Here is a 57,239-nt window from a genome sequence, read left to right on the forward strand (position 1 = left end):
ATCGCCTCAGGCCAGTCGACCTTGGAGAACAGAGTCGCCTGATCGTCGTCCAGGCGCACGCTGACGGCATCGGTGTGCTCAGTGGCAGCGATCCGACGCTCACCCAGGTAGTTCCCGGGACTCTCGTTCGAACCCGGGCGCTCTGACGAAACCTGCTGCGAGCCCCCAGGCGGGGCACCCGATGGGCTCACTGCCGCCAGGGCGGCGTGTGGCATTGCTGTGAGAAGCACTGCCGCCGAAACTGCTGCGACTCCCGTGCGGAGTCGCCGCGAGATGGAACTCATCTGAATGTCCCACTTTCATCTGGTAGGCACGGTCCACCTGAGAGGTTATCATTAGTGATAGTCATTTTCATGTAACGTGATGCACGTCAGCCTCGGCGTCACGCGGCTCGACGTCGCACAGCCGCCCCGGGAGCCCATGCGCCACTCATGCGAACGATTCATGCGCACTCGCGCACTTGACCCCCAATCACCGCCGGCTGTAAATTCACTGATTGTTGTAATGATAACCATGATCATTCGCTGTGCTGACAGCGTCTCCTTCAACACGGGGGGAGCCGCGAAGCCAGCACAGGCTTCAGGTCCAGACAGCGGATGACCGCTGCATCCCTCCCAAGCTCAAGAAGGAAAGGCATCGTCCATGAGATTGCTGAGCAGACAGGGGACAGCCGCACTTGCGGCCAGTGTCCTCGCGATCGGCAGCGCGCTTGCCGCACCCACCATCGCCTCGGCGGCGGATCATGAGGTCCTTAACGACCCCGTCGTCTTCGGCGAAGGCCACGTAGACGCATTCAACATGCTGCTGAATGACGACGGCTCCGTCGAGCTCGCGCTCAGGGAGGACGTCACCGGCCAGCACGTGCTTCACTCACCCGAGTCAGTGGATCTCGTAGTGAAGGAGACAGCGCAGCAAGCGTTCTCGGCCTCGGACCGCGTACCCGAAGAGCTTCAGGGACAAGAGGTCTACCACCTCCCAGAGCGGAACACCGGGACACTCATCTGGCCCGGATGGGACACCATGTCCCTCACCCCCGAGTTCGGCGGACAGGTTGCGACAGAGTTCAAGATCACCGCATTCACCGGCCCGGGCGACGCCTGGGTCTGGGCAGGAATCGACGACAGTCATCTCACCAGCGGTGGCCACAAGCTCGCAGTCGGAGAGGCGATCTCCCAGCCGTTCCCCTCTCACACTCACAGCAACTGGGCGTTCAGCGAGCCCGGAGCCTACGAGTTCACAGTCGAAGCCGAGGTGAGCGGCAACGGCAACACCGCCTCGAGCGCACCACAGAACTACCGCTTCGTCGTCGACCCGGAGCTCTCGATCAGCGGTCTCGCAGACCACTACCAGTCGGGTGAGGCAATCGAGCTGTCCGCCGAGAGCGACCCGGGCCTCGAGGGCGGAAGCTACGAGTGGTTCGTCCAGCGCGAGGGAGATGCAGAGCCGGAGCCGATCGAAGGCCAGGACGGATCACAGCTCAGCCTGGAGGCCGACGACTCCCTCAACGGCGCCCAGATCACCGCAGAGTTCCGCGGCGACGGCGGACAGATCAACCCTGGCGTGATCGCCTCCGCACAGACTGACACCATCACGATCGACGACCACGGCGATGAGCCTGCACCCGAGCACTCGCTGAGCATCGAGGGCATGCACGAGCACTACCACCAGGGTTCCGACATCACCCTCGATGCGGTCGCCGATCCCGAGCTGGAGAACGGCAGCTACGAGTGGTTCGTACAGCGCCGGGATCAGGACGAGCCGGTTCAGGTCGAAGACCTCGACGAGGCCCAGTTCATCCAGACCGCAGAGCAGGCCCTTGACGATGCGCAGGTGAGCGCCAATCTGGTGGATGACGGCGGCGAGGTGCTCGCCTCCGCCGATGCCGTTACCATCGATGTGGACGACCACGGCGCACCTCCGCACCAGGAGGTGACGGTCAAGGGCACCCAGGAGCACTACCACACGGGCGACACCGCCACCCTCACTGCCACGGTTGACCCCTCCTCCGTACTGAACCGCTACGAATGGCAGGTACAGCCCGCAGGCGAGTCCCAGTGGACCGCAGTCGAGGGTGAGAACGGCTCCGACTACTCCTTCGACGTGGGCGAAGACCTGAACGGCGCCCAGGTGCGGGCAGTCCTCACCTACGACGACGGCGAGGAGTACGTCGCCTCCGAGCCGATCGAGATCCAGATCGACGATCACGACCAGGAGCCGACCCCGCCCGAGACCGAACTCACGATCGAGGGCCTGGAGAGCGAGTATCAGGTGGGCGATGTCGCATCGCTGACTGCAGTTCAGGACCCGCAGACGGACGAGGACCACTGGCACTGGTTCATCCAGCGTGAGGGCGATGACGGCTACTCGGTGATCGACGGCGCACTGACCGATACTCTCGAGCACACGATCGCAGAAGGCGATGACGGTGCGCAGATCATCGCACGCCTCTACGACCACGACCACGCCCTCATCGCCGAGTCCGAGGCTGCAACCCTCAACGTCGCTGGCGATTCGACCCCGCCTGAGGACGATGACGACGATGAGGGCCGCGACGACGACAACGGCGGTGACGACGGAAACCGCGATGATGATCAGGGCCGTGACGACGACAACGGCAACGGCGGCTCCGACGATGACAACGGGAACGGCGGCTCCGACGACGGCCGTGACGACGACAACGGCAACGGCGGCTCCGACGATGGGAAGGGTGACGGCGACAAGCTGCCCCGCACCGGCGCAGAGATGACTTCTGCAGCCGCCGCGGCCGGCCTGCTCCTGGCCATCGGCACCGGTGCCGTGCTCCTGGCACGCCGCAGGGCAACCGCCGCGGAATGATCCCACGATAATAGGGCGCCCCAACTGGTGACCCCTGCCCCTCACAACTGAGGCCTCTTGCACTCCTCCGAGCGCAAGGGGCCTCAGTGCTGTGCGCGACATGCGGATCCACCACACTCCACCGAACCCGCCTGCCACACCTCAGCACACGGCACCAGGCCCACCGCGCCTCAGACAGTTTCATCCTCGGCACCCAGATTGACGTTCGCTGAGAACTCGGTTAGCGTGAGCATTGCGTCTAGTGATAATCACTATCAATACTTTGAGTCGGGTGGATTGGAGGGGCACGCGAATGACTGAGGCCTCGGGCATGTCCCATGCGCACCTCCACGCCGACACGGAGCACCTGCACGACCGCAGTCACCTCGCCACCGGCGGCGTACTGCGGTGCGGCTGCGGCCCCGAGTCGCTCAGCGCCGTAGACGTGCTCCCTGAAAAGCTCGTATGCGACTTCCAGAACTGGATGCCGCACCGGCACCAGGTCCACGGCTTCGTCCGGACTCGCTTCAGCTATGACACCCGAACTCCCCGCACGTTCCAGCGATCGGAGTGCCCTGACTCCAGCGCGTGAGACCACGTGGTCGCCGGAACGTGCGCATGCACTGCTCGCGTGCCCAGGAAACACCTCCGCGGTGCCGCAGAACGCGCTGTGATGCCGCGGCAAGCAGTGCCGAAGGCTCATCACTCTTCAAGCAGCACAGACAGAGATGGGAATAGGATCATGCACACGAAGAACGCACATCGCGCCCTCGGCGGCACAGCCGCCCTCGGACTCGCCGTCGTCGGCCTGAGCTTCAGCTCCACGGCCGCAAACGCGCAGACCGAGGTCATCATCGACTCCGGCCACATCGACATCGTCGGCATCGACGAGCCGGGGGAGATCGGCTCGATCTTCGGCGATGACGGCGGCTACATCAGCTGGGACGACATCGGCAGTGACAAGTACGTGCTGGAGTACGACGTCAACCGGGCCGGTGTCTCATGCTCGGCAGGCGTCTACACCGCGAGCGCAGCCAACATCGGAGGCACGAACCCGTGGGCAGGCTTCAGCGATCACACGGGGAGCACCTACAGCATCACGATGTCCAAGGTCGGGGGCACTGCCAACACCGGCGATGTCACCTTCACCGAGAGCGTCAGCAATGTGACCGTCCTCGACACTTCCGTGCCACTGGAATGGGATCTCTCAGCGTATGCCCACACTCATGGAGCGTGGACGTTCGACTCGGGCACCGGCGATTGCAGCGCTCCGGACCAGCCTGCCCACTACGACTTCGACCTGGAGTTCGACGTGGACGAGCTCGGTGGTTCGAACGATGACGATCACACGTTCACCTTCCGGGTCGTCCGATAAGACCCGGTGACCAACCGTCTGTGGGGCGGCCGCCGCAAGCGGCCGCCCCACTGGCGCGCACACTCCTTTCACCTTCTACCGAGGATTGGGACTGAGACGATTGAACAGACGGACCGGCGCGACGACGGGCGCGCATCATCGATCACCCGCTCGCATCGCCGCCCGCTTGCGCAGCGCCCTTTCCCTGGGAGCGCTCAGCGCACTCCTCGGCGGCGGAATGCTGACCGCAGCACCAGCGGCAGCAGACACCGTGCAGGAAGGCCCGAGTGTCTACTACCACGCGGCGCTCCCGTCCGGTGAGTGGCAAGTGACGTCTGCAAGGAGCGCAAACGGCTTAAGTAACCGTGGCATTCAGCTTCGCGTCGGCTCTCAGGACGTCGATGCCATCCCGGAAAGCGAAGAGCATGCCTGGCTGGGACCCGCCGGTGAGCTGCGCTGGCGCACCTCGAACTACGAGTATGATCCTGACGCCGCGGACCGCACGATAACCAGCATTTCCACACGTACGGTTCGCAGCAACCACCTCTCCGAAGAGAACCAGAACATTCGCTTCTCGCTGTCGAACATCACGGCGCCCGGGACCTTCGCGCTCTATGAGGCGGTGCCGCCCGCAGACGGCACTGCCGGCGAACCCGGCGAATTGTTCCGCTGGGGCACCGGCACGCAGCGCGACGGCTCCCCACAGACCAGCGAACAGAGTCATGACCTCGAACCCAGGCTCAGGCCCCTGGGCGAGGCATCCTTCGGCGCCTCGGGCATGTACTGTTTTGACCTGACAGCCGAGGCGACGCTCGCCGACGACACCCCAGTCACCGACACGGAGACCATGCGGATCGCAGTGGGCGATGAGGTCGCTGCCGATGCCGCCTGCGGCACGGCGACCAATGAGACTCCGAAGATCCCGGAAGCGCCTGATACCCCCGACGCACCCGCGGCACCCGCTGCAACCGTCGAAGGTGACGGGGTCGCAGTGAGCTGGGAAGCTCCCGACAATGACGGCGGCAGCCCGATCACCGGATACTCTGTGACACTCAGCGACCAGAACCGTGGGACCTTCACAGAAGAGGTCGACGGAGAGACAAAGCACGCTGCGTTCGAGGACGTACCCGCTGGTCATTACCGGGCGCGCGTGATCGCGAAGAACGACAACGGCGAATCCGAACCTTCGCCCTGGTCCGAAGAAGTGGCTGTGGGCGAACCGATCCGGGTGATCGACGACGGTCACATCGATGCCATTGCCCCCCAGTTGGACACAGATGAGGCCACTGGAGAACTCTCGCTCGCGCTGCGTGCACACCACGATAGCTTCGACTGGCTCGACTGGGACCAGTTCGTGCTGTACTCAGACAATGTGATTCAGAAGACGCTGCCCGAAGAGTTCACTCCCGACAGCGATTGGTCCTTCATCGGCGAACCCGGACAGACCATCTGGGAAAGCCCCTACGGTCGCATTCCCTCCGCCCCCTGGGTGGGATTGAGCACTGAGGACACCAGCATCCGGGAGAACCTGGACAGGGGCCAGCGCATCGATGTGCGCATCGAGGGAGTCACCGGGCACGGGGGCGGACCCGCTCCCGGCGAGTTCGCCCTCGACAATGTCCGATCGGCCAGATCGGGCTCGGATCGCAACGGTGTCGGTCTCATCGGTGCCACCAAAGAGGGTTTGCCCAGCGCCTACCAGACATCGCCGGGCAACCATGAGCACTATTCCTGGGACTTCACTCAGCCCGGCGTCTACTGTCTCGCAGTGGCCATTGAAACGGAGGTGAACGGCGAACGGCAGACGGCCCGCGAGCAGCTCACCCACGTCGTGGGCGAGACAGTGGACCCCGCCACAGTCACACCGTGCGGCACCAAGGCGGAATACCCCGAAGTCGGAACTCCTCAGAGCGTGGATCCGCAGAGTCCCGGCGAAGATCCCTTCGCATTCGAGGGCGGATTCGGCAATGTGGCGCTCGAACTGGAGGACGGGACTCTCACGTCCACGCTGCTCCACAACGACAGCTACCGCAACACTCTGCCTGAACATCACTCACTGGAGGACGTGGTGTTCCGCGCCGAACAGCTCGGCAATGAGGAGGACTACGTCTTCGGACGACCGAGCTTCCTATCCGATCTGGACCGGGACAGTGCTCCGTACCTCAGCTGGAGCGCCTTCGGCGCAGCGAAGGACCAGCTGGACGGGGACATCGCCTGGACCGTAGACGGCGTGCGCGGTCCCGGCGAGCTCCAGGTTGCAGAATCCATGAAGGGTGTTCGCGAAACCGTGCTCGATACGAGTGAAGGCGGCGACACGCAGACAAGCATCTGGCCCGGGGCTGAGATGCTCGACACCCGCTGGGCGGTCACCCACCCGGGCAAGTACTGCATCGACATGAGCTGGACGGCGCGGACTAAGGATCATGGTGAGGTCAGCACCTCGCAGACGATCACGGTCGTAGCCGATGGCGAAGGCTTCGAGCACGATGCCGAGACTCTCACGCGGACCTGTGCGGATGAGGATGGCCCGTCGGAAGAGCCGAGCGAAGAGCCGTCCGAGGAGCCGACTGGCGAGCCGAGCGAGGATCCTTCGGGTGACCCTTCCGAGGAGCCGACCGGTGAGCCGAGCGAGGATCCTTCGGGTGACCCTTCCGAGGAGCCGACCGGTGAGCCGAGCGAAGATCCCTCGGACCGTCCTTCCGAGGAGCCGAGTGACGACGCCCCAGCTGAGCCCGCTCTGAGCATCAGTCCCGAGGAGATCGGCATCACCGAATTCCTCGACCAGGAGCAGGGCGTGACGCTGTCCGTCAGCGGGCTCGAACCCGGCTCTCCGGTTGAGTTCGACATCGCCCCGGCCTCGGACCAGGAGGTCGAGCCCAGCACTCTGCCGGGCGAGGCCAACGAGGATGGCATTGCCTCCGCAGTGGTCTACGGCATCAGCGCAGCCGACGCCGAGAACTATCTGGGCGAGTACACCGTCGACGCCACCATCGACGACACCGAAGGCACCGCAGCCCAGGCCGCAGCCAACGACCTGAGCGGCTCCTTCACTGTTGTCGCCGACGGAGTCGCCCCCGACGGAGACGCCCCCGACGGCGGCGGAGACGACGACGGCTCCACGGACGATGACCAGGATCGCGGCGGCGACAGCGGCCATGACGGCGGCAACGATGACGGTGGCGACAGCCTGCCCCGCACCGGCACGGAGACGACCTGCGCGGCAATCGCCGCAGGCCTTCTCCTGGCCGTCGGCACAAGCGCTGTGCTCCTGGCACGGCGCAAGGTGTCCGCAGCCGGGGAATGACCACCACGATGACAGAGCACACCGCACGGTGAGCCGCTGACCATCAACCGAAGAAGCAGAGGCCCGCTGCGCTCATGAGAAGCGCAGCGGGCCTCTGTGTGCACATGCATCCCTCACGCCTGACGCGGGGCACAGCTGGAGTGGGAAGACGGAGGTGCATCATGACGGCCCAGATCCCAGACCGGATCCGCGTACGAACCGCTCACGGCCACGTCGAGGTCGACGGCCTCAGCAAAGAAGACGTGGAGTTCACAGAGACGAACGTCAAGCGTGCCAGCAAGGCAGCCGAAAGGTACGCCGCCGTACTCCGAGAGGTCCAGGACAGCGCCACATGAGCAGACTGCGCCTCAGCCTGCCGCCCTGCGATCCGCGCGCCCCTGCGCCGTCCTCACGATGAGCACCGCAGAGACCACCGGCAGCGCCGCCAGGAACACCCACGCCGGCAATGAACCGGCCGCACCGTCGCCCATGAGTCGGCCGGCCACGACATTGCCCACCAGCACCCCGATGCCGCCCACCGTCGAGAGCAGCCCGAAATACGCGCCTGTGGGACGATCCCCGGCAAACCGGGGGACGACGCTGAGCGCAGTGGGATTGGCGATGAGATGGCCCAGCGTGAGGAACCCCACGGCCAGGAACACCGTCAGGATGTGCCAGCTCTCGAACATGCCAGCAAGCGCCTCGAGCGGCCCGAAACCGCCGAGGCCGCCCGGAGCTTCCGGCCCTCCCGCACCGCCCGGCTCCCCGGAGCCACCCGGACCCAGCAGCGCACTCACGGCCAGGACCCCGAAGGCGAGCGCACTGGCCGCATAGCCGCAGCGCAGCGCGACACCCGGCCGCGTCCGCGCGAACAGCCGGGCCACAGGCAGCTGCAGCACCAGGGTCAGCACCGAGACCACGGCGAACATCAGCCCGATCTCGGCCGCCCCACCGCCGGCGCGCCGCAGCTCGAGCGGGATCGTGAGATACAGCTGGTTGTACGCGATGAGGTCCACGGCGTGCAGTCCCGCGAAGGCGAGGAACCGCCGGTCCGAGACCACTCCCCCGCGACGCGCGCTCGAGGCCGCTCCCCCGCGACGGCGGCCCACAGCCTCGGCCGCGGGCGCCTCACCTCCGGGCTCCGTCGCGGCCGCCTCACCTCCGGGCTCCGCCGCAGCGGCCTCATCCCCATGCTCCGCCGCAGCGGCCCCGCTTCTGCGAGCTCCCCACCCTGCGGATGACTCGATGCGCCGCCGCCCCTGCCGGACGGGCCTCCCCGGCAGCGCGATCCAGAGGAAGACCGCGATGAGCACGAACAGACCGGCGCCCCCGGCGGCGACGACGGCGAAGCCCCAGCCCAGCAGCGCCGCCCCCAGCAGCGGCCCCAGCACGGCGCCCATCTCGCCGGCCAGCCCGAGCCAGGCGAAGAGCGTGGCCCGAGGCGCCCTCGGCCCGCGCCCGCCCGCTCCGCCTGCCGGCCGCGCATCGGCCCCGGCATCAGCACCCACACACGATCCCGCCGCGGCCCCGCCGCGCAGCGCCTCGGCCTGAGCCACCAGCGTATTCACCCCCGGGGAGAACAGCGCGCCGCCGAGTCCGGTGAGCACGGTGCCCACCAGGAACAGCCACAGCTGCGGCACCTCCGTCCACAGCGAACCGGCCAGCGAGAGGAAGCCCGTGATCCGCACCGCACACCCGGCGAGGATCACCGACCGCGCACCCCAGCGGTCCGCCAGCACGCCGCCCAGGAGGAACAGCCCCTGCTGAGCCGCGGTGCGCACGCCCAGGACCACGCCCACAGCCGCACCGCCCAGGGCGAAGTCCTCGGAGAGCACGACGGCGAGGAACGGCACCACGGCGTAGAAGCCCACATTGAAGAGGAGCTGCGTGCCCAGCAGCACGGGCACCCGCGGCGCACGGCGCAGGCTCCCGGCCCCGCCGATCCCCGAACCCGCCGCCGAACCCGCCGCGCGGCCGGCGCTCCGCCCAGAAGACCCCTCGGAGTTCTCCCCCGCACGACATATGCATGCTTGCGCACGCTTAAAGCGATTCATTATCGTTCCTCATTATGCTCGAAGCTACCACTCCTGAGGCGCTCCTCTCGCTCCGCGATGTCGTGATCACCGCGGATGCGGACGGCCGCACTCTCCTCGACGTCCCGTCCCTCGATCTCCTGCCGGGCGAGCGCGTGGCCGTCACGGGCCCCTCGGGCAGCGGCAAGTCCCTCCTGCTCAACACCATCACCGGGCGCTGGCCGGTGGGAGTGACGTTCGACGGCACCCGCACGACCGCCCTCACCCGCATCGGCTTCGTCCCGCAGCGCGGCCTCGACGCCCTCCACCCCCTCCTGCCGCTGGGCCGGCAGCTCAACCGGGTCTCCGGCGCCGACCCCGCCCGGGTCGCCGAGGTGCTGGATGCCGTGGGCCTGCAGGACCCCGAACTGCGCCGCCGCAGGCCCACGGAGCTCTCCGGCGGCCAGGCCCAGCGTGCGGCGGTCGCACTGGCGGCCCTGACGGACGCCCCGCTCGTCCTCGCCGATGAGCCCACCAGCGCCCTCGACCACGAATCCCGCGATCTCATGCTCCGCCTGCTCCTCGACCTGCTGGGCGAGGGCCGGACCCTCGTCGTCACCACCCACGACCCCATCGTCGCGGATGTGCTGGGCGCCCGTCGCATCGGAGTGGAGGCCGGACAGATCACCGAACAGCGCGCACCGGCGCAGGAACCGGGGAACCCGAGCGCGCACCCCACCGGAACCGCCGGTGACCACATGAGGAAGGCCGGCTGATGACCGTCGCACCGGAGCTCTCGCCCGCCATCACCGTCGAGCAGGTCACCGCCGTCCACGGCTCCGGCCGGCAGGCGCGGACGACGCTCTCCCCCACCAGCCTCAGTGTCAGTCGCGGGGAGTCGGTCGCCGTGATCGGCCGCTCCGGTGCGGGCAAATCGACGCTCGCGGACGTCGTCCTCGGCCTGCGCCTGCCGGCGAGCGGATCGGTCACGGTGTGCCAGGAGCACTGGTGCTCGGCCACCCGCAGACCGGCCAAGCGCCTGCGCAGCCTGGTGCAGGGCATCCCCCAGGACCCGGTGGCCGCCTTCGTCCCGCGCTGGACCATCCGCCGGTCGATCGAACGCGCCATCCGCAGCCTGAGCCGCAGCGCCCCCGACGGCCTCGGCGAACACCCCGCAGGCCGCGATCAGGCCCGGGAGCACGCGCGGGACGCCGAGGCCCGCATCAGCCGTGCGGCGGAGCTCGCACACCTCGAGCCCTCGCTCCTGGACAAGCGCGTCACCGAGGTCTCGGGCGGTCAGGCCCAGCGCGCGGCCATCGCGCGCGCCCTCGCCGTCAGCCCCACGGTCCTCGTCGCCGATGAACCCACGAGCGCCCTCGATCCGCGCACCTCGGCCGAGGTCTCGGCGGCACTGCTCTCCATCGTCGAGGACGAGGGCATCGCCCTGCTCCTCGTCACCCACGATCCCGAGTTCGCCGCCCGCTGCACGCGCACGGTCGAGATCACCGCACCTGCCGGCGACCCCCTCACACCCGCGGCTCCGGCCACGGCATCGGCGGCATGAGCCCGAGGACCGCGACCGCCCACGGGCATCGTCCGCGCCTCGTCCGGCGCACCACCCGGGCCGCCACAGGCCCCCAGCTTCGCTCCATCATGAAAGGCACCACCCGATGACACAGTCCCCCGTACCCGACCACCCCGCGCACGCGCCCCTGGGCGCACGCACCGGCAGCCAGGCTCGTGCAGACAGCCAGGCAGGTGCCCGCGGCCGTGCGCGCACCGGGGGGGCAGCGCGCCCCGCCCGGAACCGGCGCCGCCTGCTCGCGCTCGCTGCCGCCCCCGCCTCGCTCCTCATGCTCGCCGGCTGTTTCGGCTCACCCGGCAGCGGCGCCGAGGCCACCGACGAGCGCATCTCCGTCGCCTTCATGCAGCCGCCCCGCTCCGGGCTCAACCCGCTCAGCGACGATGCGTTCAAGCTCTCCCGCCTGTCCACGGCCGAGACCCTCGTGGTCCTCGACGCCGACGGCAACGCGCTGCCCTCACTCGCCACCGGATGGGAGCAGGTCGACGATCACACCTGGACGTTCGCCATCCGCGAGGGCGTCACCTTCCACTCCGGTGAGACGCTGACGGCCGACCATGTGGTCAACTCCCTGCAGCACGCGATCGATGCCTCGCCCGTCCCCCGCATCCTCGACGGCACCGATCTCACGGTCGAGGCCACCGGGGAGCAGGAGGTGACCATCACCACCCACGAGGTCGACCCGCTGCTGCCCAACCGCCTCTCCAGCCCGCAGTTGGCGATCCTCGACGAGGCCGCCTACGGCGATGTGATCAACCCGCAGGGACACGGCACCGGCCCCTTCGAGCTCACAAATGTCAACGGCATCGTCGGCGTGACCCTGGACCGCTACGACGACTACTGGGGCGAGCCCGCCCAGGCCTCCGGCATAGACGCGCAGTTCGTCCCCGACGGCACCGCCAGGGCCGCGGCCCTGCGCACCGGCGAGGCTGATGTCGCCGAGGCGATCCCGGTGGGCCAGGCGGCCTCGGTCGACGAGGAGCTCATCCACGAGGTGCCGATGCCGCGCACCAACACCCTCTACCTCAACTCCGAGTCCGGGCCGTTCGCGGACCCGGCGGTGCGCGCCGCCGCACGCGAGGCCATCGACCGGGCCGCGATCATCGAGTCCGTCTACGAGGGCCGCGCGGACGTCGCCGAGGGCCTGTTGGGACCCGCCGTGCCCTGGGCCGCGGACCTGCGCGAGCACGCGGACTACCAGCAGATCCTCGACGGGCGAGAGCCCCCGGCCGAGGTCGACGGCGTGAAGATCACGCTGGGCGCCTTCACGGACCGGGCGGAGCTGCCGGAGGTCGCAACGCTCCTCGAACAGCAGCTCGAGGCCGTGGGCTTCGATGTGCAGCAGGACATCCGCGAGTACCAGTACATCGAAGCAGATGCCCTCGACGGCGCGTTCGACGCCTTCATCCTCTCCCGCGCCACCGTGCTGGACTCCGGCGATCCCGTCGCCTACTACGCCGCGGACTTCACGTGCGGCGGCGGGTTCAACCTCTCCCAGCTGTGCGATGACACCGTCGACCAGGCCATCGACACGGCGACCGCCACCCCCGCAGGCGATGAGCGGCAGCTGACCACCATGCTCGCCGAGGCGCAGATCCTGGCGACGGACTCGGCCATCCCGATGCTCCACGAGCGGGTCATCCAGGGCGAGCAGACCAACCTGGTCGATGCCGCCCGGGACCCGCGCGAGCGCATCCTCGTCACCGCAGACACCCACCTCACCGCCGCGGAGTGACCCATGCTGCGCAACAGTAGCCTCCTGGGTGCGGCGTCCCGGATCGTCAGCGCAGTCGCCCTGCTGCTGATCGCCGGGGCGCTGCCCTGGCTGTCCCTGCGCGATCCCGCCGCCTCGGTGCTCCGGGCCCGCTATGCGGAGCTGGAGCCCACGCCCGAGGCGCTGGCCGCGGTCCGCGCCGAGCTCGGCCTCGAGGGTGGCCCCCTGCCCACGGCGCTGCGCTGGTGGGGCGGTCTGCTCCGCGGGGATCTGGGCGAATCGTGGATCAGCCGCGCGCCCATCGGCCCGGGCGTGTGGAACGCCCTGGGCGTCTCCGCGACGCTGACGGTGTGCGCGATCGTCGTGGCGCTCGTCATCGCCGCCGCCCTCGTGACGCCCGCGGCGCTGCGCATCCTGCGCGATAAGCCGCAGCGCGGCTCCGGTCCCGTCGGCGTGGCGCTCACCTCGCTGCCGGAGTTCCTGCTCGCCAGCGCGCTCCTCGTGGTCGTGGCGGTGCAGCTGCAGTGGCTGCCGCCCTACGGCTGGACGGGGTTCAAGACCGTCATCCTGCCCGCACTGTCGCTCGGCGTGCCCGCCGGCGGACTCCTGGGCCGCCTCCTCACAGACGCCGTGGGCGGGGTCGCGGAGGAGCGCTGGGTGAATGTGTGGCGGCTCGCCGGCGCACGTCCGGCCGTGATCCTGGGCGGGGCCCTGCGCCGGGCCGCGGCCGCTGTCATCGACCAGCTGGGCCTCGTGTTCATCGGCCTGCTGGGCGGAGCGGTGGCGGTGGAGCAGGTCTTCGCCATCCCCGGCCTCGGCCGCTACCTCCTGGGCGCTGCGAACTCCCAGGACCTGCCCGCACTGCAGGCGGGAGTCATGCTCATGGCCGTGGCGGCGGCGCTCGTGGGCATCCTCACGGGCGTGGCGCGCAGGTTCCTGCGCGGAGGCCCGCTGCCTCCCGGGGCCCTGCCGCCTCCGCCCGAGGCACGGGGCGATGGCCGGGCCGCCCGCTGGACGGCGGGGCTCGCGCTGGGCGGCCTCCTGCTGATCCTCGTCACCGGCCTGCCACGGGACCCCTACGCCATCGTCCATCCGCGCCTGTCCGCGCCGAGCATGGCGCTGCCGTTCGGTGCGGATGCCAGCGGACGGGACCTGCTCGCCCGGGTGGCCCACGGCACCATCGGCACGCTCACGCCCTCGTTCGCGATCGTCGCCCTGGCCATCGTCATCGGTCTGCTCCTGGCGGTGCTGGGCGAGGTGGCCCGCGGCCCCGCGGAGATCGCCAACGCGACCCCGCCCATCCTCGCCGGCGTCATCATCGCCGCACTCATGGGCCCCTCCGTGGGCGGTGCCGCGCTCGCGGTGCTGTGGGTGACATGGCCGCCGCTCACCACCCACGCGGCCGCGCTCATCGACGAGGCCAGGGCCATGCCGCACATCAGATGGCTCCCGCTGGCAGGCGTCTCCCGATTCGAGATCTGGGTGCGCCACATCCTCCCGGCCACGGTGCCTCCGCTCCTGCGGCACGGCATGCTCCGCCTGCCCGGCGTCGCACTGGCGCTCGCGGCCCTGGGCTTCCTGGGGCTGGGGGCGCAGCCGCCGCTGCCGGAATGGGGGCTGCTGCTCTCCGAGGGCATCGACTATGTGGAGCGCGGACCGTGGACCACCGTGGCTCCGGCCACCGCACTCATCCTCACCTCGGTGTTCGCCGTGGCGATGGCGGGCCTGCGCAGGCGGCGCAAGGCCAGCGGCGCGCGCTCGGGCCGTCCGAGGGCGGCCGAGGCCGCGGAGGACGCCGCGCTGCCGGTGTGAGCGCGTGCCGGAGCGGGGGCCGTGACACCGCATCCTGCCCGCCGCTCACGTGCGTCGCAGTTCTCGCGCAAGGCCTGCGCAATCGCGATGAACGCTAAACTGTGAGCATGAACACGGCGGTGACCGACCACGCGATCGACCACGAGCGCCTGCGCAAGATCTGTCAGCGCTACGGAATCGCACGCCTAGACGTCTTCGGGTCCACGGCCCGCGGTGACTCAACCGGCGAGAGCGACGTCGACCTGCTGTACACGCTGGCACCTGGCGTGCGCCTTGGCTGGGAGATCGAGGATCTCGCGCAAGAACTGTCAGCGGTCCTGAACCGTCCGGTCGATCTGGTCTCACTGCGATCGGTGAACCCTCGCCTTCGCGCGCAGATCACTCAGGAAGCGCGTCCGTTCTATGCCGCAGCGTGAGCTCCTGCTGCTCGCGGAGATGATCGATGCCGCCGAGCAGGCACAGCAGCTGGTCAGAGGAAGGACCGTGAGCGGTATCGAGCAGGATAGGCAGGCCCGTGATGCGCTCCTCTGGAACTTCACAGTTCTCGGGGAGGCCGCCAGCCAGCTGTCGATCGAGTTCAAAGAGGCCCACCCCGAGGTGAATTGGGCTCGACCGAGCCAGCTGAGAAACAGAATCGTCCATGGCTATTGGTCCATTGACATGGGGATCCTTCACTCAACTGCCCTGGACCATCTGCCTGACTTCGTCACCGCGGTGAAGCAGGTGCTCGGTCGCCTCGAATGTCCGCGCTGATGCCCTCGAGGGCGAGCACCCAGCACCCGCATCGCCCGCCTCCTTCATGCGGGTGATGCGCAGTATGGCACCGACGATGCCCTCACAAACGAGGGGGGCTAGTCTGATATATCAGCCGTACACTAGAATGGCCCCGTACGGCACCGCCATTACCCGATGAGAAGTGGGGCATCATGCAGCAGCTCGCACAACGGCTCGACCGCCTCGGCACCGAGACCGCCTTCAGCGTGGCCCAGGCCGCGGCCGCCTGGAAGGCGAAGGGGAACAGCGTCTACCCCTTCCACCTCGGCGACATCAACATCCCGACGGCACCGAACATCGTCGAGGCGATGAACAGGGCGATCGCCGACGGCTACACCGGCTACTGCCCCGGGCCCGGCATCCCGCAGCTGCGCGAGGCCCTCGCCGAGGACATCGGCGCCCGCCGCGGCATGGAGCTGACCCCGGAGAACGTCGTCGTGATGACCGGCGGCAAGCCCGTCATCACGAAGTTCCTCCAGACGGTCATGAACCCCGGGCAGGAGGTCCTCTACCCGAACCCCGGATTCCCGATCTACGAATCGCAGATCGAGTACCTCGGCGGCACGGCGGTGCCCTACCGCTACCTGCCCACCGAGGACGGCTTCGCAATCGACCTCGACCAGGTGCGGGCGTCCATCACCCCGAACACGGCCGCCATCATCTACAACGACCTGCAGAACCCGATCTCCGCGGAGTCGACGGCGGCGGAGCGCGAGGCCATCGCCCAGATCGCCCAGGAGCACGACCTCTGGGTGCTCTCCGACGAGGCGTACTTCGAGACCCGCTACGAGGGCGTCTCGAACTCGATCGCCGCGCTGCCCGGGATGGCCGAGCGCACGGTCATCCTCTACACCTTCAGCAAGAAGTTCGCGATGACCGGCTCCCGCCTCGGCTGCGCGGTCGCACCGCGTGAGGTCGCGGAGGTGTTCAGCACCCTCAACACCAACGACGAGTCGTGCACCACGCACTACGTGCAGTGGGCGGGCGTCGAGGCGCTGCGCGGAACCCAGGAGCCCGTGGCGCAGATGCTGGAGACCCTGCGCGAGCGCCGCGATGCCGCGTGCGAACTGCTGAACGGCATCCCCGGCATGGACGTCGCAGTGCCGCAGTCGACCTTCTACCTGTTCCCCGATGTCACGGATGCGATGGACCGCCTCGGCTACACGGCGGTGGGCGATTTCGCCTCGGCGGCCCTGTACGAGACCGGCGTCTCGTTCTGCACGCGCGAGCACTTCGGTCGGCGCCAGCCCGGCGAGGACCGCCAGTACATCAGGCTCGCCTACTCGGGCATCGACGTCGAGGACATCCGTGAGGGCCTCGGCCGCCTGCGCCAGTGGATCGAGACGGCATGAGCCGGGTCGTCGTCACGGGACGGATTCCCGAAGCAGCGCTCGAATCGCTCCGCACCGAGCACGAGGTCGACGACTGGCAGGGACCGGGATCGATCGATCGCGAGGAGCTCCTGCGCCGCGTCGCCGGCGCCGATGCCATCGTGTCCCTGCTCACCGAGAAGATCGACGCCGAGCTGCTCGACGCCGCGGGGCCGCAGCTCAGGGTGGTGGCGAACGTCGCAGTCGGCTACGACAACATCGATGTGGCCGCATGCGCCGAGCGCGGAGTGATCGCGACCAACACGCCCGGCGTGCTCACCGATGCCACGGCCGATATCGCGCTCAGCCTCATCCTCATGTCCACCCGCCGGCTGGGCGAGGGCGAGCGGATCATCCGCTCAGGCCAGGAGTGGAAGTGGGGCATGTTCTTCCTGCTCGGCAGCAGCCTGCAGGGCAAGACCCTCGGCATCGTCGGCATGGGCGGCATCGGCCGGGCCACCGCACGCCGGGCCAAGGCCTTCGGCATGGAGATCGTCTACCAGTCGCGCAGCGAGATCGACCCGGAGATCGCCGCGGAACTCGGCGCCCGGCGGGTCGACCTCGACGAGCTGCTGTCCGTCTCCGATGTGGTCTCGCTGCACTGCCCCTACGGGCCCGCCACGCACCACCTCATCGGCGCGGAGCAGCTCGAGGCGATGAAGGCCTCGGCGCACCTCGTCAACACCGCCCGCGGCCCGGTCGTCGACGAGGCCGCCCTGGCCTCGGCGCTGCGTGCGGGGACCATCGCCGGCGCCGGCCTCGACGTCTTCGAGCATGAGCCCCAGGTCCACCCCGACCTGCTCGAGCTCGAAAACGTGACGCTGGTGCCGCACCTGGGCTCGGCCACCGTGGAGACGCGGACCGCGATGGCGGTCCTCGCCGCCGACAATGCGCTCGCGGTCCTCGGCGGGCAGGAGCCGCCCTCGCCGATCGGCTGAGACGGTGGGTCCCGCCACACGCGGGACCCACCCTCCGGGGCGGGCGGCCCGTACGCCGTACCCCACACGGACTTCGCCCCCGGTGCCCCTGCGGCATCGGGGGCGATGCGCTTGACTGCTGGAATCTCAGGAACGCGCCGGGCCCCGGTCATACGGCTGGCTTCCGCCCGACGGAGATGCCGTCGAGGACGAGGGCGAGCTTCCGCTGGAACCAGCCGCGCGGATCGGCCGCGAGTGCCCGCCGCATGGCCCGGCGGACCTCCCGGCGCGGGCCCGCCTGCCCATCGTCCTCCCACAGGCTGCCGATCTGCGCGCGGAGGTCTCCGCTCCCGCCGTCCACCGGCTGTGCGAGGCCCTCCACCCCGCGCCGATGGTCGAGGGTCATGTCGATGACGGTGTCGACGGCCAGCAGCGCCTCGTCCGCGGTGAAGCCCTGACCCACGAGGCACACCGCGAGATCATCGAACAGATCGGCCATCCGCGCCGGCAGCACCGCGTCCGACAGCTCCCTGACCGCGCCCGGGTGGCGGGCCAGCAGATCCCAGAGCGCGGTGGCGTGCCGGTCCAGCAGCTCCCTCCAGGGCAGGTTGCGATCCGGCCAGGTGTGCCGGTCGAGCACGTGGTCCCAGGCCAGGGCGAGCAGTGCGGCGCGGGTGGGCACATGGCGGTACAGGGTCGTCGTGGTCACCCCCAGCCGTGCCGCCACCGCCGGCACCGTGAGGCCGCTGAAGCCCTCGGCCGGCACCACCTCCGCGATCAGCCCGCGCGTGATCTTGGGCGGACGGCCGCGCCGGACCGGCGGAGAGCTGTGCACGCCGAGTGCAGACAGGTCCTGTCCCTCAGACATCGCCGGGTCCGGTGCCGGGGTCCGCCTCCGGCGCTGTGAGCCGCCACGTGGTCGCCGCGGTCAGCATCTCCCAGTGGGCAGCGTATCGCCCGCCGGCGGCGAGCAGCTCGCGGTGGGTGCCGCGTTCGGCGATGGCGCCGTCCTCGACGAAGAGGATCTGATCGGCCGCCGTGATCGTGGTGAGCTGGTGCGCGATGACCACGACGGTGCGCTCTCCTCTGAGCCCGGCGATCATCTCCGAGACAGCCCGCTGGTTCTCCGCGTCCAGCGCTCCGGTCGCCTCGTCCAGCAGGAGGACCGGTGCGTCCTTCAGCAGCGCTCGCGCCAGGGCCACACGCTGCCGCTGCCCGCCGGACAGGCGAGCGCCGCCCTCCCCCACCTCGGTCGACCACCCCTCCGGGAGTTCGGCGAGGACCTCGGAGAGCCGAGCCAGACCGGCGGCCCGGTCGAGCTCCGCCTGCGAGGCTCCCCGATGAGCCAGGCGGACGTTGTCCTCGACGGTCCCGCTGAACAGGTAGGAGTCCTGGAACACCGGGGCGATCCTCGAGTGGAGGGCGGCCGAGCCCATGTCCGGCAGGGCGATGCCGCCCATTCGCACGGTGCCGCACACAGGGTCGTGGAAGCGTGCCAGCAGCCGGATCAGGGTGCTCTTGCCCGAACCGGAGGGGCCCACGATCGCCGTGAGGGAGCCCTCGGGGACGGTGAGGGAGATGTCGCGCAGGACGGTCCGGTCCTGCGCATAGGAGAAGCTGACGTCCTCCACCGTGAGCTCCGTGCCGTCCGGGATGCGCGGCTGGGCGGGTTCGTCCAGGGGTTCGGCCGTCAGCAGCCGGTCGATGGTGTCCATCTCCGCCTGCGAGACCCGGATCGCCACCGCCTGGCCCGCGATGTCGCCCAGCGGTGCGATGAACCGGTTGGCCACCGGCAGCGCCGCGAGCAGCGTGACGAGCGCGAGCGGATCGGCGGTCCCGGCGGCGAGGGCGAGCAGGCCGGCGACCAGTGACAGGAGCGCGAGCTGCATGACGACATTGCCGGCCAGCAGCGGCGGCACCGTCCACCAGAGCTGCCGCCGCTCGCGCTGGTGCTGATCATGGAGCGCGCGGTCGATGAGGGTGCGCCCGGCACCCGCCCGGTCCTGCGTGCGCAGCACCTGCTGGGTGTGCGCGAACTCCACGATCCGGTCGCTCGTCTCCGCCAGCGCCTCACCGACCGCCTCATCGGCGCGTCGGCCGACCCGCCCCGAGAACCAGTGCACCAGAGCCATCGGCGCGAGGCAGGCGGCCGCGATCGCGCCGAGGCGCCAGTCCACGACGATGAGCACGACCAGCAGCGTCCCCGGTGTGACGACAGCGCGGATCAGCGGGGTGAGCTGGTGGGCCGGCAGGGCGAGCATGTCCATCACCCCCAGGCTCAGGGCGTGCCCGAGGCGACCGGTGTTGGCAGGCGCGAACCAGCCCAGCGGCAGCGCGGCTATGTGATCCCCCAGACGCAGGCGCAGCCCCGTGAGGAGCTCGATCGCCACATCGAAGCCGCGTCGGACGCCGCGGTACTCGACGACCCAGCAGGCGATCGCCGCGACGGCGAGCACGCACAGCCAGCGGACGGCGCCGCTGAGGTCGTCCGCCAGCAGGGCGCGCAGGAGGGGAACGCTCGCCCCCAGCGCCAGGCCCTGCAGGATGCTCGCGATGACGGTCCAGCGCAGGTAGGACCGGAGCAGATGGGTGCGGTCCGCCCCGAGGTATTCGGCGAGTCGTCCGATCATGAGGTCACTCCGTCCGCGGTGCGCTGGGCGTCCCACAGCCTGCGGTAGACCCCGTCACGGGTCAGCAGCTCGGTGTGGGTGCCGTGCTCTGCGATGCGGCCGCCGTCGAGGACGATGATCCGGTCCGCACCGGAGACGGTGGTCAGCCGGTGGGCGACGACGATGACGGTGCGGTCCGGAGTCAGCAGGGACGACAGCGCACTCTGGATCTCGTGCTCCGCTTCCGCATCCGCCGAGGCGGTGGGCTCGTCCAGGATCAGCACTGCCGGGTCGAGCAGGAGCGCGCGGGCGATGCAGACCCGCTGCGCCTCGCCCCCGGAGAACGCGGCGTCCTCACCGCAGACGGAATCGTAGCCGCGGGGCAGCTGCATGATGCGTTCGTGGATCCGTGCCGCTCGGGCGGCCCGTTCGATCCTCGCGCGCCCGGCGGTGGGGTCGGCCAGGGCGATGTTCTCCGCGACTGACGTCCGCAGCAGACGCGCGTCCTGGAACACCGCCCCCACCCGCGAGTAGAGGGCGCCCCCATCGATCCGCTGCAGCGGCGTCCCGCCGAGGGCGATGGTGCCCTCGTCGGGATCCGCCGTGCGCAGCAGCAGCCCGGCCAGGGTGGACTTGCCGGAACCGGATTCGCCCACGATCGCAGTCACCGTGCCGGGTTCGAAGCTCCAGTCGATGCCCCGCAGCACCGGCGCAGCCGGATCGTAGCCGAAGCTCACACCGGAGACCGCGATCCGAGTGCCCTCGGGGGCGCCGGGCTCGGACGGCGACGGCATGACGGGTGCGTCCAGCAGGGCGACGAGGCGCTCCGCCGCCGCCCTGCTGGTCTGCATGGACTGCAGATCGACCATCAGCGTCCCGATCGGGGCGGACAGCCCCAGCCCCACCAGGGCGAAGGCCAGCACCGACACGGGGTCGCTCCACCCCGCCGCGACGAATCCGGTGCCCGCCCCCATGGTGAGCATCAGCAGCGCCACCGGTCCGATCACCTGGTTGGCGAGCGTCTCCGGGCGGATCATCGGCCCGGCCCAGCCCAGGAAGAAACTCGTGAATCGCTCCACCGCCGCTCGATACGCGCGCGAGGCGCGACCGGCCTCCCCGAAGGACTTCACCACCCCGATCCCGTCGGCGAACTCCACCACCGCAGAGCTGATGGCGGCGAGCGCCCGGCCGTACCGGTCCATCTCCGCCATGCTGTCACGCATCACCGCCGCATACAGCGCGGCGAATGCCGCCAGCGGCAGCAGCATCACCAGGGCCAGCCGCCAGTCCACGGCGAACAGGTACGCGTAGACCGCCAGCGGTGTGACCACGGCCGCTGTGAGGCCCGTGAAGGAATGCGCGACGAGATGATGCAGCGCCTTCACGTCATCCTGCGCGCCCTGCTTGACCCGGCCGGCCGTGGTGTCCGTGAACCAGGCCAGCGGGGCCTCGCTCAGCCGCTCGACCAGCCGGCGGCGCACCCACAGGGTGAACGAGTTGTCCGCCAGATGCGCCACCAGATCCGCGAGCCCCCGGCACATGATGCCGGCGGAGAGCAGCCCAGCACCCGTCATCAGCACTGCCCAGACCCGATCGTCACCGGGATCGTCCAGCAGCATCCGCGCGAGCACCGTGCCGGTGATCACCGGCGACAGCAGCAGCGCCGAACCCAGCGCCTGCAGCGCGACCGCCAGCCGGATCCGCCCCCGCACCGGCGCCAGCAGCGCCCTGACCGCTGTCCGGCCATCAGCCTGTGCCTCACCCATGCCGCCCCCGATCGATGGAAGCGGGGAGACCGAGCTCCCCATGAAACGAGAATCACTATCGTCAATGATTAACGTTATGCGCATGCTGAAATGACCGCAAGCCCCGCCCGGCGCGCACCGCAGGCGGCTCCGAGCTCAAGGCGATACGATCCGAGGCGCGCACCGACCCCTGCAGTGGGGGCGCGTACGCATAATCGTATTGAGATATGATGATGAGTCCGAGAACCCTTCTCGCTTCCCGCATCAGGAGGATGCATGCCGGACCAGCCGCCCCGCGCCCGCAGGCGCACCGCGCAGAAGAAGGCCGTGAGCGAGGCCCTCGAGGCCGCAGACGGCTTCGTCTCCGCCCAGGAGCTCCACCGCCGCCTCTCCGACGACGGCCAGACGGCCGGCCTCGCCACCGTCTACCGGCAGCTGAACACCCTCGCCCAGGACGGCGAGGCGCATGTCGTCACGACCCCCGCAGGGCAGCTGTTCCGCGCGTGCGAGGCCGGCGCGCACCACCATCACCACCTCATCTGCGAGAGCTGCGGGCGCGCCGTGGAGATCTCGCCCCCGCACGAGGACTGGCTCCCCCGGGTGGCCGAGGACAACGGCTTCAGCATCTCCCATCACCAGATGGAGGTCTTCGGACTCTGCGCGGACTGCCGCGCGAAGTCCACGGGGGCATGAGAGCGCGGCCGCGGAGGCTCGCGATCACGGGTACCCAGACGTCCGGTCGCACCTGATTTGCCAGATCCGCAAACGCCTTTGGCCTGTCGTCGCAATCGCCTGAGAATCGCTCTCATGACTACACAGAACCCCACCCTCGAATGGGATGCGATCATCGCCGGCGGCGGCGCCGCGGGCCTCTCCGCCGCCCTCATGCTCGGCCGGGCGCGGAGGCGAGTGCTCGTCGTGGACGCGGGCGCCCCCAGGAACCGCTTCGCCGCGCACATGCACGGCGTGCTCGGCAGCGAGGGCACCCCCCCGGGCGAGCTCGTGCGCCGCGGCCGGGAGGAATGCGCGGCATACGGCGTGCAGTTCGCCCAGGGCCGCATCGAAGACGTCGAGGAGACCGCAGGCGGACTGCGGCTGGTCCAGGAGAACGGCACCGCGCACACCGCCCGCGCCCTGATCGTCGCGACCGGGATCACCGATCTCCTCCCGGACGTCCGCGGCCTGGCCGAGCGTTGGGGGACGAGCGTGCTGCACTGCCCGTACTGCCACGGCTGGGAGGTCGCGGATCAGCGGCTCGGGGTGCTCGCGACGTCAGCGGCCTCCCTGCACCAGGCCCAGATGGTCCGCCAGTGGAGCGACCGCGTGACCCTGTTCTCCCACGCCGCCGGGGCCCTCGCCCCCGAAGCCGAGTCTCAGCTGCGAGCGCGCGATGTCGCGATCGTCACCGCACCGGTCACCGAGGTGCTCGGCGAGGGCACGGGCCTCACCGCCGTGCGCACGGCCGACGGAGAGGAGCATGCGGTGGACGCGATCTTCACCGCTGGCACACCGCAGCCGCATGACGGCTTCCTCTCTCGCCTCGGCCTCGACCGCGCCGGGCTGCCGTTCGGAACGGGCACCGCCCTCGCCGTGGACCAGACGGGGAAGACCAGCCACGGCCGGGTCTGGGCCGTCGGCAATGTCGTCAGCCCGATGGCGAACGTGCCGATGGTCATCGGCGCCGGCGCCTTCACCGGAGGTGCGGTCAACGGCGCCCTCGTCGCGGAGGACTTCGCACTCGCGGACGAGGTCAGCCGCACCTGAGGCGCGTACGAGAGGGGCGGGACGCGCAGATTCCGCGCGCCCCGCCCCTCTCGTACGCGGGGAGCTCAGTGCTCGTCGTAGTGATCGCCGTGGAGGGCGTGCTTGTGGCCGTCGTGCAGGTAGTCGACGTGATCGCCGTGCTGCACGGTCTCGTGGCCGCAGCCCTCGCCGTGCTGGTGCTCCTGGGTGGTGTGGTGGGCCTCGTGCGCGTCTGCTGCGGTCATGATGCGTCCTTTCGCGGGGGTTCGATGTCGGAACCTGCGGATGCAGGCTCGATCACATGGGCGAGAGCATCGGCGATCACGTGCGCGACATGGCGGTCCGCGATCTCGTAGACCACCTCCTTGCCCCGGCGCCGCGCGAGCACCAGATCAGCCTGCCGCAATGTGCGGAGGTGCTGGGAGACGAGAGGCTGGGACATGCCCGTCGCCTCGGACAGCGCCCCGACGGTGCGCGGCTCCCGTTCGACGATCCTCAGCAGGCCGAGCCTCGACTCGCTGCCGAGCACCTTGAACAGCCGAGCCGCCGCCGCGATCCCCGGTTCTGCGCCCATGACCTCATTCCATCACACATATGCACACTTTGCAATATGACTATAACTGCATGCGGAGGCAGTCGACTACCATCACTGATAGTCGATCTCATTACCTATGTGAGCGACGGCGGAACCCGACCCGGACACCTGGGCCCGGGACGGCTCGCTCCGCGCCCGCACGTCAGCGGCAGACGAAAGGACCCGCAGTGGACGACCCCTACGCAGCCACCGCAAGCGCCTACGACCTCTTCGCCCACCCCTACAGGAGACCGTGCGAATCCGCGCTCGGGGAGATCCTGCCCCGGCTCCGCCACGACCACGGCCCGGTCCTCGACATCGGTGCGGGCTCCGGCGCGAACGCCGCATTCGTCCTCGAGCACGCTCCCGAAGCCCGCATCGTGGCGCTGGAGCCCAGCCGCTCGATGCGGAGCCTCGCCCTGGGCCGCATCGCCGAGCACCCGGAATGGCATACCCGGATCACGGTGCGGCCCGAGGACTTCCTCGAGGCGACGCTGCCGGCCCGGCTGGGAGGCGCCCTCGCCATCGGCGTGCTGGGGCACTTCGACGCGGGCGAGCGCACGGGCGTCCTCGCGGAGCTCGCCGCGCGCCTGCCACGCGGCGGTGTCGCACTTCTCGACCTGCAGGAGCCCGCGCACCCGCGCCGGGTGGAGCCCTGCGAGTTCACCGCTGCGCAGATCGGCGAGATCGCCTATCGGGGCATCGCCGAGGCCTGGCCGGTGGGCGAGGAGGCGATGCGGTGGCGCATGACCTACCTCAGCCTCGAGGACGAGCGCGTGCTGACGGAGGAGACCGTCGAGCACGTCTATCACCACCCCTCCCCCGAGCGCTTCGCCGCCGAGGCCGCGGAGGCCGGATTCACGGTGCACCGGTTCCGGGACACGGTGCTGCGGATCCTCGAACGGCGCTGAGGAGAGCGGCGGGCACCCGGCGAGGCGGGCGGCGCGCAGAGAGGCCGAGGCCTGCGCACCTCGGCGGACGGCGCCCACAGGACCGCACCTGTGCGCCCCCGGCACACGCATCGGGGCCGGCTCGACGGATGTGCTGTCGGCCGGCCCGGACGCGCGGGGCTCAGATGCTCAGGCGCTCGGCAGGTCGTCGAGCTTGCCCTTGCGCTGCGCCACACGGGACTCGGCGTCCATGCGGTCGACCTCCATGAGGTCCACACCGCGGGTCTCGCGGGTGAAGAGGAGCGCCACGAGCGAGATCGCCGCAGCGATCGCGAGGTAGATCGCGATCGGCACCGAGGAGCCGAAGTCGCGCAGCAGCCAGGTGGCGATGATGGGAGCGAAGGAGCCCGCCACGATCGCCGTCACCTGGTAGCCCACCGAGACGCCCGAGTACCGCATGCGGGTGGGGAACATCTCCGACATGATGGCCGGCTGCCCCGCGTACATGAAGCCGTGGAAGATCAGGCCTGCGAGGATGCCGAGGAAGATCATGAGCGGCTCGCCCGTGTCGTAGAGCGGGAAGGCGAAGAAGCCCCAGGTGGCGGTGAGCAGGATGCCCACGAGGTACGGGGGCTTGCGCCCCACGATGTCGGTGAGCTTGCCGATGAGCGGCACGATCACGGCGTGGATCGCGTGCGCGCCCAGCAGCAGTCCGAGGATCTCGGCGCTCTCGATGCCCACCTGGATGGACAGGTAGGTGATGGTGAAGGTCACCACGAGGTAGTAGTGGATGTTCTCGACGAGACGCAGGCCCATGGCGCAGAACACGCCGCGCGGATAGCGCTTGACGACCTCGATCACGCCGTAGCCGGCGTCATCCTCCACGACCTCGGCCTGGGCCTCCTGGAAGATCGGGGCATCGGAGACGCGGGTGCGGATGTACCAGCCGATGATGACGATGACGGCGGAGAGCCAGAAGGCGATCCTCCAGCCCCACGAGAGGAACGCGGCCTCGGACAGCGTCGCGGTGAGGACGAACAGCACGCCGGTCGCAAGCAGATTGCCGAGCGGCACACCGGACTGCGGCCAGGACGCCCAGAACCCGCGGTCCTTGTTGGGCGAGTGCTCGGCCACGAGGAGCACCGCCCCGCCCCATTCGCCGCCCACCGCGAAGCCCTGGATGAACCGCAGGGTCACCAGGATGATGGGAGCCGCGTAGCCGATCTGGTCGAAGGTCGGCAGGCAGCCCATGAGGAAGGTGGAGACGCCCACGAGGATGATCGAGAGCTGCAGCAGCTTCTTGCGGCCGTGCTTGTCCCCGAAGTGGCCGAAGACGATGCCGCCCACAGGGCGGGCGATGAAGCCGATCGCGTAGGTCCCGAACGCCAGGATGATGGCGTCGAAGGGGTTGTCCGACTGCGGGAAGAGGATGTGGTTGAAGACCAGCGTCGCCGCCGAGGCGTAGAGGAAGAACTCGTACCATTCGACGACGGTGCCGGCCATGGAGGCGGCGACGACCTTCTGCAGCTGTGAGCGCTGCGAAGGCTGGCCGCTCGCCGTTGAGCCTGTGGACATGTCTGCTCCAGGAGAAGTGGGCGATGGACGTGCGCGCCCCGGTCCACGGTCCGCCTCACGCGGATCTGTGCGCCGACTGCGCTGTCGCCGGTTCCGCCGCCGCGGTTCCGTCGGAGGCGGGGGCTGCTGCCTCCCGCTCCTGCTGTACGGACAACCATCATGGGCCCTGGAGCACGGGTGATTCAAGACACACTGCCAGGAACCGCCCAGTTCCGTCCTGCAATTGCGCAGATGCCATGTGCGCTCCGCAGCCCGGCAGGGCCCGTCAGCGCGGGCGTCCGCCCGGAGCCGGAGGGGTGCCGCCCGGGCCGTGGGGCGCCTCCTCGTCGCGCGCGGCGAGCTTCTGCAGCATCTCGTTGTAGGCGGTGAGCTCGGCGTCCCCCGTCCGGTCCTCCGAACGATCCCTGCGCTTGGCCTCACGCGTGGAGGAGGTGAACCACTCCACCGCGAGGAGGACGGCCAGCGAGAGCGTCGGCAGCTCGCCGATCCCCCATGCGATCTCGCCGCCCACCATCTGGTCCTCGAGCGCGGAGAAGCCCCAGTCGTGGCCCGTGTTGCCGTACCAGTCACCCGCGATGAGGGCCTCGCCGGACATGATCGAGATCCCGAAGAAGGCGTGGAAGGCCATCGTGATGAGCAGGACCAGCAGGCGCACGGGGTACGGGAACCGCTTCACACCGGGGTCGATCCCGATGATCGACTGCGCGAACAGGTACCCGGCGGCGAGGAAGTGCACGATCATGATCTCGTGCCCCGCGTGGGTGTCCAGCGCGTAGTACATGATGCCCGAGTGGTAGAAGACGACGAGGGAGCCCGCGAAGTTCACCGCCGCGACGATGGGGTGCGCCCAGAAGCTCACGTACTTCGAGTGGACGAGGACGAGGACCCATTCGCGCAGGCCCCGCGAGCCGTCCCGTCGCGGCTTCAGCGCCCGCATGAGGAGAGTGATGGGCGCGCCGAGGACCATGGGCACGGGCGCGATCATCACGAGCGCCATGTGCTGGATCATGTGCCCGGAGAACAGCACGTGGCCGTAGACCGCCACGCCGCCGCTCGTGATGTAGAAGAGCACGGCCATGCCGGCCACCCAGCAGATCGTCCGCCCCGTCGACCAGTGATCCCCCCGTGCGCGCAGCCGCATGACGGCGGCGAGGTAGAGCACAGTGGCGCCCACCGTGATCACCACCCAGATGGGATCCATGCGCCACTCCGTGAAGTAGGTGGCCCAGCTGGGCGGAGGCGGCAGCGGCTCGCCCGTGAGGAGTTCGGCGGCGGTGGGAGCCGCGGGCGCCTCGTCCGGCACGGGCGGGGCCGTCCGCGACAGCACGACGCCCAGCGCGCTCACGGCGCCGAACACGGCCGCCTCCACGAGCACCAGCCGCCAGAACAGCGCCGAGGCCGCACGGCTGCCCGCTCCGGCCTCGGCGGCGCGGCCCTTCCCCGCAGCCCCGCCCGCCGTGCCCGAGGAGGTAGCCGCTCCCGAGGCCGCTGCACCGCCGGCAGCCGCGCCCCGCCCGAGGAGGGGGCCCAGCAGGCCGGAATCGGCCTCGGCGCCGGGGAGCCGGCTGAGCACGGACCGGCGGTGGAGCCAGCCGAGCACACCGAGCAGGAGCGTGAGCGCGAGCTTCGCCACGAGCACGAGCCCGTAGGGGGTGCCCCACCAGTCCGCGAGGGTGCGCACGCGCAGGGAGCCGTTGACCAGACCGGAGTAGAAGACGAGGCAGAAGGCGATGAGCGCCATCGTGGAGTACCGGCCCACGATCACGCCCATGTCAGGGCGCCGGCTCAGTCCCGGGGCGAGCAGGCAGAGGACGACGAGGCCACCGGCCCACAGCACGACGCCCAGCAGGTGCACCGCGAGGCTGCCCACCGCCTGAGTGTGCCCCGAGGCCTCCGCGGAATGGCCCATGAGTGCGAGGAGTCCGATCGGCAGCGCGGAGAAGACCAGCGCGGCGGCCACGCCGGCATAGGAGCGGAAGGCGAACACGCACAGGTTCGCGACCGCCACGAGCGCGGTGATGCCCAGCCACACCTGCCCCAGGGGGATGACCGTGATGAACGACCACAGCTGGCCGGAGAGATCGCCCTGGTAGGCCGCGCTGCCCGCGGTGTCGATGTAGCTGAAGATGAGGACGGCCACGCTGGAGAGCGCCCAGAGCGCCGAGGCCGCCTGCGCCACTGCGAGCAGGCGCAGCCAGTCGGGGTCGAGGCCTCCCTTCCGGCCCTGCGTGCGCGGGAGCACGAGGACGGCGAGCACGAGGGCGGCCACCGTGAGGGACATCGCCGTGTTGAAGACGAACTCCGCGGTCGGCAGACCCCAGCGGCCCAGCGGACCGGAATCGCCGATGACGGTGGGAGCCGCGGCACCTGTGAGCACGAGCGCGACCGAGCCGACGACGGCGCCCAGGAGCAGGAAGAGCGGCAGTGCGGCGATGCGAGCGGCGGCCGCGCGCGCATCGGAGGCTCCGGTGGCTTCCGCGGGGGCGGCGGGCTTCGCTGGGCGGGTGCGCCCCGATGCGGCAGGGGTCACAGGCGACGGTCGCCGAGCGCGGGGAAGCCGCTGCGGCGCTGGTCGACGGACTCGAGGTCGAGCTCGGCGGTGAGGATCGTCTCCTCCGGACCGGCCTGGGCGAGGACGTCCCCGGCGGCGTCGATGATCGCGGAGTGACCGCCCATCTGCGTGCGCGCGTGGTAGCCGGCCGAGTTCACCGCGACCATGGCGCAGAAGTCCTCCGCGGCCCGGGCGCGTGCGAACAGGCTCCAGTGGTCCACCCGCGGGGCAGGCCACGCGGCGGGCACGACGAAGACCTCGGCGCCGGCGTCGAGGAGGCCGCGGAACAGCTCGGGGAAGCGGAGGTCGTAGCACGTGGCCAGGCCCAGTCGGACGGTGCGCCCGTCCGCCTCGATGTCCGCCGTCACGAGCTCCTCCCCCGGTGCGAGGATCTTCGGCTCACCGCTGCCGAACCCGAACCGGTGGATCTTGCGGTAGTGCGCGATCACCTCGCCGTCGGGCGCGATGAGGATCGAGGTGTTCCAGAGGCCGCGCTCCTCATCGGGCAGCTCCGGGAGGCGCATGACGTCGTGGCCGACCGCGGCCAGGCGCTCCAGCGCCCGCGGGCTCGCCTCGATGATCGAGCCCATGTGCAGGTACGCGCCCATCCCGCGGGCCGCCTCCTGCATGGCCTGCACCGTGGGGCCCTCCAGCGTCTCCGCGCGCTCACCCCAGTGCCGCACCCCGAACCCGGTGGGCTGCCACAGCTCCGGCAGGACGATGAGGTCGCTGCGGCGCTGCGTGGCGATGAGCGAGGCGGCGCGGCTGACGCGGTCGGCGGGGGATTCCGCGTCCCCGTATCCGAGCTGGATGGCTGAGATGCGCATGGGGCCAGGATACGCGCCGGCCCTGAGCGGCGGAGAAGCGGGGCGCTCCGGCGGAGGCGTTCCGCACGAGAGGGTGCAGCGCACGCACCGTGTGGCCGCCTTGTCCGCCCCGCAACGAGAACGAGCGCCCGCACCCCTGAGGGGTGCGGGCGCTCATTCAGCGCGAAGGACTCAGTTCGAGGGCGAGCCTGCGGCTGCCTTCAGCTTGGAACCCGCCGAGAGCTTCACGGAGTATCCCGCGGGGATCTCGATCTCAGCACCGGTCTGGGGGTTGCGGCCCTTGCGAGCGGCACGCTCGGTGCGCTCGACGGCCAGCCAACCCGGGATGGTCAGCTTCTCGCCGGCGGCGACGGCCTCGGTGAAGGACTCGAAGACGCCGTCGAGGACGTCGGAGACCTGCTTCTGCGTGAGGCCCGACTTCTCTGCGACCTCTGCGACAAGCTCGCTGCGGTTCTTGGCCATGTGTGTGTCCTCCTTCAGGACGGTGTGCGGCTGTCTGTGCGGTGAATGCGGATTCCGCAACCGATGCTGAAACTACCAGACCGGTCCGCGCGCTCCCTGGGCGACGCGGCGGAATCCACAGGAGATCACCAGCTGGACTTGGTGATGCCGGGCAGCTCGCCGTTGTGCGCCATCTGGCGGAAGCGCACGCGGGAGAGACCGAACTTGCGGAGGTAGCCGCGCGGGCGGCCGTCAACCTGGTCGCGGTTGCGCAGACGGACCGGGGAGGCGTTGCGCGGGAGCTTCTGCAGCCCCAGGCGTGCCTCCTCGCGCTGCTCATCGGTGCTTTCGGGGCTCACGAGCTGGCGCTTGAGGGCCACACGGCGCTCCGCGTAGCGCTCGACGAGCTCCTGCCGCTGCTTCTCGCGGGCGATCTTGGACTTCTTTGCCATGTGGGCTCAGCGCTCCTCTCGGAAATCGACGTGCTTGCGGACCTTGGGGTCGTACTTCTTGAGCACGATGCGGTCCGGGTTGTTGCGGCGGTTCTTGCGGGTCACGTAGGTGTACCCGGTGCCGGCAGTCGACTTGAGCTTGATGATGGGGCGAATGTCCTGTGCCTTGGCCATCAGAGCTTCACTCCCTTGGCGATCAGTTCGTTCACGACTGCGTCGATGCCGCGCGCGTCGATGACCTTGATGCCCTTGGCGGACAGCGTGAGGGTCACGTTCTTGCGGAGCGAAGGAACGTAGTAGCGCTTCTTCTGGATGTTGGGGTCGAAGCGGCGCTTGGTGCGACGGTTCGAGTGGGACACATTGTGTCCGAAACCGGGAGTGGTCCCGGTCACTTGGCAGACAGCTGCCATGACTTCCTCCAGTTCGACAGTTGGCGGTGCGCGGTCTCCGCGAGGTCCGCGGCCGGCGAGGCCGCTTCGACGCAGAGCGCCTCACACCGTAGACATCAGCACAGCGGTCACCGGGATGCGGCTCCCGCACGCCGGCTCGGGCGCGCCTGCGGAGTCGCGGATCGGTGATGTGGATGCACCCGGTGCGGGTGTGCGGACGCGCTCCGCCGGGCGGCGGGGCGCGCGATGTCTCACCAGCGCTGAAGACGAAGCCTGTGAGAGAGGGGCCTGTCATTGGTGCAGCGCTCAATGAGCACGTGCAGCGCAGGGCCCACACACATCCCCACCCGACTGCCGGACACCTGAGCGCCGGTGAGCGGAGCGGGACTGTGCATCGGCACAGCACTGCGATCACAACAGTCGACGATTCTATTGCGGGCGAGGCCCTCGCGGCAAGTCGCCCCACCCGCTTCCCCGCCTCACCCGTCGGGCGAGCGGCTCCCACGGCACATGGCGCCGTCGCATGAGCGGTTTGTGCTGGATCTGGACCCCGAATACGACACGAACCGCTCACTCGTGGGGGAGCAGCGCTGGGTGCGGCGCCGAGGCGATGCGGCGGTCACCTGCGCGTGTTGCCGCCCTTCCCCCGCCGTGCCAGAGTGAGACCATGAACAGCCAGTGCTGCGCGCCGCACCGGGACGGGACCTTGGCGGTGTCCGCGTGAGCTCCCCCGACGGTTCGGGGTCCCCCCGTCCCCGCATCCGCAAGGCGCACAGCGACCACACTGCGTTCAGCACACCCGTGCCGAGCGGTTCCGGCGCCTCCGGCCCATGGCCAGCGGCCGCAGGCCACGGCGGCGCGAGTGCCCCAGGCGCGGGGTCCACGGGCTCGGCACCGGCGGCCGCCGCTCATGCGGGGCCGGGCACCGCGGGCTCCAGCGCCGGAGTGCCTGCACCGTCCGGCTCGCCCTTCGCGTGGGCCGGCCCCGCGAGCGCGTCCCAGGCCGGTCGCGACCGACCGGTCACAGCGCACGACGGCACGCCAATCGCCGCGTCCGATCCCGGCACGGCGGGATTCTGGTACGGTCCGGACGCCGTCCTCCGCTACCGCGGGACCGACGGCCTCGAGTACTTCCTGCGCGACGACCTGCACTACCTGCCCCTGAGCGCGCTGACCGCGGCCGATCTGCAGGCCGCTGCCGCCGCGGGCGTCCCCTTCGCCTCGGCTGCGCCACCGGGAGCGCCGCCGCACCCGGGGCAGTCGCCCTCCGCCGCCGACGACCACTCCACGTACTACGAGTACATCGCGCACCATTCGGGCAGGACGCCCACGGTGCCCTCTGCCGGACCGCGGACCGGCCAGGGAGGCGGTGCCGCCGGTGCGGGCAGCGTGCCCGGGGGCGGCTCGGACGACGGCGCATTCGGCACGGCCGGGACAGGACCTCACGGCGCTGCCGGCCTCTCCGCACAGCCGTACGGCTCCGGAGAGCAGGGCCCCGGGAAGTACGGACCGCAGCCGTACGGACAGTACGGGGCACAGACGCACGCTGCGGCGCCGGGCAGTGACGCGCATGCTCCGCAGGAACGGCGCGCCAGGAGGCGCGGGGTCGTGTGGGGCCTCGTGGGCTTCGGCCTCGTCGTCGTGGTCGCAGCCGCACTCGGCCTGGTCCTCGGCAGCCCCGGGGGCGGCATGCAGGCCACGGAGCTCGACCCGCCCGCCGCGGAGGAGACGGAGAAGAGCTCCGACAGCCCGCGCCCCGAGCCCTCCGAGGGCGGCGGCAGCACCGCTCCGGCTCCGCCTGCGGAACAGCTCGACGCCCATGTCGCCGAGGGGACGCGCATCGCCGAGGCCGAGCTCGCCGAGACCTGGGTGGTCCAGCTCAGTGCCAAGAAGCCCGGGCTCGAGACCAGCGGGCAGACGTGGACGGAAGCGGCCATCCTCGCCGAGTTCGAGGAGAACAGGCGGCGGTACCCCGAGGCCGTCATGCTGTGGAGCGGCGACTGGCAGAGCTTCAAGATGGGCGACTACTGGATCACCGTGCTCGCCGAGCCCTACGACAGCCCCGAGGACGCCCTCGCGAAGTGCACCTCCCTCGGGATCGACCGCGACAACTGCTATGCGAAGAAGCTCTCGACCGTCGAGGGCCCCGAGGACACGACCCGGCTCAACGACTGAGCGCGGAACCCGGAGCAGCCAGGAGCGCAGCTCCGCCCCGACGTTCGCGAAAGCTCAGCATCTGCACGCAACAGCGTGACCCTCCTGAGGACTCGCGGTGGGACAGCCCCGATGACCGCGAAAGCTCGGGTGCGCCGCGCACTTGCGCGATGCACCCGAGCTTTCATGCTCACGAGGTTATGCGAACTGCGCGTGAGCGGTGAGCGCTCAGTCCAGGAGCACCGTGGGATCCTCGAGGGCATCGGCGACATCGCGGAGGAACTTCGAGATCGTCTCGCCGTCCACCACGCGGTGGTCGGCCGAGACGGCCAGCGTCATGACCTCGCGCGCGACGATCTCGTCGTCCACCACCCACGGCTTCTTCACGATCCGCCCAGCGGCCACGATCGCGGTCTCGCCCGGGTTGATGATGGGCGTGCCCCAGTCCACCCCGAACACACCCACATTGGTCACGGTGATGGTGCCTCCGGCCTGGGCGGCGGGGGTCGTCCTGCCCGCCCGCGCCGTCTCCACGAGCTCGCCGAGCTCCAGCGCGAGCTGCGCGAGGCCGAGCTCATCCGCGTCCTTGATGTTGGGCACGAGCAGACCCCGCGGCGTGGCCGCGGCGATCCCCAGGTTCACGTAGTTCCGCACCGTGATCGTCTCGCCGTCGAGGCGCGCGTTCATGTGCGGATGCCTCCGCGCCGCCCACGCCACCGCCTTGGCGATGATGAGCAGCGGCGAGACCCGGACCTCGGCACCCAGACGCTTGGTGGCCTTGAGTCTGCGGACGAGGTCCATCATGCCGGTGACGTCGATCTCGACGCCCTCGGTGACGTGCGGCGCGGTGAACGCGGAGCTCACCATCGCATTCGCCATGACCTTGCGCACACCCTTGAGCGGCACCTGCTCCTCGCGCGCGGCAGTCGGCCGTACGGCGCCGCCGAGGCCTGAGCCCGTTCCCGAGGCCTGTGCGCCTGCACCCGCGCCGCTGAGTCCTGCACCCGCCGCGGGAGCCGATTCCCCCGCCTCGGGAGCGGCGGCGACACCGGGCTGGGGCCCGGCCGCCTCGGCGAAGGAGCGCAGATCAGCGCGCGTGACCTCGCCGCGCTCACCCGTCGCAGGCACGGCCGCCAGGTCGATGCCGAGATCCTTCGCGAGCTTGCGCACGGGCGGCTTCGCGAGCGGCCGGGAGGCGGCGACGTCGGCACCCGCGGACGCAGGCGCCGAGGCGGCCTCACTCGCGGCCTGTGCTCCGGCGAGGGCCGAAGCAGCACCGGCGGCGCCCGCGGCAGAGGCCTCGGCGGGCTTCCTGCGCGGACGGCGCTTCGAGGAGCCGCTCACGGCGCCGTAGCCCACCAGGGTGGCCCCTGAGGCGGCTTCGTCGGCGGCCGGTGCGGCATCGCCTGCGCCCGTGGACGCGGCCGCGTCGCCCTCGTCCCCGGCGACCGCCTCGGCGGCGGGCATGTCCGGACCGCCCGCGGTTCCCTGCGTGTCCACATCCGCGCCGAAGCGCACGATGGGCGAGCCCACGTCCACGGTGTCGCCCTCGGCGACGAGCAGCTCGGCGATGACCCCCGCCTGCGGGCTGGGCAGCTCCACGAGCGATTTGGCGGTCTCGATCTCGACGAGGATCTGGTTGACGGTCACGGTGTCGCCCTCGGCGACCTTCCACGCGACGATATCTGCTTCGGTGAGGCCCTCCCCCGGATCGGGGAGGAGGAAGACGTCAGACATGGGGTCCTTTCAGCAGTCCAGCGCGCGGTCGACGGCGTCGAGGATGCGGTCGAGGTCCGGCAGGTAGTGGCTCTCCAGCTTGGACGGCGGGTACGGCGAGTGGAACCCGCCCACGCGCAGCACCGGGGACTCCAGGTGGAAGAAGCAGCGTTCGGTGATCCGGGCCGCGATCTCCGCACCGAGCCCCAGGAACACGGGCGCTTCGTGTGCGACGACGAGACGGCCGGTGCGCCTGACCGAGTCCTCGAGGGTGTCGAAGTCGACCGGGCTGAGGCTGCGCAGGTCGATGACCTCGACGCTTGCGCCCTCCTCGGCCTTGGCGGCGGCGACGTCGAGCGCGGTGGGCACGAGCGGTCCGTAGGCCAGCAGCGTGAGGTCCGTGCCCGGACGCACGATCTGTGCGGACCCGCCCACGAGCCCGCGGTCGGCGGTGTCGACCTCGCCCTTCATCCAGTAGCGGCGCTTGGGCTCGAAGAACATCACGGGATCCTCGGAGCGGACGGCCTCCTGGATCATCCAGTAGGCGTCGTGCGCGTTCGCGGGTGTCATGAGGCGCAGACCCGCGTGGTGGGCGAAGACCGCCTCGGGGCTCTCCGAGTGGTGCTCGGGGGAGCCGATCCCGCCGCCGTAGGGCACGCGGATGACGAGCGGGACGTTCTCCCTGCCCGCGGTGCGCGCGTTGAGCTTCGCGACCTGGGTGACGATCTGGTCGTACGCGGGGAAGATGAAGGCGTCGAACTGGATCTCGATCACGGGTCGGTAGCCCCGGATCGCCATGCCGATCGAGGTGCCCACGATGCCGGACTCCGCGAGCGGGGAGTCGATGACGCGGCGCTCCCCGAAGTCCTTCTGGAGGCCCTCCGTCACGCGGAAGACGCCGCCGAGCTTTCCGATGTCCTCCCCGATGAGCACCACCTTCGGATCGTCCTCCATCGCCTTGCGCAGGCCCGCCGTGATGGCCTTGGCCAGCGGCATCGTCTGCACGGAGGTGCTCTGTTCAGCTGTGGTCGTCACGTCCGTCAGCCCCTCCCGTCTGCATCGGCGAACGAGTCCAGATAGGCGAGGTACTCCTCGCGCTCGGCCTCGACCAGCGAGTGCGGCTCGCGGTACACGTGCGCGAACAGCGATGCGACCTCCGGCGCCTGCATCTCCACGCAGGCGGCGCGGATGCGCGCGGCCAGCTGGTCGGCCTCCGCATCGACGGCGGCGAACTCGTCCTTGCTCACCCCCTCGTTCAGCAGGTAGCGGCGCACGCGGGCGATGGGATCCTTGGCCGCCCAGGCCTCGGTCTCCGCCCCGCTGCGGTAGCGCGTGGGGTCGTCCGCCGTGGTGTGCGCGCCCATGCGGTAGGTGAACGCCTCGATGAGCATGGGGCCGTTGCCGGCGCGGATCGAGTCCGCGCTCGCACGCGCCACGGCGTAGGAGGCGAGGACGTCGTTGCCGTCCACGCGGATGCCGGGCACGCCGAACCCGCGGCCGCGGGTGAACAGCGGCGCCGGGGTCTGGACGTCCGTGGGCTCCGAGATGGCCCACTGGTTGTTCTGGCAGTAGAAGAGCACCGGGGCGTTGAATGCGCCCGCGAAGGTGAGCCCCTCCGAGACATCGCCCTGCGAGGAGGCGCCGTCGCCGAAGCACGCGACCGCGATCGAATCGCGCTCGAGATCGCCGGTGCCCACATCGCCGTCCAGCTGGATGCCCATCCCGTAGCCCGTGGCGTGCAGCACCTGGGAGCCGATGACGATGGTGTACGTGTGGAAGCGGTTCTCCTGCGGATCCCAGCCGCCGTGCGTCTGGCCGCGGAACATCCCCAGCAGCTGGACGGGGTCGATCCCGCGCGTCCAGGCGAGTCCGTGCTCGCGGTAGGTGGGGAAGACGAAGTCCTGGGGCCGCAGCGCGCGGCCGAGGCCGATCTGCGCGGCCTCCTGGCCCTGGCAGGGCGCCCACAGGCCCAGCTGGCCCTGGCGCTGGAGTGCATTCCCCTCGGCGTCCACCCGGCGGACGAGGACCATGTCGCGGTAGAAGCCGAAGAGGTCCTGGGTCGTGAGCTCGGCGGCGAAGGCGTCGTACTCGCCGGAGCTGACGCGCTCCCCCTCGGGGGTGAGCATCTGGATCATGCGCGGATCAACCTGCCTCTTCGCAGCCGATCCCGCAGTAAGGTCGGATGTCATCGTGTACTCCTCATCAGCGTGTTCGCGCCCGGGTGCGGGCTCGAAACGGTCGATGGCGGGATCCCCGCGGATCTGCGGTGACCCCTCGTGATGTGTTTCACATTGTGGTCACACAATACCCTCGCGCCCGGGCCGTGCCAAACTGCGCGCCCCTCCGGTCCCGGCAGGCCGCACGGACCCGGCCGGGGCCGAAACCGGGCTGGCCCGACTCGGCCGAGAGGGCATCCGCCGTCTCGTTCTGACTTCGACGCTAGGCGCGGCGCGCGGACGTGTGGAGAGTGAGCACAGCCCTGGGCGGAGGCAGGTGGGTTCGAGCACAAGAGCTCCGACGTCATAGTTTTACGTCCGAGTATTCGCAGGTGAGAAGCGTGGATGCCGATTCTGCGCGGTGGGTCGCCCGGACGCACGAGGGGCCGACCCCGTGCCAGCCGCACCGGAATCGGCCCCTCGGACACCCCCTCAGTCCAGAGGGACCACGGCCGGGTGCCGCGAGACCTTATGCGGATCGACCATGACCTCGATGACCAGGGGGAGCCCGGCCTCGGCGGGCGTGCGCCCCGCCGCGAGCGCCTCCGCGGCCTCGCGCACGCGCCCGGCGACGGTCTCCAGCTCCTCCCGGCTCGTCACCTTCACCCCGTGCGCGCCCAGGCCCTGGGCGACGGCGGCGAAGGACGACCACGGGATGAAGGAGGTCTCCGCCTTCGATCCCACGCCCAGGAGCTTGGCGTACTCCGCGCCGTAGCACTCGTCGTTGAGGACCACGGAGATGAGCGGCAGGCCGTGGCGCACCGCCGTGTTCACCTCGATGAGGCCCTGCATCGAACCCCCGTCGCCGGCCCACACCAGGGTGGGGACGTCGCTGCGAGCAGCAGCGGCCCCGATTCCCGTCGCGATGCCCAGGCCGATCGCACCGAAGTAGCCCGCATAGGCCCAGCGGCTGGGATCCACCGTGGTGTGCGGCCAGACGGAGTAGGTGAAGCGGCCCACATCGGAGACCTGCTGCGCCTTCGCACCCACGGCCTCGGACAGGGTGAGCGCGACCTCGCGCATGTCCACGAAGCCGTCGCCCGTGTGCGGACGGAAGAGGTCCTTCGCTTCCCGCCCGGGGCGCTCCAGCAGCTCCGTGAGGTGCGCCGGCACGGTCTCGCGCTCCAGACCGGCCTCCTGCACCATCTCCAGCAGCGCCTCGGCGGTGGCCTTCGCGTCACCCACGACGCCCAGGGCGATGGGGCCGAACTTGCCCAGCGCGTCCGGGTCGATGTCGCTCTGGATGACGTGCTTGCCGCGGAGCAGCTCGTACGAGTCCGTCTGCCAGTTGTTGAGCGAGGCGCCGAAGCTCATGAGGACGTCCGCACCGCCCATGTGCTCGTAGGCCGCCGGGGTGGAGAGGCTGCCGTGGATGCCGAGGTTCTCCGGCTCGCCCAGGAACAGGTCCTTCGCCGCGAGCGAGGTGAGCACAGGGGCGCCGAGAGCGCGGGCGAGCGCGAGGATCGCATCGCGAGCACCCGCGCGCACCGCGCCCAGGCCCGCCAGCAGGAAGGGCCGCTTGGCCCCCAGGAGCGCGCCGAGGGCCTCGTCGAGGACGTCCGGGTCCGGTGCAACCGCCTGCCGGGGCAGCGCGGTGCGGACGGGTGCGCGATCCTCGGCCTCCTGCCCGATGAGCGGGAACGGGATGTCCAGGAGGACGGGCTGGGAGGTCGCGGTGGTGTGGACGAAGGCCTTGGCCATCGTCTCCACGAGGCCGGAGGCGGTGAGCACGCGCTCGTAGCGCGCTCCGGCCAGCCGCGCGAAGCCCTCCGTGTCCGCGTACTGGAAGTGCTCGTTGGCGGCGGGGGTGTCGCCGGCGATGAGGACGAGCGGCGTCTTCGCCCGCACCGCCTCCGTGAGAGCGGTGAGGGTGTTGGTGAGGGCCGGGCCGAAGGTCACGGTCGCCACCCCGGGCCTGCCGGTCATGCGTGCCCAGCCGTCGGCCATCGAGACGCTGCCGCCCTCGAGCGCGGCCGCGATGTAGTTCCCCTCGTGGCGCTCGATGAACGCGCCGAGGTAGGCGAGATTGGCGTCTCCCATGAGGCCGAACACCGGATCGCCCGACCTCTCGCGCGCCAGGAAGGAGGCGATGACTTCGAAGACCTTCACGTGAGAACCCCTTTGTTCTGCTGCAGCCCCGCCCCGCCGCGGGGGCCGATGCGCTGCAGTGCCGATGTGCTGGTGCGCCTGTGCGCCGTGCATCGTGCGGCCCGTACGGTCCGCTGCGCCCGCCTCCCAGTATTCCGATCACCGGGGGTCCTGTCGAACGATCGTCCAGGAACTGGAATCGAGGCGGATCGCGTGGCCCAGCTCGCATCATCCCCGCTCCCCCTCGAAGTCGTGCGTGCCGCCCACCTCCCCGGAGAAGAAGTCCGCATTGCGCTCGCGCCAGGCCGTGAGCGCGGGCTCCCCGCCGCTCTCCAGGTCCTCGATGGTGTGGCTGTAGAGCTCGCCGCCGTGCGCGTACAGGGGGCGCGACAGCTGCGCATCGATCGCCTCGGCGTCCTTGCCCTCTGCGGCCAGCCGCTCCCGCAGCGCTTCCTCATCGAGGTCCGCGGTCACAGTGGTCCAGTGCCGCCCATCAGGGTTCCCGTCGCCGTCGAGCAGCGGCACGAGGTCCTGGCGGTGCTCGACGGAGAGCGTGTCCACCTCGGCCGGCACCGCGAAATCGGAGACCGGCGAACCCACTGTGAATAGCGCGGAGACGTCGTAGTCCTCCCGGAACTCCTCGTCCTCGAGGAGCGAGGCCGCGACGATCCCGCCCTGCGAATAGCCCACCATCATGACCTCCTGCCCTCCGCGCACGCCGGCTCTGCGCATCGCCTGGCGCACGGTCTCGTGCTGGGCGGAGCTCCTGCCCGAGGCCGTCTCGAGGTTCGAGGCCATATCGGTGGTGGCCCGCCCCGGCCGCAGCGCGCCCGAGGTGGTCGCGGGCACGTACACGATCCACCGCGGTCCGCCGGAGCCGCGAATCTGCTCGACCCGCACCTGCCCGTTGTCGAGCCCACGGGAACGGGACCACTGCCGCTGCCACAGCTCCCACACCCCGCGCGGAGCGTGCGAGGCAGGCGGCGTGGCCCCCGGCACGCGGCTCACATTCACCGCGGGGGCGTGCGCACCGGCGCGCAGCGACTGCTCGCCGAACAGGCCCAGCCCGCTCGCCCCCACCAGCAGCAGGCCGGTCAGCGTCTGCGAGTCGCGCGGCAGGAGCTCGGAGTCCACCGGCACGGGTATCGCCGTGGGTGGATGGCCCAGGAGGCCCGCGACGAATCCCGGCAGCGCGTGGTCGATGATCGTCTCCGTGAGCTCGGGGTGCTCACCGGCCCAGTGAGCGGCCCGGGATCCGACCTCGGCAGCCCATCCCGTGACGGCCTCGGCGCCGTGCTCCACCAGTGTCTCCGTATCGATGCCGAAGGCCTCGTCGATCGCGTCGACGAGGCCCGCCTCCTGTGCTGCGACCCGTCCCGCCTCCGCCGCGGTCCGACCGCCGAGGATCATCCCGGCGGCACCGGCGATGACGAGCACTCCTGCGGGGGTGAGCGCGAGGGCCCGGACGGCGTTGCCCAGGTATGCGGCTCCCGCACTGACGGCGAGCTCGAAGGAGCGGACGACGACGGCCTCGGTCGTCTCATAGGCCCGGACGCTCGCGTGCACCGCGAGGGCCGTCCCGCGCAGACGGACGTCCGCCCCGGCCGCGGCGAGGAGGAAGCGCGCGCACGCGGCCTCTGCCCGCGCGCCGGTCGCCGGTGAGAGCACGCCGGCCAGTGCCCCGAGGTCGAGCGCGGGCAGGAAGAGCATGCCGAGGAGGTCCTCGAGCTCGCAGGCCACCTGTTCCAGTGCATCGGCCGAGGCGCGGAGATCCTCGAGCTGAGCAGTCACACCGTGCGGGCCTCCCGTGACCACGACCTCCTGCGAGTGCGAGGGCACCGTCATGCCGTCCGCTCCCCCGAGAGGCGCGCGGGGGCCGGGGAGGAGGCAGAGACCTCACAGCGCCCGTCGCTCACTCCCACCGTGCGCGCACGCCCGGGCGCCGAACGGGTGGAGCACGCATCAGCACCTGGAGAGGCCGCGGCCCCGGGCGAGGCGACGGCACCGGACGGGGCGGCCGCGGGCGAGGCGGCGCTCCCCGGCGAGGCGGCCTCGGGCAGGGCCGCGGCCTCGCCTGCCAGCGCGAGGGCGTCGACGAGCTCCGTGCGCAGACGGCGCCGCACCTCCTGTCCGTCCGCACAGCGGCTCATCCGCACGAGCGGGGCCGCTGCATCCGGGATCACCCAGGTGGAGAGCATGAGCGCTCTCTCCGCGTCTCCCCGGAGGCAGAGGGCTGCGAGGAGAGCCGGCAGCTCCGCGAGCTCGCAGAACCGGAGCAGGAGGGAGCTCCGCACCGCCTCGCCCCCGTAGGGCGCCCAGCCCGCCAGCAGCACCCCGAGGGGCCGTGCGCGGCCCGGCACCGAGGCGAGCGCCGTCTCCGCCACGACCACTCCTCCCGGAGGCGGGTCCACGCGTCCGGTCGCGTCGCACCCCGCCCCGGTCGTGTCCGGCTCAGGGCCTGGAGGTCGCTCCAGGATGTGGGTCGAGGTGAGGAAGGCGGCTGCACCGATGTCCGCGACCGCCCGGATGAGCGGTGCGATGCGCTGCCGACGTCGCCGTTCGGCTTCCCCGGCCTCCGCTCCGGCGGAGACTCCAGCGCGGCCCGCGGCCGCATCCATGTCCGCCGCATCCGGGGACGGCGCATCCGGGGACGCATCCCCGGCGGTCCTCGCCTCCGCGAGCCCTGTGCGCCGGCCGCTCACACCAGGACCACCTGCCCCGCATCGACCTGTGAGATCTGCCGGAACCAGGGTCTGCGGCCACTGCCGTGCGGACTGCGCGCGCAGTGCGGGGAGCCCCCACTCCGCCGCGAACAGCTCCCCCATGTGCACGGGGATCCATGAGTCCGGCAGCGGCGCGGACTCCGGCGGAACCCGCGTGCGGGCCGAACGTCTGCCGGGACCTTCGCTCCCACCGGCGTCCTCCGCACCTTCCCTGCTCACGGCCCACCGCCCGGCAGCCCCTGCCCCACCGGCCCCCAGAACGACGAGGGGTCGAGGTCGGGAAGCTCCCACTCAGATGCGGCCGGAAGCACCGCGGCCAGCTCCCGCAGGGCCGCCGCATGCGCGCGGATCGCCTGCACCGCCTCGCCCGCGAGCGCAGCGAGCTCGCCGATCTCCGCGGTCCGCTCCTCACACGCGGACCGGAAGGCCTCACCCGCCGCGGATTCCCAGCGCACCGCGGACACCGAAGCGCACCTCCGCGCAGCCCGCCACAGACGGGCCTGGGCGTCCGCCCATCGGAGTGCGTCCTCGTCCGCGGCCTCGGCGGCGCCCAGCACCGCTCCCGCCATGACCATGTGCCCCTCCCCTCCCGGTCCGGGCAGCCACCACCCGGTGCCCGGTGCCCGGTGCCCGGTGCCCGGTGCCCACGATCATCCGGACCCGTCAGGCGGACACAAGCCCTCCGGGGCGGCTGTGGACGGCGAGACGCTCGTCCCCAGCTGCGTGTGCGCACGCGGCCCCGCATTCGGCACCGGCGTGTGACCGCAGGTGCGCACCCGCGGCCCGGGCGACCTCGGACGGTCCCGCACGGGCCGCCAATGCAGGCCCGCGCAGTCCCGAACGCTCCCGGTGCCCGCCCCAGCCACATGAGAGAATCGCGGCATGACGAACCGTGTGCAGCTCGCCCAGCTGGAACCCGCCCTGTCCCTCAGCCCGCTCGACGGCCGTTACCGCGGTGACGCCTCGCCCCTCATCGACCACCTCTCCGAGGCGGCGCTCAACCGCGACCGCATCCACGTCGAGGTCGAATGGTTCATCCACCTGGCGGAGACCGGCGCGATCCGCGGGACCCGCGACCTGCTCGAGGACGAGAAGCAGCAGCTGCGCGACTGGGCCGCCGGCTTCGATGCCGAGACCATCGACCAGCTCGCCGCGTTCGAAGCGGTCACGGTCCACGACGTCAAGGCCGTGGAGTACTCGATCAAGGAGCAGCTGGAGCAGATCGGCGCGGGCGACCTCTCCGAGCTCGTCCACTTCGCCTGCACCTCCGAGGACATCAACAACCTCTCGTACGCACTGGGGATCAAGGGCGCCGTCGAGCAGGTGTGGCTCCCGGCCGCACGCACCCTCATCGACACGCTCGCGGACATGGCCGAGGACCTCGCAGCGGTGCCGATGCTCTCGCACACGCACGGGCAGCCGGCCACGCCCTCGACCATGGGCAAGGAGATCGCGGTGTCCGTCCACCGCCTGCGCCGCCAGCTCGCGCGCGTGCAGGCCACCGAGCACCTCGGCAAGATCAACGGCGCCACCGGCACCTACGCCGCGCACACGGTCGCCGGACCCGGCATCGACTGGCCGCAGATCGCCCAGGACTTCGTCGAGCGCCTGGGTCTGACGTTCAACCCCGTCACCACGCAGATCGAATCGCACGACTGGCAGTCGGAGCTGTACGCGGACATCGCGCGCTTCAACCGCATCTGCCACAACATCGCCACCGACTTCTGGACGTACATCTCGATGGAGTACTTCATCCAGATCCCGGTGGAGGGCGCCACCGGCTCCTCGACGATGCCGCACAAGGTCAACCCCATCCGCTTCGAGAACGCCGAGGCCAACCTCGAGCTGTCCTGCGCGCTGCTCGATTCGCTCGGCTCCACGCTCGTGACCTCCCGGATGCAGCGCGATCTCACCGATTCGACCGCGCAGCGCAACATCGGCGTGGCCCTGGGTCACTCGCTGCTCGCACTGAACAACCTGGTGAAGGGCCTGGGCCGGCTGCGCTGCAACGAGGAGAAGCTCGCCGCAGACCTCGACCGCAACTGGGAGGTCCTCGCCGAGGCGATCCAGTCGGTCATGCGCGCGGCCTTCCTCCGCGGGGTGGAGGGCATGGACAACCCCTACGAGAAGCTCAAGGAGCTGACCCGCGGACACCGTGTGGACGGTCCGGCCCTGCGCGAGTTCGTCGCCGGCCTCGGCCTGCCCGACGAGGACGCCCAGCGTCTGGCCGACCTCACTCCCGCCGCCTACACGGGCGTGGCCTCGGAGATCGCCGCCGCCGAGGTGGCGGCCTGGCGCGCTTCCCGCTGAGGCCTCCGCCACCCACCCCTCGTGCCGCTGGACGCCACGACCCGCCTGGGCGTCCAGCGGCACAAGGGGTGGGAGACTCCCGCCCTCACCGCACCGTGACGTACTCGAGCACGGGACGTCCGGCGCTGCCGTAGCGCGGCTGACGGTCGAGGAGGCCCACATCGGCCATCGCCTCGAGGTAGCGCCGCGCGGTGACGCGGGAGACCCCGATCCGGTCCGCGGCCTCGGCGGCGGAGAGCCCCTCGTCGGTGAGCAGCGCGATGATCTGATCCTGGACGACCTCGGGCACGCCCTTGGCCCGCTGCGGTCCCGTGCCCGCGCGCATGCCTGCGACCGCGGCGTCGATCTGGGACTGGGTGATGGCTCCCTTCGCCGGACCGCACTGATCGTCCACCTGGCGGCGGTATGCCGCGAACGCCTCGAGCTTGGACCTGAAGACGGGGAACGTGAACGGCTTGAGGATGTAGTGGGCCACCCCCAGCGAGAGCGCGTCCTGGACGACCTGCATGTCCCGGGCCGCCGTGACCGCGATGACGTCCACCCCGATCTGGTGCGCGCGGAGGGTGCGCAGCAGCTGGATCCCGTGGCCGTCGGGCAGGTTCATGTCGAGGAGCACGAGGTCGATCTCCCGCGCATCGATCCCCACGATCCTCCCGGTCAGGGCCGCGAGCGCATGCTGGGCGTTCTTCGCGAAGCCGATGAGCCGGAAGCCGTCCATGCGCTCGATGTAGTTCGCGTGCGCCTTCGCTGCGATCGTCTCGTCCTCGACGACGAGCACGCCGAGCGAAGCCGTCTCATCTGAGCCCGAACGGTTCGCCTGCACCATAGGGGCACCGTAATCCGCAGAACGCGATTCCGCTATTCCCCCCGGTGAGAGGCCTCATCTCCCTCACCTCCACCGGCATCGGCCGCGGGCACCCAGACCGTGAACATGGCCCCCTTGAGCGGCAGCGGGAGGTCGGCGGCCTCGGCGTCCTCGATGAGCTCCCCGCCGGAGCCCTGCACGTCGATCGCCCCCTGCATGCGCCGGACCGCCTGGACCACGATGGACAGCCCCACGCCTCGCACGGACTGCGCGGACTCCCTGCCCTCGCCGCTCACGCTCACGCCGTCGTGCTTGGTCGACCAGCCGCGGTCGAAGATCCGGTCCACGGCCTCGTCCGCGATCCCCGGACCGTCGTCGCTCACCTCGATCACGAGGCCGGTGAGGGCGTTGCCCGCGAAGCGCACGCGCACGCGCCGGTGCTCGGGCGGGACCGCGTCCGCGCCCACGGCGTCGAAGGCGTTGTCGATGAGGTTTCCCACGACCGTCACGAGGTCCCGGTCGTCGGCGGTGATGCGGTCGTGCAGATCGTCCGTGTCGAGTTCCAGCGCGATGCCGGATTCGCCCGCCTGCGCGAACTTGGTCAGCAGCAGGGCGGACAGGACGGGATGGTCGAAGCCGTCGAGCAGGTTGTCCGCCGGCCGCTCCACCTGGGAGATCTCACGGGTGACGAACTCGACGGCCTCCTCGAACTGCCCGGTCTCCATGAGGGAGACGATCATGTGCAGCCGGTTCGCGTACTCGTGCGTCTGCGAGCGCAGCGACTCGGAGAACGAGCGGACGGAGACGAGCTCGCCGATCAGCCCCTGCAGCTCGGTGTGATCGCGCATCGTCGTCACCCAGGTGCCGGAGTCCGAGGCCGCCGGCTGCTGATTCACCACCAGCACGTGGTTGGTGGTGTAGTGGATCTCGTCGCGGGCGTAGCGCCCCTCGGTCAGCAGCTGCTCGAGGGAGACGTCGAGGTCGAGGCCCTCGAGCGCCAGTGCCTCGTCCCCCGCCCTGGCGGGCAGTCCCAGGAGCTCCGCGGCCTCAGCGTTGTGGAAGACGATGCCGCGTCCCCGGTCCACCAGCACCAGCCCCTCGGACACCGCGCGCAGCACCGAGGAGTAGTACTCGAGCACCGCGCCGATCTCGTGCGTGCCGTAGTCCCCGGTGGCCCTGCGCAGACCGCGCGAGGTGACCCAGTTCGCGAGCACGCCCAGCACCACCGTGAGGACGCCGAAGCCCGCGATCGCCGCCAGCTGCGGGGCGAACTCCGCCCGCACCGTCGCCGGCGCGACGCCCACCGCGGTCACGCCCAGGAGCTCCCCCTCCTCCGAGGTCACGGGCACCGTGGCGACCAGCATGTCCATCGGCTCGTCGAAGAAGCGGACGGAGACCCCACCGCCGGACAGCCGCTCCGGGCCCAGCCGCGCGAGCGCGGTGGACAGGGCCGAGGCCGTGCCGGGGACGGAGTCCGGGGCGAGGGCGATCAGCGGCTCCTCCTCACCGGCGGCGAGTCCTGCAGAGGTGCCGCCGAGGCCGCGCCCCCGCTCGAGATACGAGAGGGGGACCACTGCGACCACATCGAAGTCGTAGGCCTCCCGCTGGAACTCCAGCCGCTCCGCGATCGCCGCATTCTCGTTGCTCCCGGGCACGAAGGCGGGCAGCGGCAGATCCGTCGCGCCCGCCTCGGCCCGGGCGAGCGCCGGGTTCACGACATTGCCGGTGAGCGTGGGACCCGTCGCCAGGGACTGCGCGGACTCGGAGATGCGGGTCTCGACGCGCTCGTCGTTGATCCCGCTCAGCACGAGGTAGAGGGCGGTGCACAGCAGCAGCACGATGCCCACGAGCATGATCGAGTTGGCCGCGACGATGCGGGAGGCCGCGCTCGCGGAAGGCCAGCTGAACAGGCGCCGGAGCCCGCTCGTCCCCGATGCCTGCGGCGGCGCGCCGGGCATGCGCCGTCTGAGTGTGCGTGTGGCCCCCATGACCCCTCATTGTGCCCGAAGCACGGGAGGCCGTGACCCCGCCGGGCGGAGCGGGCAGCCGCCGCACCTGCCTCACAGCAGGCGTGCGGGAGCGCCCGCACCGGAGGCCTCAGTCCAGGACGGGCCCGTCGATGCTCTCCTGCGAGTCCTTGCGGGAGACCACCCAGTTCATGAGCAGCGCGATGCCGGAGAAGGCGATGAAGGCGATGGCGGCGTACAGGAGCGGCAGGCCCAGCTCCAGCACCGCGCTGAGCCCCTGTTCCGCGAACTGCCGTCCCCGCGTCATGATCGCGCTGAGGACGAAGACGATGATCGCAACCCACATCCCGGCCTTGAGGGCATCGGAATAGGGAACGCTCTTGCGCCCCGCGTGGCGGTCCGGGCCGGGGCTCCCCTGCTGCGACTGAGACGTGTGCGTTGCCATGGTCAGTCCAGTCTAACCGTCCGTCCTGGACGCGCTCCCGTGGGCCCAGCAGGCCTCGCGCTCCCAGTGGACCCAGCAGGCCTCGCGCTCCCAGTGGACCCAGCAGGCCTCGCGCGCTCCGACGGGCGCCGCGCGGCCGTGCCCCCGCGCGCCTGCACGGGGGCGGTGTCCGCGGCACGTGGCACACTTGAGGGATGAGGAGCCCACGGGTGACGCTCGCCGTCTGGGCGGCGGCCGTCATCGCCGCCGTCGCGGGCCTCTGCGCCCTCGTCCCGCTCACCGGTCCCGACCGCGGCCTCCGGGTCGAGGCGGCCGTGACCCCCTCGGCGCCGGTCGCGAGCCCGGAGCCCGCCGAGGAGCCCGCGGCCGCCCCCTTCACCCTCGCGGAGGTGCGTGGCCACCTCCTCGACCAGCCCGCGGGCGAGCCCGTGTCCGTCGATGCCCGCACTGCGGAGATCCTCCTCTACTGCGCCGAATGCATCCGGCTCGAAGCCCCGCTCACGATCGCCGGCGAGAGGTTCCAGATCGCCCTCGTCACCGATCCGGGCACGGATTCGGTCGTGTCCGCCGCCGTGATAGGCGCGCGCGAGGGTGAGCCCGCCCTCAGGCTGATAGTTTCAGGGCATGAGCTCTCGCTGACCCCCGGCCGCGGAGGCACGCTGGTCGCGCAGGAATCGCAGTACGGTCCCCGCGACAGGGCATGCTGCCCCTCCGGATGGTCCGTGCAGATCTACCGGTACCACAACGGCCGGTTCGAGGCCGGCCAGCAGATCTCACAGCGCGGTTCGGAGTGACACCCGGGCCGCGCAGCGCTCGGACTGCAGAGAGGAACGGCTATGCACATCGTCCTGGTCGAGGACGACGAGGTCATCCGCGAGACCACCCAGCTGAGCCTGGAGCGGTTCGGGTACACCGTCACCGCCTTCGAGGACGGCCGTGAGGGCTATGAGTTCGTCGCCCGGCACGGTGCGGACGCGGTCCTGCTCGACCTCATGCTCCCCACCATGAACGGCGCCTCGATCACCCGCGCGATCCGCGAGCGGTCCACTGTGCCCATCATCATCGTCTCCGCCCGCTCCGAACCCATCGACATCGTGCAGGCGCTCGAGGCCGGCGCCGACGACTACCTCACCAAGCCCTTCGACATGCAGGTGCTCAACGCCCGCATCCGCGCCGTCGTCCGCCGCTTCATCACCGCCGGCACCGGCCGCCTGGGCTTCTCCCCCTCGAGCATGGGCGTGCCCCCGGTGGACCCTGCGGAGACGATGATCGGGCCGGGCGGCCGCATCACCTCGGCCGCGGGTATCCCGGAGGTCCTGGGCCCCACCCCGGGCTTCTCCGGCGCGCAGGAGGCCCCGCGGGTCGCCGAGGCCGCACCGGCGGCCGACGACGTCCTCCTGGGCGCTCCCGCGGGCGGCGGCGCGCAGCCGCCCGGATCAGCGGCCGGGGCCAGGCCGCACACCGCACCCGCCGCAGATCACGGGCACGAGGACGACGGTGCCGGCCGGCGCATGCAGCTGGGCAGCCTCGTCATCGACACCGGACGGCTGACGGTGGAGATCGACGGCGCGGAGGTCCACCTCACCCCCACCGAGCTGCGCATCCTCATGCTGCTGACCGAGGAGCCGGGACACGTCTACTCGCGCGAGAAGATGGCATACACGGTGTGGGGCTACGAGTGGGCCGGTGACTCCCGCGTCGTGGACGTCCACATCCAGCGCCTGCGGAAGAAGATCGGCGCGCACATGATCGAGACGGTGCGCGGCTTCGGCTACCGCTTCGCGGGCTGAGCGGACGCGAGGAGCACATGTCCCTCAGGTGGAAGATCGTCCTGCTCATCATCACCTCGGTGGTGATCGCGGCGCTGACCTGCGGCGTCGTCGTACGCCAGTCGGCCGCGGTGATCGAGACCAACCGGCAGCGCGACAATGTGACGGCCCAGCTCCGGGATGCGATCTCCGTGTACGCGGACACCGGCGTGCTCACGCTCAACACCAGCATCGACGATGAGGACCTGCCCGAGGAGGCGCACCGCGCCGCCCTCGACGGCCAGTCCGTCACCACCATGAGCACCGTCGACGGCGAGGACGTCCTCTGGGCGGCGGCGCCCGTGGAGGTGGGCACGCACTCCGCCGTCATCTCCGTGCGCCAGTCCACCCGGGAGTCCGAGGCCCTGCTGGACGGGATCGACCGCGCGGTCCTCCTGGGGATGCTGGGCTCCGCCCTCGTGGTGGGCGGGATCGGCTCCGTCGCCGCCGGGCAGATCTCGCGGCGCCTGACCCTGGGCGCGCAGTCCGCCAGGCGGATCGCGGACGGGGACACGAGCGTGCGCGTCTCGGAGGTGATCGACTACGGCGCGGACGAGGTCGCCGATTTCGCCCGCGCGGTGGACTCCGCCGTCTCCCGCCTCACCGAGCGCATCGACTCGGAGCAGCGGTTCACGGCGGACCTCGCGCACGAGATGCGCACGCCGCTCACCGGCCTCGTGAATGCCGCGAACCTGCTGGAGGAGGACTCGCGGCCTGCCGAGCTCGTCAGGGAGCGCGTGGCCCGGCTGCAGGTCCTCGTCGAGGACCTGCTCGAGGTCTCCCGCCTGGACGCCGGCCGCGCGCAGCCGCAGCTCGAGCCCATGCCCGTGGACGCCTCCCTCCGCTCGCTCACGGGCGTGCTCGAGGCCTCCGGCGCGCTCGCGGGGCAGGCGGTGGAGCTCGACCTCGGCGCGGGGGAGGCGACGGTCATGACCGACCAGCGCAGGTTCGAGCGGATCGTGACGAACCTCCTGGTGAACGCCGTGAAGCACGGCGCCGGACCCATTCGGCTGACCTCGAAGCCCGAGACCGTCGTGGTCTCGGACTCCGGCCCGGGCTATCCCCCGGACATCCTCGCGACCGGCCCCACGCGGTTCGTCTCCGCCGGCGGCGGGGGCATGGGCCTCGGCCTCGTCATCGCACAGGGTCAGGCGCGCCTGCTGAGCATGTCGCTGGAGTTCCGGAACGGCGCGGACGGCGGAGCCGAGACCACGATCCGCTTCCCGCAGCAGGGCTGAGCCCTCCCTACAGCCTCACGCCCAGCTGCTCGGCCAGCACGACGACCCGGATGTAGCCGAGGTGCGAGTACGCCTGCGGATGGTTGCCCAGGTGCTGCTCGGCGAGTGGATCGTACTCCTCGGACAGCAGACCCGTGGGTCCGCGCAGCGCATCGAGCTGGCGGAACAGGGAGCGGGCCTCCTCCGTCCGCCCGGTGAGCAGGAACGCCTCGATGAGCCAGGTCGTGCAGATGTGGAAGCCTCCCTCGAGGCCGGGCAGCCCGTCGTCGTAGCGGTAGCGGAACACCGTCGGCCCCTCCCGCAGCTCGCGCTCCACGACGTTCACCGTCGCGAGGAACCGCGGATCGTCCGGCGGCAGCAGGCCGGACAGACCGACGAACAGGCAGGCCGCATCGAGGTCGTCGTCGCCGTAGGCCACGGTGAAGGATCCCGCCCGCTCGCTCCAGCCCCGGGTGAGCACCTGTTCTGCGATCCGCTCGCGCAGGCTCCGCCACGGGCCGGTGGGAACGCGGTCGAAGCGCTCCGCGACGGCGAGCGCGCGGTCCAGGGTCACCCAGCACATGACCTTGGTGTAGACGTTGTGCTTGGGTGCGCGCCGGGCCTCCCAGATGCCGTGGTCGGGCTCGTCCCAGCGGGCGGTGACGGCATCGGTCATCGCGACGAGCAGACCCCATTCGTCCTCGGCGATCGCGCCCCGGGCCGCGGCCGTGTCGTGGATGAGCTCTGCGACGGGGCCGAACACGTCGAGCTGCACCTGATGCTCGGCGGCATTGCCCACACGCACCGGCCGCGAGCCCGCATAACCGGGCAGGTGCTCGAGCACGGCCTCACTCGTGAGGGCGGAGCCGTCCACCGCATAGAGGGGATGGAGGAACTCGGGCCCCGGGGCCTCGGTCAGGATCCCGCGCAGCCACTGCACGAACCCCTCGGCCTCGCCCGTCGACCCCAGGTCCAGGAGGGCGCGCACCGTCATCGAGCCGTCGCGCAGCCAGCAGTAGCGGTAGTCCCAGTTGCGGACGCCGCCCACGCCCTCCGGCAGCGAGGTCGTCGCGGCCGCGAGAACTCCGCCCGTGGGCGCATGGCAGAGCGCACGGAGGGTCAGCGCGGAGCGGACGACCCCCTCGCGCACGTGCTCGGGCAGCGTGAGGGTGTGCACCCAGTTCTCCCAGAAGCCCTCGGCGAGCGCACGGACCTGGGTCTCGTCGCCCAGTGCGGCCGCGCTCGCGGCACCGGGGTCGGATCCGCAGGCGAAGGCCATCACGACCCTGCCCCCAGGCAGCTCGGCGGGCACGACGGTGGCGACCGCGGTGTGCGAGCCGCCCTCCTCCACGAGGGAGAACTCGACGCCGGGGGCATACAGCGTCATGGGCTCGCTCGTGCCGAGCACGCGCACGGAGCTGCCCTCGACCTCGAGCGCGGTGGGCACCGCCCCGTAGTCCAGGCGCGGCGCGAAGCGGATCTCCGCGGGCGCGTCGCCCGTGAGCACGCGCATGAGGACGGTCTCCTGGGAGTCCTCGGGGACGGGCGCCAGGTAGTCCGCGACGTCGAGGCCGGCCCAGCGCGTCAGCACGGTCATGGTGTCGCCGCGGTACCGCTGGTCCAGCGGCCGCGACGCGTTCTTCGCCCGAGGCGCCGAGCCCGTCGTCGCGGAGGCCGCGGCAGGTGCGCCCACCGATGCGGGCGCCACCGAGAAGTGCCCTGCAGCGGGGGTGCCGAGGATCTCGGAGAACACGCTGGCCGAATGCGGCAGCGGATGGGGCATCCAGCAGATGCGGCCGGTGGGGTCGACGAGGGCGGTCGAATGCCCGTTGCCCAGCATGCTGTGCCGTTCGATCCGCTCCGAGGTGCGCCCGTACATCCAGGAGCGACGCAGCTCGAACACGGTGGCGAGCACGAGGCCGACCGCCTCGGGGTCGGGGACCCGGAAGTGGGCAGCGGTTCCCGCCCCGGCGTCCGTCCCCACGCGCAGGCCCAGGCTGCGCGAGCCGTCCTCGCCCGCCTCGCGCAGCAGGGAGAGCGCCGGCTCGTCGGCGATGTCGTCGCCGATGAAGAGCACCGCATCGGCGCGCAGCCGCTCCTGCAGGGAGGCGAGCGCGTCCGCCTTGGAGGCGGGGATGACGGTGAGGTCGAAGACATCGCGGCCGGTCACCGGGGCGATGCGCAGGCGCTGCGCCGTCGCGTGCACCCAGCTCGTGATGTGCGCACGCTCCTCCTCGGCACGGCCGCGCAGGTGGACGGCCGCGCCCAGCGGCTTGAGCTCGATGAAGACGTTGGGACAGGAGCGCCGCAGCTCGAGGAGGGCCGCGCGCAGCTCGGTCAGCCTGCCCTCCTCCTCGGGACCGATGTCGTCGAAGTCGTCGATGCCGAACTCGCCGCCGTGCGAACCCACGAGGTGCACCTCGCGCGGCAGGCGGGACATGGCGGCGAGATCGCGCAGGGAGCGGCCGGAGATGACCGCGGAGTGGGTGGCGGGCAGCCCCGCGAGCGCCCGCATCGTCTCGACGTTGAGGTCGAGGGGGTAGGCGCGCGTGGGCCGGTCCACGAGCGGGGCGATGGTGCCGTCGTAGTCCGTGGCGATGAGCAGCGATTCGGCACGGACCAGCCGGGTCAGCCGGACGAACAGCTCCTCGCCCAGCAGGCGCGAGGCCTCTGCCAGGTCGACGAGGAGGCCTCCGGGAAGGCCTGCGGGGGCGAGCGCGGGCGTGGTGGTGCGCATGCGTCAGGGACTCCTCAGGGCTGGTCGGCCTGTCGGGCGAGTGAACGGCGCGAATAGCCTCCCACCAGGAAGAACACGCCGACGATGAGGGCGGCCGCGCCGGTGAATCCGAACACCGTGAGCGCCCCCATGCCGGAGGCGGAGAGGACGATCACGCCGAGGGCCAGGTGGACGGCAGCGGAGATGAGGAAGTCCGAGCGCATGCGCAGCCCGCGCTGCTGGCGCCACAGCCACAGCTCCAGGACCCCGTGGAGGACCGCCCACACGGCGACGGCCGCACGCAGCTGGGCGGAGGTGTCCGCGAGGACGAGGAACACGAGGGCCGGCAGCACGACGACGGCCTCGCCCAGGAGCGGGGTGCGCAGCTCGGAGCGCGTGCGCAGGCCGTGCACGAGCACGAGGATGCCCGCGAGGGCGAAGTAGGCGATGAGCAGGTTGTCGACCGTCGCGACCGGGATGCCGAGATTGGCCGGGGAGCCGATCTGCTCACGCGGCCAGAACACCATCGCGAGGCCGAAGACGACGCCCAGCAGACCGCGGACGGCCATCCAGCCGCCCAGCGTGCGCAGTTCGGCCGGAGCGGGGTCGGTGGAGGCGGACCCGGCGCCTGCGGGCTCGCGGCCTGCGGCGGAGTCGTGCGGTTCAGCGGTGCCAGTGCTCATCGGGAGCAGTCTATCCAGGAGGACGCCGCCGGCACCTCCTGACTGTGCGCGGCTTCATGGCGAAGGCGCCTCTCCCGCCCCACCCTCTCCCCCCTCCCCGTGAGTGAGCACTTTCTGTGGGATTCCGGGCCTCAGCCCGACAGAAAGCGCTCACTCGGTGCGCATCACCGTGTTCAGCCGGACAGCACTTCCCATAATTACGGACTTACGGCATTATGGAGATCATGGAGGGCACAGCGACAGACCCACCCGATACGGAAGCGCGTGTCGCCGAGCTGGAGACGAGGCTCGCGCAGCTCGAGGAACGGCTGCGACACGTCGAGACCCATGAGCGCACCAGGGCCTCCGCGCACACCGAGGCAGATGCCGAGGCGCCGGCCGATGCCGGATCGTCTCCGGGTCCAGGAGCCCAGCCACCTCGGGAACGGCCTCCCGGCTCCGCCCTGGACTCTCAGTTCTGGATCCTGGAAGAGCTGCGGAGACAGGCCGCAGCGAGCGGTTCCGGATCGTCGTCGGGCGGCACCCCGCACGGTGGCGCGATCGCCTATGCCGGGCTCCTCGGCGACGAGAGCGTGCAATGGCAGTACCAGCGCCCGGCCGATCACGTTCTCGACCTGGACTTCGCGGACTCGGCGGCGCAGCTGGCGGCCATCGGCAGCCCCGTGCGCCTGCGGATCCTCCAGGGCGTGCTGCACGGCGCCTGCTCGGTCGCGCAGCTGGGCGAACTCCCCGACATGGGAAGCACGGGCCAGCTCTACCACCACCTCAATCAGCTCTCGGCCGCCGGGTGGCTCGTCTCCCGGCAGCGCGGCCGGTGGGAGGTGCCCGGCGAGAGGGTCATCCCCCTCCTCACCATCGTCCTCGCCACGCAGCGCTGAGGCGCGATCGCGCGCACCGAACTCAGACGCCGGCTCCCCGAAAAGAAGGAAGACATGGACATCTCGCGGACGCCTCGGCGGCGGACTCCGCTCCTCATCGCGCTCACGGCGGCTGCTGCCGCGGCACTTGTGCTCACAGCCGTCGCTCCCGTCCACAGGACCCTCCCCGCGGAGGCGCACGGAGACGCCGCCCTCCTCGACGAGGTCGCGGCGGCGGTGGAGCCCGGCGCGCGCGAAGCCCTCACTGCAGCGCTCATCGGCCCGGACGGCACCGTGCGGACCGGCGGCCGCGGAGCAGATGCGCACACGGCCTTCGAGATCGCCTCGCTCACCAAGACCTTCACCGCCGCGCTGTTCGCCGATGCGGTGGAGCGCGGCGAGGTGGAGCCGGAGACCACGCTGGGCGAGCTCGTGCCGGAGGTGACGGGCGAGGCCGCCGAGGTGCCCCTCGTCTCCCTCGCGACGCACACCTCGGGCCTCCCGCGTCTGGGCTTCGCCGGACCGTTGCACATGGTGCGCACCTTCGCCGCTCCCTACTATGCGGGCAATCCGTATGCGGGCATCGACGAGGGGGATCTCGTGACGATGCTGAACCGCGCCTCCGTCACGCCCGGCCAGGGCTTCGAGTACTCGAACCTGGGCTTCGATGCGCTGGGGCTGGCCGTGGCCCGGGCCGCGGGTGCGCCGTACCGCGAGCTGCTGGAGACGCGGATCCTCGCCCCGCTGGGCATGCACGAGACAGTCCTGCTCGAGACTGCCGGGGACGTGCCCGCACACGCCGCCGCAGGGTACACGGCGACGGGAGACCGGTCTGCGTACTGGTGGTCCGGAGCGGCCTCGCCCTCGGGCGCGCTCATGTCGACCGTCCACGACCTCACCCTCTATGCCCGCGCTCTGCTCGACGGCAGCGCACCGGGGGCGAGCGCGATGGAGCCGCAGGCTGCCCGGCCCGGCGGCGGCGAGGTGGGGTACGCCTGGCACATCGAGCCGGCGGGCGCGGAGGGCGACTCCGAGGAGGTTGGGCGGGGCTCTGACCGGCAGACCGTCACCTGGCACAACGGCATGAACGGCGGCTTCGCGAGCGTGCTGGGCCTCGGTGCGGACGGCAGCGCGATCATCGTGCTGAGCAGCACCGCGGTGGACGTCACGGGGGCACTGGACCTCGTCGAGGCACCCGGCGCAGGGGACGCCTCCCAGGAGGCGAACACTGGGACGTCCGCTTCCGAGGAGGCGGCCTCGGGCCGGTCGGGCTCCGGGGAAGTGGGCGCGAGGCGCGCCGGCTCCGAGAACCTCAGCGCGGGGCGGGTCGAATCCGGGGAGGTGCGGTGATGAACACGGTGCTGCTGGATCTCGTGGGCTGGACGGTCCTCGCGGTGTTCTCGTTCGCGGTCCTCGCCGGATCGCTGCGAGCGCTGCTGGGTGTGCTCGCTGCGGGCTCCGGAGCCGCAGGCAGGGCCGCAGGCGGGGGCTCCGGCGGACAGCGGGGCAGGGCCTCCGCAGAACGGCACGCCCACATGGATGAGAGCGGAGCCGTGCCCCTGCCGACGCGGCCTGCGGTGCCGGTGCAGGCAGTGCCGGCTCACGGCTCGGTGCCCGCCCAAGAAGCAGGGCTCGCCCACGACACGGAGCGGGCTGTGCAGCCGCGGCCTCGGGCACCGCTCGGTCCGGGAGCGCAGTCCCGGGCACGGCTGGGGAAGCTGATTCCGCAGTTCCTCCTGCCCGAGCAGCTGGTCTCAGCGGTGCTCGCCGTCATGCTGTGGCTGGTGCTGGCCCGCTTCCTCTCCGTCGCCGTGCCGGTCCCCTGGCTCCTGACCCTCGTCTGGTGGGTGAGCGCGGCGATCACGGTCGCGGCCATCGCGTGCTCCGGGGGCGCATGGGTGCGCCTGACGCAGCTCCGCACCGCGATGCTGGAAGCGGAGGAGAGCGCGGCCACGCCGCCCGGCTCACACGCTGTGCGCTACCGCATCAGGTCCGCACGGACGAGCATCCGCTGGGAGATCGGGCTGCTGGTCCTCGGCGTGGGGATCGCCGTGATCCGCCGCTGGTCCGACTGGCCGTGAGCGGGCCTGCCCTCCCGTCGGGTGA

Annotated in this window: 49 protein-coding genes (1 of these 49 only partly in view); 23 read left to right on the forward strand and 26 right to left on the reverse strand. The window is 70.8% G+C overall.

Annotated elements, in window-relative coordinates; all coding sequences use genetic code 11:
- A protein-coding gene (locus tag K318_RS0103860; protein ID WP_084499601.1) for a choice-of-anchor M domain-containing protein crosses the window boundary here: on the reverse strand, positions 1-284 show its 5' portion. The gene continues 2,119 nt to the left of window position 1, outside the view; the window shows 284 of its 2,403 coding nt (coding positions 1-284); it begins with the start codon at positions 282-284; the stop codon falls past the left edge of the window.
- A gap of 358 nt (positions 285-642) precedes the next feature.
- Between K318_RS0103860 and K318_RS23440 the strand changes: the two genes are divergently transcribed.
- The 4 genes from K318_RS23440 to K318_RS24560 all read left to right on the forward strand — a co-directional run bounded on the left by K318_RS23440 (position 643) and on the right by K318_RS24560 (position 7,807).
- A complete protein-coding gene (locus tag K318_RS23440) occupies positions 643-2,835 on the forward strand; it encodes a choice-of-anchor M domain-containing protein (RefSeq protein WP_084499602.1) in 2,193 nt (730 codons plus the stop codon).
- A gap of 721 nt (positions 2,836-3,556) precedes the next feature.
- A complete protein-coding gene (locus K318_RS0103875; protein WP_029088509.1) occupies positions 3,557-4,189 on the forward strand; it encodes a hypothetical protein in 633 nt (210 codons plus the stop codon).
- 100 nt (positions 4,190-4,289) lie between these two features.
- A complete protein-coding gene (locus tag K318_RS0103880; RefSeq protein WP_156913758.1) occupies positions 4,290-7,472 on the forward strand; it encodes a choice-of-anchor M domain-containing protein in 3,183 nt (1,060 codons plus the stop codon).
- Between the two features lie 161 nt (positions 7,473-7,633).
- The gene (locus K318_RS24560) at positions 7,634-7,807 is read left to right on the forward strand and encodes a hypothetical protein (RefSeq protein WP_156913759.1); all 174 of its coding nucleotides are present in this window, start codon (positions 7,634-7,636) and stop codon (positions 7,805-7,807) included.
- Positions 7,808-7,819: 12 nt separating this feature from the next.
- Here the strand turns inward: K318_RS24560 and K318_RS19225 are convergent, their stop codons facing one another.
- A complete protein-coding gene (locus tag K318_RS19225; RefSeq protein WP_169721440.1) occupies positions 7,820-9,352 on the reverse strand; it encodes an MFS transporter in 1,533 nt (510 codons plus the stop codon).
- Between the two features lie 167 nt (positions 9,353-9,519).
- Between K318_RS19225 and K318_RS19230 the strand changes: the two genes are divergently transcribed.
- The 8 genes from K318_RS19230 to K318_RS0103930 all read left to right on the forward strand — a co-directional run bounded on the left by K318_RS19230 (position 9,520) and on the right by K318_RS0103930 (position 17,653).
- Positions 9,520-10,239, forward strand: coding sequence for an ATP-binding cassette domain-containing protein (locus tag K318_RS19230; protein WP_051297471.1), 720 nt, complete (start codon positions 9,520-9,522; stop codon positions 10,237-10,239).
- Positions 10,239-11,027, forward strand: coding sequence for an ATP-binding cassette domain-containing protein (locus tag K318_RS19235; protein WP_051297473.1), 789 nt, complete (start codon positions 10,239-10,241; stop codon positions 11,025-11,027). The genes K318_RS19230 and K318_RS19235 overlap by 1 nt, the downstream gene beginning before the upstream one ends.
- 106 nt (positions 11,028-11,133) lie before the next feature.
- Positions 11,134-12,780: an ABC transporter substrate-binding protein gene (locus K318_RS0103905; RefSeq protein WP_425393434.1), complete on the forward strand. Its 1,647-nt coding sequence runs from the start codon at positions 11,134-11,136 to the stop codon at positions 12,778-12,780.
- Between the two features lie 3 nt (positions 12,781-12,783).
- On the forward strand, positions 12,784-14,571 hold the full coding sequence (locus K318_RS0103910; protein WP_029088512.1) for an ABC transporter permease subunit: 1,788 nt from the start codon (positions 12,784-12,786) through the stop codon (positions 14,569-14,571).
- A 107-nt stretch (positions 14,572-14,678) separates the two neighbouring features.
- On the forward strand, positions 14,679-14,987 hold the full coding sequence (locus K318_RS0103915; protein ID WP_051297474.1) for a nucleotidyltransferase family protein: 309 nt from the start codon (positions 14,679-14,681) through the stop codon (positions 14,985-14,987).
- A complete protein-coding gene (locus K318_RS0103920; protein ID WP_029088514.1) occupies positions 14,974-15,324 on the forward strand; it encodes a HepT-like ribonuclease domain-containing protein in 351 nt (116 codons plus the stop codon). The genes K318_RS0103915 and K318_RS0103920 overlap by 14 nt, the downstream gene beginning before the upstream one ends.
- A 173-nt stretch (positions 15,325-15,497) precedes the next feature.
- Positions 15,498-16,697: a pyridoxal phosphate-dependent aminotransferase gene (locus tag K318_RS0103925; protein WP_029088515.1), complete on the forward strand. Its 1,200-nt coding sequence runs from the start codon at positions 15,498-15,500 to the stop codon at positions 16,695-16,697.
- Entirely contained in the window at positions 16,694-17,653 is a 960-nt protein-coding gene (locus K318_RS0103930; RefSeq protein WP_029088516.1) for a 2-hydroxyacid dehydrogenase, read from the forward strand. The genes K318_RS0103925 and K318_RS0103930 overlap by 4 nt, the downstream gene beginning before the upstream one ends.
- Positions 17,654-17,801: 148 nt before the next feature.
- On the opposite strand, the gene K318_RS23445 is transcribed toward K318_RS0103930, so the two are convergent.
- Genes K318_RS23445 through K318_RS0103945 form a run of 3 tightly spaced genes read right to left on the reverse strand, consistent with a single transcriptional unit; the run spans position 17,802 to position 22,007 of the window.
- On the reverse strand, positions 17,802-18,500 hold the full coding sequence (locus K318_RS23445; protein ID WP_051297476.1) for a TetR/AcrR family transcriptional regulator: 699 nt from the start codon (positions 18,498-18,500) through the stop codon (positions 17,802-17,804).
- Positions 18,493-20,262 (reverse strand): ABC transporter ATP-binding protein, encoded by a 1,770-nt coding sequence (locus K318_RS0103940; RefSeq protein WP_029088517.1) that lies wholly within the window; start codon positions 20,260-20,262, stop codon positions 18,493-18,495. The genes K318_RS23445 and K318_RS0103940 overlap by 8 nt, the downstream gene beginning before the upstream one ends.
- Positions 20,259-22,007 carry an ABC transporter ATP-binding protein gene (locus tag K318_RS0103945; RefSeq protein ID WP_035280235.1) on the reverse strand — a complete coding sequence of 583 codons (1,749 nt, stop codon included), beginning with the start codon at positions 22,005-22,007 and terminating at the stop codon, positions 20,259-20,261. The genes K318_RS0103940 and K318_RS0103945 overlap by 4 nt, the downstream gene beginning before the upstream one ends.
- A 255-nt stretch (positions 22,008-22,262) precedes the next feature.
- Here K318_RS0103945 and K318_RS0103950 point away from each other — a divergent pair, with 255 nt between their 5' ends.
- Positions 22,263-22,679: a Fur family transcriptional regulator gene (locus tag K318_RS0103950; RefSeq protein WP_029088519.1), complete on the forward strand. Its 417-nt coding sequence runs from the start codon at positions 22,263-22,265 to the stop codon at positions 22,677-22,679.
- Between the two features lie 114 nt (positions 22,680-22,793).
- On the forward strand, positions 22,794-23,750 hold the full coding sequence (locus K318_RS0103955) for an NAD(P)/FAD-dependent oxidoreductase (RefSeq protein WP_029088520.1): 957 nt from the start codon (positions 22,794-22,796) through the stop codon (positions 23,748-23,750).
- Between the two features lie 65 nt (positions 23,751-23,815).
- Here the strand turns inward: K318_RS0103955 and K318_RS19245 are convergent, their stop codons facing one another.
- Both K318_RS19245 and K318_RS0103965 read right to left on the reverse strand, forming a co-directional pair.
- On the reverse strand, positions 23,816-23,974 hold the full coding sequence (locus K318_RS19245) for a hypothetical protein (protein ID WP_035280237.1): 159 nt from the start codon (positions 23,972-23,974) through the stop codon (positions 23,816-23,818).
- Positions 23,971-24,303 carry an ArsR/SmtB family transcription factor gene (locus K318_RS0103965; protein ID WP_029088521.1) on the reverse strand — a complete coding sequence of 111 codons (333 nt, stop codon included), beginning with the start codon at positions 24,301-24,303 and terminating at the stop codon, positions 23,971-23,973. The genes K318_RS19245 and K318_RS0103965 overlap by 4 nt, the downstream gene beginning before the upstream one ends.
- A gap of 188 nt (positions 24,304-24,491) precedes the next feature.
- Between K318_RS0103965 and K318_RS19250 the strand changes: the two genes are divergently transcribed.
- The gene (locus K318_RS19250) at positions 24,492-25,214 is read left to right on the forward strand and encodes a class I SAM-dependent methyltransferase (protein WP_051297477.1); all 723 of its coding nucleotides are present in this window, start codon (positions 24,492-24,494) and stop codon (positions 25,212-25,214) included.
- Positions 25,215-25,382: 168 nt separating this feature from the next.
- Here K318_RS19250 and K318_RS0103975 read toward each other — a convergent pair whose 3' ends face one another.
- The 7 genes from K318_RS0103975 to rpmB all read right to left on the reverse strand — a co-directional run bounded on the left by K318_RS0103975 (position 25,383) and on the right by rpmB (position 31,449).
- Positions 25,383-26,768: an MFS transporter gene (locus K318_RS0103975; protein WP_029088522.1), complete on the reverse strand. Its 1,386-nt coding sequence runs from the start codon at positions 26,766-26,768 to the stop codon at positions 25,383-25,385.
- Positions 26,769-27,033: 265 nt separating this feature from the next.
- Positions 27,034-29,298 (reverse strand): bifunctional copper resistance protein CopD/cytochrome c oxidase assembly protein, encoded by a 2,265-nt coding sequence (locus K318_RS19255; RefSeq protein WP_245579745.1) that lies wholly within the window; start codon positions 29,296-29,298, stop codon positions 27,034-27,036.
- Positions 29,295-30,146: a nitrilase-related carbon-nitrogen hydrolase gene (locus tag K318_RS0103985; RefSeq protein ID WP_029088523.1), complete on the reverse strand. Its 852-nt coding sequence runs from the start codon at positions 30,144-30,146 to the stop codon at positions 29,295-29,297. Before K318_RS0103985 ends, K318_RS19255 begins: the two co-directional genes overlap by 4 nt.
- 171 nt (positions 30,147-30,317) lie before the next feature.
- On the reverse strand, positions 30,318-30,608 hold the full coding sequence (locus K318_RS0103990) for an HU family DNA-binding protein (RefSeq protein ID WP_029088524.1): 291 nt from the start codon (positions 30,606-30,608) through the stop codon (positions 30,318-30,320).
- A 125-nt stretch (positions 30,609-30,733) separates the two neighbouring features.
- Positions 30,734-31,039, reverse strand: coding sequence for a 30S ribosomal protein S14 (gene rpsN / locus K318_RS0103995; RefSeq protein WP_029088525.1), 306 nt, complete (start codon positions 31,037-31,039; stop codon positions 30,734-30,736).
- A gap of 6 nt (positions 31,040-31,045) precedes the next feature.
- Complete coding sequence (rpmG, locus tag K318_RS0104000; RefSeq protein ID WP_029088526.1) at positions 31,046-31,213, reverse strand: 50S ribosomal protein L33; 168 nt, start codon at positions 31,211-31,213, stop codon at positions 31,046-31,048.
- Positions 31,213-31,449, reverse strand: a complete 237-nt coding sequence (rpmB, locus tag K318_RS0104005) for a 50S ribosomal protein L28 (RefSeq protein WP_029088527.1) — start codon at positions 31,447-31,449, stop codon at positions 31,213-31,215. The genes rpmG and rpmB overlap by 1 nt, the downstream gene beginning before the upstream one ends.
- Before the next feature lie 924 nt (positions 31,450-32,373).
- Between rpmB and K318_RS24565 the strand changes: the two genes are divergently transcribed.
- Positions 32,374-33,603, forward strand: a complete 1,230-nt coding sequence (locus tag K318_RS24565; RefSeq protein WP_051297479.1) for a hypothetical protein — start codon at positions 32,374-32,376, stop codon at positions 33,601-33,603.
- 207 nt (positions 33,604-33,810) lie between these two features.
- Here K318_RS24565 and K318_RS0104015 read toward each other — a convergent pair whose 3' ends face one another.
- The 7 genes from K318_RS0104015 to K318_RS0104045 all read right to left on the reverse strand — a co-directional run bounded on the left by K318_RS0104015 (position 33,811) and on the right by K318_RS0104045 (position 42,900).
- Complete coding sequence (locus K318_RS0104015; RefSeq protein ID WP_029088528.1) at positions 33,811-35,319, reverse strand: dihydrolipoamide acetyltransferase family protein; 1,509 nt, start codon at positions 35,317-35,319, stop codon at positions 33,811-33,813.
- Between the two features lie 9 nt (positions 35,320-35,328).
- Positions 35,329-36,294 (reverse strand): alpha-ketoacid dehydrogenase subunit beta, encoded by a 966-nt coding sequence (locus K318_RS0104020; protein WP_035280620.1) that lies wholly within the window; start codon positions 36,292-36,294, stop codon positions 35,329-35,331.
- A gap of 44 nt (positions 36,295-36,338) precedes the next feature.
- Positions 36,339-37,487, reverse strand: a complete 1,149-nt coding sequence (gene pdhA / locus K318_RS0104025; RefSeq protein ID WP_029088530.1) for a pyruvate dehydrogenase (acetyl-transferring) E1 component subunit alpha — start codon at positions 37,485-37,487, stop codon at positions 36,339-36,341.
- Positions 37,488-37,946: 459 nt separating this feature from the next.
- Positions 37,947-39,623, reverse strand: a complete 1,677-nt coding sequence (locus K318_RS19265; RefSeq protein WP_051297481.1) for a thiamine pyrophosphate-binding protein — start codon at positions 39,621-39,623, stop codon at positions 37,947-37,949.
- Between the two features lie 207 nt (positions 39,624-39,830).
- Positions 39,831-41,447, reverse strand: a complete 1,617-nt coding sequence (locus K318_RS0104035; protein ID WP_029088531.1) for a hypothetical protein — start codon at positions 41,445-41,447, stop codon at positions 39,831-39,833.
- Positions 41,444-42,304 (reverse strand): hypothetical protein, encoded by an 861-nt coding sequence (locus K318_RS0104040; RefSeq protein WP_029088532.1) that lies wholly within the window; start codon positions 42,302-42,304, stop codon positions 41,444-41,446. Before K318_RS0104040 ends, K318_RS0104035 begins: the two co-directional genes overlap by 4 nt.
- A gap of 236 nt (positions 42,305-42,540) precedes the next feature.
- A complete protein-coding gene (locus tag K318_RS0104045) occupies positions 42,541-42,900 on the reverse strand; it encodes a hypothetical protein (protein WP_029088533.1) in 360 nt (119 codons plus the stop codon).
- 307 nt (positions 42,901-43,207) lie between these two features.
- On the opposite strand from K318_RS0104045, the gene purB reads away from it, so the two are divergent.
- A complete protein-coding gene (purB, locus tag K318_RS0104050; protein ID WP_029088534.1) occupies positions 43,208-44,635 on the forward strand; it encodes an adenylosuccinate lyase in 1,428 nt (475 codons plus the stop codon).
- Between the two features lie 85 nt (positions 44,636-44,720).
- Here purB and K318_RS0104055 read toward each other — a convergent pair whose 3' ends face one another.
- The 3 genes from K318_RS0104055 to K318_RS0104065 form a co-directional block, all read right to left on the reverse strand.
- Positions 44,721-45,461, reverse strand: coding sequence for a response regulator (locus K318_RS0104055; RefSeq protein WP_029088535.1), 741 nt, complete (start codon positions 45,459-45,461; stop codon positions 44,721-44,723).
- A 32-nt stretch (positions 45,462-45,493) separates the two neighbouring features.
- Positions 45,494-47,428: a sensor histidine kinase gene (locus K318_RS19270; RefSeq protein WP_051297483.1), complete on the reverse strand. Its 1,935-nt coding sequence runs from the start codon at positions 47,426-47,428 to the stop codon at positions 45,494-45,496.
- A gap of 109 nt (positions 47,429-47,537) precedes the next feature.
- Positions 47,538-47,852: a hypothetical protein gene (locus tag K318_RS0104065; protein WP_029088536.1), complete on the reverse strand. Its 315-nt coding sequence runs from the start codon at positions 47,850-47,852 to the stop codon at positions 47,538-47,540.
- Positions 47,853-48,046: 194 nt separating this feature from the next.
- Between K318_RS0104065 and K318_RS0104070 the strand changes: the two genes are divergently transcribed.
- Genes K318_RS0104070 through K318_RS0104080 form a run of 3 tightly spaced genes read left to right on the forward strand, consistent with a single transcriptional unit; the run spans position 48,047 to position 50,898 of the window.
- Positions 48,047-48,646 carry a hypothetical protein gene (locus K318_RS0104070; protein WP_156913760.1) on the forward strand — a complete coding sequence of 200 codons (600 nt, stop codon included), beginning with the start codon at positions 48,047-48,049 and terminating at the stop codon, positions 48,644-48,646.
- A 42-nt stretch (positions 48,647-48,688) separates the two neighbouring features.
- Positions 48,689-49,642, forward strand: coding sequence for a response regulator transcription factor (locus K318_RS0104075; protein ID WP_029088538.1), 954 nt, complete (start codon positions 48,689-48,691; stop codon positions 49,640-49,642).
- Between the two features lie 17 nt (positions 49,643-49,659).
- Positions 49,660-50,898: a sensor histidine kinase gene (locus K318_RS0104080; RefSeq protein WP_029088539.1), complete on the forward strand. Its 1,239-nt coding sequence runs from the start codon at positions 49,660-49,662 to the stop codon at positions 50,896-50,898.
- A gap of 7 nt (positions 50,899-50,905) precedes the next feature.
- On the opposite strand, the gene otsB is transcribed toward K318_RS0104080, so the two are convergent.
- Complete coding sequence (gene otsB, locus K318_RS19275) at positions 50,906-53,614, reverse strand: trehalose-phosphatase (RefSeq protein ID WP_035280238.1); 2,709 nt, start codon at positions 53,612-53,614, stop codon at positions 50,906-50,908.
- A 14-nt stretch (positions 53,615-53,628) separates the two neighbouring features.
- Positions 53,629-54,276: an HdeD family acid-resistance protein gene (locus K318_RS19280; protein WP_051297487.1), complete on the reverse strand. Its 648-nt coding sequence runs from the start codon at positions 54,274-54,276 to the stop codon at positions 53,629-53,631.
- 224 nt (positions 54,277-54,500) lie between these two features.
- Between K318_RS19280 and K318_RS23455 the strand changes: the two genes are divergently transcribed.
- The 3 genes from K318_RS23455 to K318_RS0104105 are packed head-to-tail and all read left to right on the forward strand — an operon-like array spanning position 54,501 to position 57,214.
- A complete protein-coding gene (locus K318_RS23455; protein WP_084499684.1) occupies positions 54,501-55,154 on the forward strand; it encodes an ArsR/SmtB family transcription factor in 654 nt (217 codons plus the stop codon).
- Positions 55,155-55,208: 54 nt separating this feature from the next.
- Positions 55,209-56,483, forward strand: coding sequence for a serine hydrolase domain-containing protein (locus K318_RS23460; RefSeq protein ID WP_051297490.1), 1,275 nt, complete (start codon positions 55,209-55,211; stop codon positions 56,481-56,483).
- Positions 56,483-57,214: a hypothetical protein gene (locus tag K318_RS0104105; protein WP_029088540.1), complete on the forward strand. Its 732-nt coding sequence runs from the start codon at positions 56,483-56,485 to the stop codon at positions 57,212-57,214. Before K318_RS23460 ends, K318_RS0104105 begins: the two co-directional genes overlap by 1 nt.
- Positions 57,215-57,239 lie beyond the last annotated feature (25 nt).

This window comes from Brevibacterium album DSM 18261, assembly GCF_000426445.1.
In the GTDB taxonomy this organism is placed as follows: Bacteria; Actinomycetota; Actinomycetes; order Actinomycetales; family Brevibacteriaceae; genus Brevibacterium; species Brevibacterium album.

Excerpts from the sequence above, each read along its gene's own strand:
- K318_RS23440 (WP_084499602.1), top strand. The coding sequence starts at position 643 with ATGAGATTGCTGAGCAGACAGGGGACAGCCGCACTTGCGGCCAGTGTC.
- K318_RS0103875 (WP_029088509.1), top strand. The coding sequence starts at position 3,557 with ATGCACACGAAGAACGCACATCGCGCCCTCGGCGGCACAGCCGCCCTC.
- K318_RS24560 (WP_156913759.1), top strand. The coding sequence starts at position 7,634 with ATGACGGCCCAGATCCCAGACCGGATCCGCGTACGAACCGCTCACGGC.
- K318_RS19230 (WP_051297471.1), top strand. The coding sequence starts at position 9,520 with ATGCTCGAAGCTACCACTCCTGAGGCGCTCCTCTCGCTCCGCGATGTC.
- K318_RS19235 (WP_051297473.1), top strand. The coding sequence starts at position 10,239 with ATGACCGTCGCACCGGAGCTCTCGCCCGCCATCACCGTCGAGCAGGTC.
- K318_RS0103905 (WP_425393434.1), top strand. The coding sequence starts at position 11,134 with ATGACACAGTCCCCCGTACCCGACCACCCCGCGCACGCGCCCCTGGGC.
- K318_RS0103910 (WP_029088512.1), top strand. The coding sequence starts at position 12,784 with ATGCTGCGCAACAGTAGCCTCCTGGGTGCGGCGTCCCGGATCGTCAGC.
- K318_RS0103915 (WP_051297474.1), top strand. The coding sequence starts at position 14,679 with ATGAACACGGCGGTGACCGACCACGCGATCGACCACGAGCGCCTGCGC.
- K318_RS0103920 (WP_029088514.1), top strand. The coding sequence starts at position 14,974 with ATGCCGCAGCGTGAGCTCCTGCTGCTCGCGGAGATGATCGATGCCGCC.
- K318_RS0103925 (WP_029088515.1), top strand. The coding sequence starts at position 15,498 with ATGCAGCAGCTCGCACAACGGCTCGACCGCCTCGGCACCGAGACCGCC.
- K318_RS0103930 (WP_029088516.1), top strand. The coding sequence starts at position 16,694 with ATGAGCCGGGTCGTCGTCACGGGACGGATTCCCGAAGCAGCGCTCGAA.
- K318_RS23445 (WP_051297476.1), bottom strand. The coding sequence starts at position 18,500 with ATGTCTGAGGGACAGGACCTGTCTGCACTCGGCGTGCACAGCTCTCCG.
- K318_RS0103940 (WP_029088517.1), bottom strand. The coding sequence starts at position 20,262 with ATGATCGGACGACTCGCCGAATACCTCGGGGCGGACCGCACCCATCTG.
- K318_RS0103945 (WP_035280235.1), bottom strand. The coding sequence starts at position 22,007 with ATGGGTGAGGCACAGGCTGATGGCCGGACAGCGGTCAGGGCGCTGCTG.
- K318_RS0103950 (WP_029088519.1), top strand. The coding sequence starts at position 22,263 with ATGCCGGACCAGCCGCCCCGCGCCCGCAGGCGCACCGCGCAGAAGAAG.
- K318_RS0103955 (WP_029088520.1), top strand. The coding sequence starts at position 22,794 with ATGACTACACAGAACCCCACCCTCGAATGGGATGCGATCATCGCCGGC.
- K318_RS19245 (WP_035280237.1), bottom strand. The coding sequence starts at position 23,974 with ATGACCGCAGCAGACGCGCACGAGGCCCACCACACCACCCAGGAGCAC.
- K318_RS0103965 (WP_029088521.1), bottom strand. The coding sequence starts at position 24,303 with ATGGGCGCAGAACCGGGGATCGCGGCGGCGGCTCGGCTGTTCAAGGTG.
- K318_RS0103975 (WP_029088522.1), bottom strand. The coding sequence starts at position 26,768 with ATGTCCACAGGCTCAACGGCGAGCGGCCAGCCTTCGCAGCGCTCACAG.
- K318_RS0103985 (WP_029088523.1), bottom strand. The coding sequence starts at position 30,146 with ATGCGCATCTCAGCCATCCAGCTCGGATACGGGGACGCGGAATCCCCC.
- K318_RS0103990 (WP_029088524.1), bottom strand. The coding sequence starts at position 30,608 with ATGGCCAAGAACCGCAGCGAGCTTGTCGCAGAGGTCGCAGAGAAGTCG.
- rpsN (WP_029088525.1), bottom strand. The coding sequence starts at position 31,039 with ATGGCAAAGAAGTCCAAGATCGCCCGCGAGAAGCAGCGGCAGGAGCTC.
- rpmG (WP_029088526.1), bottom strand. The coding sequence starts at position 31,213 with ATGGCCAAGGCACAGGACATTCGCCCCATCATCAAGCTCAAGTCGACT.
- rpmB (WP_029088527.1), bottom strand. The coding sequence starts at position 31,449 with ATGGCAGCTGTCTGCCAAGTGACCGGGACCACTCCCGGTTTCGGACAC.
- K318_RS0104015 (WP_029088528.1), bottom strand. The coding sequence starts at position 35,319 with ATGTCTGACGTCTTCCTCCTCCCCGATCCGGGGGAGGGCCTCACCGAA.
- K318_RS0104020 (WP_035280620.1), bottom strand. The coding sequence starts at position 36,294 with ATGCCGCTGGCCAAGGCCATCACGGCGGGCCTGCGCAAGGCGATGGAG.
- pdhA (WP_029088530.1), bottom strand. The coding sequence starts at position 37,487 with ATGACATCCGACCTTACTGCGGGATCGGCTGCGAAGAGGCAGGTTGAT.
- K318_RS0104035 (WP_029088531.1), bottom strand. The coding sequence starts at position 41,447 with ATGACGGTGCCCTCGCACTCGCAGGAGGTCGTGGTCACGGGAGGCCCG.
- K318_RS0104045 (WP_029088533.1), bottom strand. The coding sequence starts at position 42,900 with ATGGTCATGGCGGGAGCGGTGCTGGGCGCCGCCGAGGCCGCGGACGAG.
- purB (WP_029088534.1), top strand. The coding sequence starts at position 43,208 with ATGACGAACCGTGTGCAGCTCGCCCAGCTGGAACCCGCCCTGTCCCTC.
- K318_RS0104055 (WP_029088535.1), bottom strand. The coding sequence starts at position 45,461 with ATGGTGCAGGCGAACCGTTCGGGCTCAGATGAGACGGCTTCGCTCGGC.
- K318_RS19270 (WP_051297483.1), bottom strand. The coding sequence starts at position 47,428 with ATGGGGGCCACACGCACACTCAGACGGCGCATGCCCGGCGCGCCGCCG.
- K318_RS0104065 (WP_029088536.1), bottom strand. The coding sequence starts at position 47,852 with ATGGCAACGCACACGTCTCAGTCGCAGCAGGGGAGCCCCGGCCCGGAC.
- K318_RS0104070 (WP_156913760.1), top strand. The coding sequence starts at position 48,047 with ATGAGGAGCCCACGGGTGACGCTCGCCGTCTGGGCGGCGGCCGTCATC.
- K318_RS0104075 (WP_029088538.1), top strand. The coding sequence starts at position 48,689 with ATGCACATCGTCCTGGTCGAGGACGACGAGGTCATCCGCGAGACCACC.
- K318_RS0104080 (WP_029088539.1), top strand. The coding sequence starts at position 49,660 with ATGTCCCTCAGGTGGAAGATCGTCCTGCTCATCATCACCTCGGTGGTG.
- otsB (WP_035280238.1), bottom strand. The coding sequence starts at position 53,614 with ATGCGCACCACCACGCCCGCGCTCGCCCCCGCAGGCCTTCCCGGAGGC.
- K318_RS19280 (WP_051297487.1), bottom strand. The coding sequence starts at position 54,276 with ATGAGCACTGGCACCGCTGAACCGCACGACTCCGCCGCAGGCCGCGAG.
- K318_RS23455 (WP_084499684.1), top strand. The coding sequence starts at position 54,501 with ATGGAGGGCACAGCGACAGACCCACCCGATACGGAAGCGCGTGTCGCC.
- K318_RS23460 (WP_051297490.1), top strand. The coding sequence starts at position 55,209 with ATGGACATCTCGCGGACGCCTCGGCGGCGGACTCCGCTCCTCATCGCG.
- K318_RS0104105 (WP_029088540.1), top strand. The coding sequence starts at position 56,483 with ATGAACACGGTGCTGCTGGATCTCGTGGGCTGGACGGTCCTCGCGGTG.